Annotated in this window: 61 protein-coding genes (1 of these 61 cut by a window edge); 43 read left to right on the top strand and 18 right to left on the bottom strand. The window is 65.8% G+C overall.

The features are described from left to right. Together ACFYOW_RS26950 and ACFYOW_RS26945 are read right to left on the bottom strand one after the other, a co-directional pair. On the bottom strand, positions 1–566 hold the beginning of the coding sequence (locus ACFYOW_RS26950) for a maltotransferase domain-containing protein (protein WP_387292375.1). 1,438 nt of this gene lie to the left of the window's left edge; 566 of the gene's 2,004 nt are visible here — the first part of the coding sequence; the start codon lies at positions 564–566; its stop codon lies beyond the left edge, outside the window. A gap of 38 nt (positions 567–604) precedes the next feature. Beyond that, a complete protein-coding gene (locus tag ACFYOW_RS26945) occupies positions 605–1,246 on the bottom strand; it encodes a LysE family translocator (RefSeq protein WP_387292373.1) in 642 nt (213 codons plus the stop codon). A gap of 195 nt (positions 1,247–1,441) precedes the next feature. Between ACFYOW_RS26945 and glgP the strand changes: the two genes are divergently transcribed. From glgP to ACFYOW_RS26930, 3 genes are all read left to right on the top strand, one after another. Further along, positions 1,442–4,012 carry an alpha-glucan family phosphorylase gene (glgP, locus tag ACFYOW_RS26940; RefSeq protein ID WP_387292371.1) on the top strand — a complete coding sequence of 857 codons (2,571 nt, stop codon included), beginning with the start codon at positions 1,442–1,444 and terminating at the stop codon, positions 4,010–4,012. A gap of 201 nt (positions 4,013–4,213) precedes the next feature. Next, entirely contained in the window at positions 4,214–5,575 is a 1,362-nt protein-coding gene (locus ACFYOW_RS26935) for an NCS2 family permease (RefSeq protein ID WP_387292369.1), read from the top strand. A gap of 111 nt (positions 5,576–5,686) precedes the next feature. Continuing rightward, positions 5,687–6,232 carry a DoxX family protein gene (locus ACFYOW_RS26930; RefSeq protein ID WP_387292367.1) on the top strand — a complete coding sequence of 182 codons (546 nt, stop codon included), beginning with the start codon at positions 5,687–5,689 and terminating at the stop codon, positions 6,230–6,232. Between the two features lie 10 nt (positions 6,233–6,242). Here the strand turns inward: ACFYOW_RS26930 and ACFYOW_RS26925 are convergent, their stop codons facing one another. From ACFYOW_RS26925 to ACFYOW_RS26915, 3 genes are all read right to left on the bottom strand, one after another. Continuing rightward, positions 6,243–6,953: a methyltransferase domain-containing protein gene (locus ACFYOW_RS26925; protein WP_387292365.1), complete on the bottom strand. Its 711-nt coding sequence runs from the start codon at positions 6,951–6,953 to the stop codon at positions 6,243–6,245. A 194-nt stretch (positions 6,954–7,147) separates the two neighbouring features. Then, entirely contained in the window at positions 7,148–9,193 is a 2,046-nt protein-coding gene (locus ACFYOW_RS26920) for an ATP-dependent DNA helicase (RefSeq protein ID WP_387292363.1), read from the bottom strand. Positions 9,194–9,317: 124 nt separating this feature from the next. Next, complete coding sequence (locus ACFYOW_RS26915; RefSeq protein ID WP_063044710.1) at positions 9,318–9,884, bottom strand: nicotinamidase; 567 nt, start codon at positions 9,882–9,884, stop codon at positions 9,318–9,320. Positions 9,885–10,002: 118 nt separating this feature from the next. Here ACFYOW_RS26915 and ACFYOW_RS26910 point away from each other — a divergent pair, with 118 nt between their 5' ends. Next, entirely contained in the window at positions 10,003–10,266 is a 264-nt protein-coding gene (locus tag ACFYOW_RS26910) for a hypothetical protein (RefSeq protein ID WP_387292360.1), read from the top strand. Here ACFYOW_RS26910 and ACFYOW_RS26905 read toward each other — a convergent pair. Beyond that, positions 10,196–11,491, bottom strand: a complete 1,296-nt coding sequence (locus tag ACFYOW_RS26905; RefSeq protein ID WP_387292429.1) for a nicotinate phosphoribosyltransferase — start codon at positions 11,489–11,491, stop codon at positions 10,196–10,198. The genes ACFYOW_RS26910 and ACFYOW_RS26905 overlap by 71 nt on opposite strands. A 126-nt stretch (positions 11,492–11,617) precedes the next feature. Here ACFYOW_RS26905 and clpS point away from each other — a divergent pair, with 126 nt between their 5' ends. The 10 genes from clpS to rdgB all read left to right on the top strand — a co-directional run bounded on the left by clpS (position 11,618) and on the right by rdgB (position 18,623). Further along, on the top strand, positions 11,618–11,938 hold the full coding sequence (gene clpS, locus ACFYOW_RS26900) for an ATP-dependent Clp protease adapter ClpS (RefSeq protein ID WP_040687186.1): 321 nt from the start codon (positions 11,618–11,620) through the stop codon (positions 11,936–11,938). Positions 11,939–11,961: 23 nt separating this feature from the next. Beyond that, on the top strand, positions 11,962–12,531 hold the full coding sequence (locus ACFYOW_RS26895; protein WP_357479227.1) for a DUF2017 domain-containing protein: 570 nt from the start codon (positions 11,962–11,964) through the stop codon (positions 12,529–12,531). Positions 12,532–12,546: 15 nt separating this feature from the next. Beyond that, the gene (locus ACFYOW_RS26890) at positions 12,547–13,623 is read left to right on the top strand and encodes a P1 family peptidase (protein WP_387292358.1); all 1,077 of its coding nucleotides are present in this window, start codon (positions 12,547–12,549) and stop codon (positions 13,621–13,623) included. Between the two features lie 174 nt (positions 13,624–13,797). Then, a complete protein-coding gene (locus ACFYOW_RS26885) occupies positions 13,798–14,220 on the top strand; it encodes a Mov34/MPN/PAD-1 family protein (RefSeq protein ID WP_040687189.1) in 423 nt (140 codons plus the stop codon). Positions 14,221–14,253: 33 nt separating this feature from the next. Continuing rightward, on the top strand, positions 14,254–14,526 hold the full coding sequence (locus tag ACFYOW_RS26880; protein ID WP_387292356.1) for a MoaD/ThiS family protein: 273 nt from the start codon (positions 14,254–14,256) through the stop codon (positions 14,524–14,526). 8 nt (positions 14,527–14,534) lie between these two features. Continuing rightward, on the top strand, positions 14,535–15,497 hold the full coding sequence (locus tag ACFYOW_RS26875; protein ID WP_364486048.1) for a cysteine synthase: 963 nt from the start codon (positions 14,535–14,537) through the stop codon (positions 15,495–15,497). A 154-nt stretch (positions 15,498–15,651) separates the two neighbouring features. Further along, positions 15,652–16,356 carry a rhomboid family intramembrane serine protease gene (locus ACFYOW_RS26870; protein ID WP_387292354.1) on the top strand — a complete coding sequence of 235 codons (705 nt, stop codon included), beginning with the start codon at positions 15,652–15,654 and terminating at the stop codon, positions 16,354–16,356. Between the two features lie 78 nt (positions 16,357–16,434). Then, the gene (locus ACFYOW_RS26865) at positions 16,435–17,199 is read left to right on the top strand and encodes a cyclic nucleotide-degrading phosphodiesterase (RefSeq protein WP_387292352.1); all 765 of its coding nucleotides are present in this window, start codon (positions 16,435–16,437) and stop codon (positions 17,197–17,199) included. Positions 17,200–17,241: 42 nt separating this feature from the next. Then, positions 17,242–18,012: a ribonuclease PH gene (gene rph, locus ACFYOW_RS26860; RefSeq protein WP_040687192.1), complete on the top strand. Its 771-nt coding sequence runs from the start codon at positions 17,242–17,244 to the stop codon at positions 18,010–18,012. Beyond that, positions 18,012–18,623 carry an RdgB/HAM1 family non-canonical purine NTP pyrophosphatase gene (rdgB, locus tag ACFYOW_RS26855; protein ID WP_387292350.1) on the top strand — a complete coding sequence of 204 codons (612 nt, stop codon included), beginning with the start codon at positions 18,012–18,014 and terminating at the stop codon, positions 18,621–18,623. The genes rph and rdgB overlap by 1 nt, the downstream gene beginning before the upstream one ends. 247 nt (positions 18,624–18,870) lie before the next feature. On the opposite strand, the gene ACFYOW_RS26850 is transcribed toward rdgB, so the two are convergent. From ACFYOW_RS26850 to ACFYOW_RS26840, 3 genes are all read right to left on the bottom strand, one after another. Then, the gene (locus ACFYOW_RS26850) at positions 18,871–19,170 is read right to left on the bottom strand and encodes a DUF3817 domain-containing protein (RefSeq protein ID WP_387292427.1); all 300 of its coding nucleotides are present in this window, start codon (positions 19,168–19,170) and stop codon (positions 18,871–18,873) included. A 71-nt stretch (positions 19,171–19,241) separates the two neighbouring features. Continuing rightward, complete coding sequence (locus tag ACFYOW_RS26845; RefSeq protein WP_387292348.1) at positions 19,242–19,697, bottom strand: transcriptional regulator; 456 nt, start codon at positions 19,695–19,697, stop codon at positions 19,242–19,244. A 50-nt stretch (positions 19,698–19,747) separates the two neighbouring features. Continuing rightward, positions 19,748–20,623 (bottom strand): oxidoreductase, encoded by an 876-nt coding sequence (locus ACFYOW_RS26840; protein WP_387292346.1) that lies wholly within the window; start codon positions 20,621–20,623, stop codon positions 19,748–19,750. Between the two features lie 141 nt (positions 20,624–20,764). On the opposite strand from ACFYOW_RS26840, the gene ACFYOW_RS26835 reads away from it, so the two are divergent. From ACFYOW_RS26835 to ACFYOW_RS26815, 5 genes are all read left to right on the top strand, one after another. Further along, entirely contained in the window at positions 20,765–21,412 is a 648-nt protein-coding gene (locus ACFYOW_RS26835; RefSeq protein WP_387292344.1) for a PadR family transcriptional regulator, read from the top strand. A gap of 179 nt (positions 21,413–21,591) precedes the next feature. After that, entirely contained in the window at positions 21,592–22,800 is a 1,209-nt protein-coding gene (locus tag ACFYOW_RS26830; RefSeq protein WP_387292342.1) for an FAD-dependent oxidoreductase, read from the top strand. Positions 22,801–22,907: 107 nt separating this feature from the next. Then, positions 22,908–23,669: an ABC transporter ATP-binding protein gene (locus ACFYOW_RS26825; protein ID WP_387292340.1), complete on the top strand. Its 762-nt coding sequence runs from the start codon at positions 22,908–22,910 to the stop codon at positions 23,667–23,669. After that, positions 23,654–25,222, top strand: a complete 1,569-nt coding sequence (locus tag ACFYOW_RS26820; protein WP_387292338.1) for a hypothetical protein — start codon at positions 23,654–23,656, stop codon at positions 25,220–25,222. The genes ACFYOW_RS26825 and ACFYOW_RS26820 overlap by 16 nt, the downstream gene beginning before the upstream one ends. A gap of 439 nt (positions 25,223–25,661) precedes the next feature. Continuing rightward, the gene (locus tag ACFYOW_RS26815; RefSeq protein WP_387292336.1) at positions 25,662–26,585 is read left to right on the top strand and encodes a LysR family transcriptional regulator; all 924 of its coding nucleotides are present in this window, start codon (positions 25,662–25,664) and stop codon (positions 26,583–26,585) included. 393 nt (positions 26,586–26,978) lie between these two features. Here ACFYOW_RS26815 and ACFYOW_RS26810 read toward each other — a convergent pair whose 3' ends face one another. Beyond that, the gene (locus ACFYOW_RS26810; protein ID WP_387292334.1) at positions 26,979–27,785 is read right to left on the bottom strand and encodes a helix-turn-helix domain-containing protein; all 807 of its coding nucleotides are present in this window, start codon (positions 27,783–27,785) and stop codon (positions 26,979–26,981) included. A 123-nt stretch (positions 27,786–27,908) separates the two neighbouring features. On the opposite strand from ACFYOW_RS26810, the gene ACFYOW_RS26805 reads away from it, so the two are divergent. From ACFYOW_RS26805 to ACFYOW_RS26795, 3 genes are read left to right on the top strand one after another with little or no spacing between them, the layout of a single operon-like run. Next, entirely contained in the window at positions 27,909–28,349 is a 441-nt protein-coding gene (locus ACFYOW_RS26805) for a hypothetical protein (RefSeq protein WP_387292332.1), read from the top strand. Further along, on the top strand, positions 28,346–28,738 hold the full coding sequence (locus tag ACFYOW_RS26800; protein WP_387292330.1) for a cupin domain-containing protein: 393 nt from the start codon (positions 28,346–28,348) through the stop codon (positions 28,736–28,738). Before ACFYOW_RS26805 ends, ACFYOW_RS26800 begins: the two co-directional genes overlap by 4 nt. Beyond that, positions 28,735–29,754, top strand: coding sequence for an NAD(P)-dependent alcohol dehydrogenase (locus ACFYOW_RS26795; protein WP_387292328.1), 1,020 nt, complete (start codon positions 28,735–28,737; stop codon positions 29,752–29,754). The genes ACFYOW_RS26800 and ACFYOW_RS26795 overlap by 4 nt, the downstream gene beginning before the upstream one ends. Positions 29,755–29,760: 6 nt before the next feature. On the opposite strand, the gene ACFYOW_RS26790 is transcribed toward ACFYOW_RS26795, so the two are convergent. Together ACFYOW_RS26790 and ACFYOW_RS26785 are read right to left on the bottom strand one after the other, a co-directional pair. Then, entirely contained in the window at positions 29,761–29,985 is a 225-nt protein-coding gene (locus tag ACFYOW_RS26790; RefSeq protein ID WP_083897694.1) for a hypothetical protein, read from the bottom strand. Between the two features lie 35 nt (positions 29,986–30,020). Continuing rightward, positions 30,021–30,800, bottom strand: a complete 780-nt coding sequence (locus tag ACFYOW_RS26785; protein ID WP_387292326.1) for an HNH endonuclease family protein — start codon at positions 30,798–30,800, stop codon at positions 30,021–30,023. A gap of 623 nt (positions 30,801–31,423) precedes the next feature. Between ACFYOW_RS26785 and ACFYOW_RS26780 the strand changes: the two genes are divergently transcribed. After that, on the top strand, positions 31,424–32,296 hold the full coding sequence (locus ACFYOW_RS26780; RefSeq protein WP_387292324.1) for a haloalkane dehalogenase: 873 nt from the start codon (positions 31,424–31,426) through the stop codon (positions 32,294–32,296). An 84-nt stretch (positions 32,297–32,380) separates the two neighbouring features. Beyond that, positions 32,381–33,265 (top strand): RNA polymerase sigma factor, encoded by an 885-nt coding sequence (locus ACFYOW_RS26775; RefSeq protein ID WP_387292322.1) that lies wholly within the window; start codon positions 32,381–32,383, stop codon positions 33,263–33,265. Here ACFYOW_RS26775 and ACFYOW_RS26770 read toward each other — a convergent pair whose 3' ends face one another. Next, positions 33,266–34,153, bottom strand: a complete 888-nt coding sequence (locus tag ACFYOW_RS26770) for an oxidoreductase (protein WP_387292320.1) — start codon at positions 34,151–34,153, stop codon at positions 33,266–33,268. It abuts the gene before it with no gap. Positions 34,154–34,228: 75 nt separating this feature from the next. On the opposite strand from ACFYOW_RS26770, the gene ACFYOW_RS26765 reads away from it, so the two are divergent. Beyond that, positions 34,229–34,828: a TetR/AcrR family transcriptional regulator gene (locus ACFYOW_RS26765; protein WP_387292318.1), complete on the top strand. Its 600-nt coding sequence runs from the start codon at positions 34,229–34,231 to the stop codon at positions 34,826–34,828. A 29-nt stretch (positions 34,829–34,857) separates the two neighbouring features. Further along, positions 34,858–35,682, top strand: coding sequence for an acyl-CoA thioesterase (locus ACFYOW_RS26760; protein WP_387292316.1), 825 nt, complete (start codon positions 34,858–34,860; stop codon positions 35,680–35,682). Between the two features lie 4 nt (positions 35,683–35,686). On the opposite strand, the gene ACFYOW_RS26755 is transcribed toward ACFYOW_RS26760, so the two are convergent. Continuing rightward, entirely contained in the window at positions 35,687–36,826 is a 1,140-nt protein-coding gene (locus tag ACFYOW_RS26755) for a TDT family transporter (protein ID WP_387292314.1), read from the bottom strand. Between the two features lie 70 nt (positions 36,827–36,896). Here ACFYOW_RS26755 and ACFYOW_RS26750 point away from each other — a divergent pair, with 70 nt between their 5' ends. Further along, a complete protein-coding gene (locus ACFYOW_RS26750) occupies positions 36,897–37,805 on the top strand; it encodes a LysR family transcriptional regulator (protein ID WP_387292312.1) in 909 nt (302 codons plus the stop codon). On the opposite strand, the gene ACFYOW_RS26745 is transcribed toward ACFYOW_RS26750, so the two are convergent. After that, entirely contained in the window at positions 37,802–38,452 is a 651-nt protein-coding gene (locus ACFYOW_RS26745; protein ID WP_387292310.1) for a phosphate uptake regulator PhoU, read from the bottom strand. The genes ACFYOW_RS26750 and ACFYOW_RS26745 overlap by 4 nt on opposite strands. A 177-nt stretch (positions 38,453–38,629) precedes the next feature. Between ACFYOW_RS26745 and ACFYOW_RS26740 the strand changes: the two genes are divergently transcribed. The 12 genes from ACFYOW_RS26740 to ACFYOW_RS26685 all read left to right on the top strand — a co-directional run bounded on the left by ACFYOW_RS26740 (position 38,630) and on the right by ACFYOW_RS26685 (position 49,907). Continuing rightward, entirely contained in the window at positions 38,630–39,025 is a 396-nt protein-coding gene (locus ACFYOW_RS26740) for a nitroreductase/quinone reductase family protein (RefSeq protein ID WP_387292308.1), read from the top strand. Between the two features lie 63 nt (positions 39,026–39,088). Then, positions 39,089–40,171 (top strand): calcium:proton antiporter, encoded by a 1,083-nt coding sequence (locus ACFYOW_RS26735; RefSeq protein WP_387292306.1) that lies wholly within the window; start codon positions 39,089–39,091, stop codon positions 40,169–40,171. A 199-nt stretch (positions 40,172–40,370) separates the two neighbouring features. Then, positions 40,371–41,210, top strand: a complete 840-nt coding sequence (locus tag ACFYOW_RS26730; protein WP_387292304.1) for an ABC transporter permease — start codon at positions 40,371–40,373, stop codon at positions 41,208–41,210. Next, the gene (locus ACFYOW_RS26725; RefSeq protein ID WP_387292302.1) at positions 41,210–42,076 is read left to right on the top strand and encodes an MlaE family ABC transporter permease; all 867 of its coding nucleotides are present in this window, start codon (positions 41,210–41,212) and stop codon (positions 42,074–42,076) included. Before ACFYOW_RS26730 ends, ACFYOW_RS26725 begins: the two co-directional genes overlap by 1 nt. 3 nt (positions 42,077–42,079) lie before the next feature. Continuing rightward, positions 42,080–43,114, top strand: a complete 1,035-nt coding sequence (locus ACFYOW_RS26720; protein WP_387292300.1) for an MlaD family protein — start codon at positions 42,080–42,082, stop codon at positions 43,112–43,114. Further along, positions 43,111–44,115 (top strand): MlaD family protein, encoded by a 1,005-nt coding sequence (locus tag ACFYOW_RS26715; RefSeq protein ID WP_387292298.1) that lies wholly within the window; start codon positions 43,111–43,113, stop codon positions 44,113–44,115. The genes ACFYOW_RS26720 and ACFYOW_RS26715 overlap by 4 nt, the downstream gene beginning before the upstream one ends. Further along, positions 44,103–45,110, top strand: a complete 1,008-nt coding sequence (locus ACFYOW_RS26710; protein WP_387292296.1) for an MlaD family protein — start codon at positions 44,103–44,105, stop codon at positions 45,108–45,110. The genes ACFYOW_RS26715 and ACFYOW_RS26710 overlap by 13 nt, the downstream gene beginning before the upstream one ends. Further along, positions 45,110–46,198 (top strand): MlaD family protein, encoded by a 1,089-nt coding sequence (locus tag ACFYOW_RS26705; protein ID WP_387292294.1) that lies wholly within the window; start codon positions 45,110–45,112, stop codon positions 46,196–46,198. The genes ACFYOW_RS26710 and ACFYOW_RS26705 overlap by 1 nt, the downstream gene beginning before the upstream one ends. Further along, on the top strand, positions 46,195–47,232 hold the full coding sequence (locus tag ACFYOW_RS26700) for an MlaD family protein (protein ID WP_387292292.1): 1,038 nt from the start codon (positions 46,195–46,197) through the stop codon (positions 47,230–47,232). Before ACFYOW_RS26705 ends, ACFYOW_RS26700 begins: the two co-directional genes overlap by 4 nt. Further along, entirely contained in the window at positions 47,229–48,185 is a 957-nt protein-coding gene (locus ACFYOW_RS26695; protein WP_387292290.1) for an MlaD family protein, read from the top strand. Before ACFYOW_RS26700 ends, ACFYOW_RS26695 begins: the two co-directional genes overlap by 4 nt. A gap of 116 nt (positions 48,186–48,301) precedes the next feature. Next, complete coding sequence (locus ACFYOW_RS26690) at positions 48,302–48,979, top strand: hypothetical protein (protein WP_387292288.1); 678 nt, start codon at positions 48,302–48,304, stop codon at positions 48,977–48,979. Positions 48,980–49,025: 46 nt separating this feature from the next. Continuing rightward, a complete protein-coding gene (locus ACFYOW_RS26685; protein ID WP_387292286.1) occupies positions 49,026–49,907 on the top strand; it encodes an aminoglycoside phosphotransferase family protein in 882 nt (293 codons plus the stop codon). A gap of 183 nt (positions 49,908–50,090) precedes the next feature. Here ACFYOW_RS26685 and ACFYOW_RS26680 read toward each other — a convergent pair whose 3' ends face one another. Both ACFYOW_RS26680 and ACFYOW_RS26675 read right to left on the bottom strand, forming a co-directional pair. Next, on the bottom strand, positions 50,091–50,459 hold the full coding sequence (locus tag ACFYOW_RS26680) for a DUF5313 family protein (RefSeq protein ID WP_063044749.1): 369 nt from the start codon (positions 50,457–50,459) through the stop codon (positions 50,091–50,093). After that, a complete protein-coding gene (locus ACFYOW_RS26675; protein WP_387292284.1) occupies positions 50,456–50,926 on the bottom strand; it encodes a MarR family winged helix-turn-helix transcriptional regulator in 471 nt (156 codons plus the stop codon). The genes ACFYOW_RS26680 and ACFYOW_RS26675 overlap by 4 nt, the downstream gene beginning before the upstream one ends. Positions 50,927–51,115: 189 nt before the next feature. Here ACFYOW_RS26675 and ACFYOW_RS26670 point away from each other — a divergent pair, with 189 nt between their 5' ends. Then, positions 51,116–52,141: a DUF418 domain-containing protein gene (locus ACFYOW_RS26670; RefSeq protein WP_387292282.1), complete on the top strand. Its 1,026-nt coding sequence runs from the start codon at positions 51,116–51,118 to the stop codon at positions 52,139–52,141. Between the two features lie 35 nt (positions 52,142–52,176). Next, positions 52,177–53,754, top strand: a complete 1,578-nt coding sequence (locus tag ACFYOW_RS26665; protein WP_387292280.1) for a Na+/H+ antiporter — start codon at positions 52,177–52,179, stop codon at positions 53,752–53,754. Positions 53,755–53,766: 12 nt separating this feature from the next. Here the strand turns inward: ACFYOW_RS26665 and ACFYOW_RS26660 are convergent, their stop codons facing one another. Next, positions 53,767–53,958, bottom strand: a complete 192-nt coding sequence (locus ACFYOW_RS26660; protein ID WP_062990687.1) for a heavy metal-associated domain-containing protein — start codon at positions 53,956–53,958, stop codon at positions 53,767–53,769. A gap of 143 nt (positions 53,959–54,101) precedes the next feature. On the opposite strand from ACFYOW_RS26660, the gene ACFYOW_RS26655 reads away from it, so the two are divergent. Both ACFYOW_RS26655 and ACFYOW_RS26650 read left to right on the top strand, forming a co-directional pair. Beyond that, complete coding sequence (locus ACFYOW_RS26655; RefSeq protein WP_387292278.1) at positions 54,102–54,587, top strand: hypothetical protein; 486 nt, start codon at positions 54,102–54,104, stop codon at positions 54,585–54,587. Between the two features lie 11 nt (positions 54,588–54,598). Beyond that, positions 54,599–54,757, top strand: coding sequence for a hypothetical protein (locus ACFYOW_RS26650; protein WP_387292277.1), 159 nt, complete (start codon positions 54,599–54,601; stop codon positions 54,755–54,757). Positions 54,758–54,805 lie beyond the last annotated feature (48 nt).

Raw genomic sequence — 54,805 nt, 5'->3', positions numbered from 1 at the left:
CGTTCCACCAGTACCGAGTGCTGCGGGCCACGAGTGACCATGTCCCGCAATGGCGTATCGCGCAGGATCTCCGCGATCTCCGCGCTGAAGGCGGGGGCGACCCGGGCGGGCAGCTGTTCCTCGGCGCGCAATGCCGTCGCGGCGGCGCGCAAGCGCTCGAACTGCTTCTTGGGTACCGCCTGTGCGGCCCGTTCGAACAGCCGCGCGCCGAGCTCCAGGTCATTGGCGAGATCGGCGGCGCTCTGTCCGACGGCGAGCTTGGCCTCTACCGCCGCCCGCCAGGTGGCGATCGGATCGCTCCAGCCCTCGATGCGGTAGGTCCACGTGCCGGGCAGGTTCGGTACGAAGGTGGCATTGAAGACATCCGGCTCGTAGTCCGGCGTCATGCGAATGCGGGTGATCCGCGTCGAGCCGGGGCCGCGTACCGCCAGCGTGGCGGAGACGGCGTCGTGCCCCTCGCGCCAGACCACGGTGCGCACTGGAAACACCTCCCCGACCACGGCCTTGGCCGAACGACCGCCGGGTATCGAAGGGGCGGTGTCATCGATGGCGATGCGGCCGGTCACGTCGACCAACCTACCGGGTGCGGGTCGGTTGGACGGGATCAGCGTGCGTCGGCCGCCAGACCGAGACCGAGTGCGACCAAGATCGCGCCGAGCGCGCGCTCCACCCGCTGGCGGATTCCGGTTCGCCGCAGCCAGGTCCCCGCGCGGTCCGCCGCCAGCACGATGCCGATGCACCAGGCGGTATCGATGACCAGCTGGATACCGGCCAGGATCAGCACGGTCGGCAGCACCGGACCGCTCGACGGCAGGAACTGCGGCAGGATCGTCAGGCCGAAGACGGCCGCCTTCGGATTCGCCGCGATCGAGATCAGCGAGGCGCGGAACGCCGAACCGGGGGTGCGGCCGGTGGGCAGCAGTTTGGTCATCCTGCTGCCGAATTCGTCGTCGCCGCGAGCGCCGCGCCAGGCCTGCACACCGAGCCAGATCAACACCATCGCCCCGATGACGTGCACCGCCGTATTCATGAACCGGTTCGCGACCAGCAGCACCGACAGACCTGCGCCACCGGCGAGCGTCCAGCCGAACACCCCGATCTCGTTCCCGGCCACCGCCGCCAGTCCGGCCGCGCGACCGTCGCGCACTGCGCGCTGGAGAAACAGCGCCGTCGCCGGTCCGGGCAGTGCGGCCAGAATGAGGCAGGCCAGCAGGAACTGGGGGAGCACATCGATCCAGTGCGGCATCAGCCGATGCTCTCATTCACGCAGGTTCGCCGCGAGTGATATTCCGGTGCGGTGCGCGGCGGCGGGTAGTTCGTCGTGTCCGGCCCAGACCCGCTGGCCGGATCAGTGCGGTGATCGTGTCTGTTGGTGTATACGGTCCAGTGCGTGGCCCCGCTGGAGCCACCAGGTGCTGCGGCATTGGGTAGGGTTCGGTTGGTGAAGGCACTCCGTCGTTTCACCGTCCGTGCCCATTTGCCCGAGCGTTTGGCGGCCCTGGGCGAACTTTCCACGAATCTGCGCTGGTCGTGGCATTGGGCTACCCAGGATCTGTTCGCGGAGCTCGATCCCGAGCTGTGGCGCGAGCTCGGCCACGATCCGGTGCGCATGCTGGGCGAGGTGCCCGCGGCGCGGCTGGACGAGCTCGCCGCCGATGCGGACTATGTCGGGCGAGTGGATGCCGCCGCAGCGGATCTGCGCGACTATCTGACGCGGCCGGGCTGGTTCCAGCGGCAGACCGATGAGCCGGTGCGCGGCATCGCCTATTTCTCGATGGAGTTCGGCGTCACCGAGGTCCTGCCGAACTATTCGGGCGGCCTCGGGATTCTCGCCGGTGATCATCTGAAGTCCGCATCGGATCTGGGGCTGCCGCTGATCGGCGTCGGATTGCTCTACCGCTCCGGTTATTTCCGGCAGTCGCTGACCGCGGACGGCTGGCAGTCCGAGCACTATCCGGCGCTGGATCCGCAGGGGCTGCCGTTGCGGCTGCTTACCACCGAAGGTTCGCCGGTGTTGATCCACGTGGCCATGCCCGATCAGCGGGTGCTGCGGGCGCGGGTGTGGATCGCGCAGGTCGGGCGGGTGCCATTGCTGCTGCTGGATTCCGATATCGCCGAGAACGATCCGGAATTGCGCGCGGTCACCGACCGGCTCTACGGCGGTGATCAGGACCATCGGATCAAGCAGGAGATCCTGGCCGGTATCGGTGGCGTGCGGGCGGTGCGCGCCTATACGCGCGCCGCGGGTGTGCCTGATCCCGATGTGTTCCATATGAACGAGGGGCACGCTGGATTCCTCGGCGTCGAGCGGATCCGTGAATTCGTCTCGGCCGGACTGGATTTCGATACCGCGCTGACTGCGGTGCGGGCCGCTACCGTGTTCACCACGCACACGCCGGTGCCCGCCGGTATCGACCGGTTCCCGATGCCGTTGGTGCGCAGGTACTTCGGCGGTGGCCACGGGGAATCCGAGTCCGCCATGCTGCCAGGGCTTTCCGTCGACCGGATCGTCGCGCTCGGTCGCGAAGCCGATCCATCGGTATTCAATATGGCGCATATGGGCTTGCGACTCGCCCAGCGCGCCAATGGTGTTTCCAAACTGCACGGCGAGGTGAGCCGCGCCATGTTCGCGCCGCTGTGGTCCGGATTCGACGCGACCGAGGTGCCGATCGGTTCGGTCACCAATGGTGTGCACGCCCCGACCTGGGCGGCGCGCGAATGGTTCGACAAGGCACGCGAGCACATCGGTCCCGAGCTGGTCGAGGAGGCGCGTGGCTGGGAGAAGCTGCGCGATTTCGACCTGGGTGAATTGTGGTCGACTCGGAATGCTTTGCGCGCCATCCTCGTTGCCGAGGTGCGCCGACGGGTTCGTGCGTCCTGGTTGGAACGCGGTGCCGCTTCGGCTGAATTGGGATGGGTCGATGGCGTTTTCGATCCGAATGTGTTGACCGTCGGTTTCGCGCGCCGGGTGCCGACCTACAAGCGGCTGACCCTGATGCTGCGCGATCCGCAGCGCTTGCGTGCGCTGCTGCTGGATCCTGATCGGCCGATGCAACTGGTCGTCGCGGGTAAGAGTCATCCCGCCGACGATGGCGGCAAGGCGCTGATCCAGCAGGTCGTTCGGTTCGCCGACGATCCGGAAGTGCGTCATCGGATCGTCTTCCTGCCCGATTACGACATGTCGATGGCCCGCTACCTCTACTGGGGTTGTGATGTCTGGCTGAACAATCCGCTGCGTCCGCTGGAGGCTTGCGGCACCTCCGGTATGAAGTCCGCGCTCAACGGCGGGCTTAACCTCTCCATCCGCGACGGCTGGTGGGATGAGATGTACGACGGCGAAAACGGTTGGGCCATACCGACCGCCGACGGCGTCTCCGATGAACACCGCCGCGACGACCTCGAGGCCGCCGCCCTCTACGACCTGTTCGAACGCACCGTCGCACCGCGCTTCTACGACCGCGACGGCTCCGATATGCCGGTGCGCTGGGTCGAGATGGTGCGTCACACCCTGCAAACACTCGGTCCGAGGGTGCTGGCCTCCCGCATGGTACGCGACTACGCCGTCGAGTACTACGCCCCCGCCGCAGCCGCCGGAAAACGCGCCAGCGCCGACGAATTCGCCGGTGCCCGAGCGGTTTCGGAGTACCGCCGCCGAGTCGACGCCGCCTGGCCCTCGGTCAAGATCATGCAGGTCGACAGCGCGGGCCTGCCCGACACTCCGATCATCGGCGCCGAACTCTCGCTCTCCGCCCGCATCGACCTCGGCGGCCTCACCCCCGCCGACGTCACGGTGCAGGCGGTACTCGGCCGAGTCTCACCGACCGACGACCTCTCCGACACCACCACCTTCCCGATGACCCACACCGGATCCGAATCCGGTGTGGACCTTTTCACCGTCGAAACCCCGGTCCCCCTGTCCGGCGCCGTCGGTTACACGGTCCGGGTCCTGCCCCACAACGAACTACTCGCCAGCGACGCCGAACTGGGCTTGGTCATCGCGCCGAACGGCTGATATCGAATCCGGGACCTACTCGGGGCTCAGTTGGACAAGGCCCTTCGGGTCCCGGGGCAACGGTCCAGTCGGGACCAGGCAAGACACCGTGACGCTGCTCACGAAAACCTATACCTGCAGCTGGGCCGGGTTCTCGAGTGCAGTGAATTGTCGGCTACCGTGCCCTGGCACCCCTGTACTCGTTTTTCGACTGGAGAGCTCATGGTCACCGACGTTCTGACGCGAACCCGAGGACGCCTCGACGCGTACTTCGGCATCAGTTCGAACGGTTCGACCATGAAGCGTGAGCTGATGGCCGGAACCATCACCTTCCTCGCCATGTCCTACGTGCTCGCCGTTAATCCATCGGTGCTCGGCGACGAGGGTCCGCTCGGAGCCAAGGGCATTCCCATGCAGGCGGTCTTCACCGCGACGGCCGTCGCCGCGGTCTTCGGCACGCTGGTCATGGGGGTGTGGGCCAGATATCCGATCGCGCTCGCGCCAGGCATGGGCCTGAATGCCTTCTTCGCCTATTCGGTGGTGCTCGGGATGGGGATCCCGTGGCAGGTCGCGCTGTCGGGGACTCTGCTGTCCGGGGTGATCTTCTTCGTACTCGCGATCACCAGGGTGCGCGAACGCATTCTCAATGCGATTCCGATGCAGATGAAGCTGGCCGTCGGCGCGGGCATCGGCATGTTCGTGGCATTTCTCGGTCTCAAGAACGCGGGCATCGTGGTCAATAGCGAGGCCACCCTCGTTACTCTCGGCGACTTCACCAAGGGCACCACGCTGCTCGCGCTCTTCGGTCTTGTGATGACCGTGGTGTTCCTGGTCATCGGCTGGCACGGCGCGGTGCTCTACGGCATCGTGCTCACCGCCGTTGTGGGCGTCATCAGCGGTCTGGTCGATCTGCCCAACGGTGTCGTCGCGATGCCGAAGGGCCTCGAGCACACCTTCGGTCAGGCCATCATCCATTTGCCCGATGCGTTCACCGGGCAGATGGCCGTCGTCGTTCTCACCATGCTCTTCGTCGATTTCTTCGACTGCTCCGGCACGCTGATCGGTGTCGCCAACCAGGCCGGACTGCTCGACAAGGACGGCAAACTGCCGCGCGCGGCCAGTGCGCTGGCCGCGGACTCGGTGGGCACCATGGCCGGCGCGGTCATCGGCACCTCGACCACCACGGCCTATGTCGAATCGACGGCGGGTGTCTCAGCGGGCGGGCGGACCGGTATGACCGCCGTGACCACGGCGGGCTGGTTCCTGATCGCCATGTTCTGCTATCCGATCTTCGCGGTGATCGCCGGTTCGGCGGCCATCACCGCACCTGCGCTGATCGTGGTCGGTGTGCTGATGGCCCGCGCGCTCGGCGAGATCGATTGGAATCGGCTGGAGTACTCGATTCCGGCCTTCATCACCGTCGTCATGATGCCGCTGACCTACTCGATCGCCAATGGACTGGCGATGGGCATGCTGTTCTATCCGATCGTCATGATCGCGAAGGGGCGCGTCAAAGAGGTGCATCCGGCGATGTGGGCGCTGATGGTGATGTTCCTCGGATATTTCTTCTTCCTCGCGGAGTAGGTCTCGCCTATCGCGCGGTTGGGCTGAACTGTGGGATAATCGGACCGCAGTCCGATTCATTGCCGAGGCTAAAGAGCCATTGTTCATACCGATGCGCGGATGAGGACCAGCATGACTTCCAACGGCACACTCGAACGCCCCACCCATCCGAGTGGCGCGACTCTCGACAACTCCGCCGCCGATATCGGCCTCTTGGTGCTGCGCGTCGTCTTCGGCGGCCTGCTCGCGGCGCACGGCTCACAGAAACTGTTCGGCTGGTTCAGTGGCCCGGGTTGGCGCGACAACGCCGCCACCTTCGATTCCATGGGCTACAACCCAGGAAAACTGTTCGGCACCCTTGCCGGACTCAGCGAATTCACCGGCGGCATCCTCCTGCTGCTCGGCCTGCTGACGCCGCTGGCCTCGGCCATCGTGCTCGGCACCATGATCAATGCGATCAATGCAACCTGGGGTGGCGGCCTGCTGACCGGTAAGGGCTACGAAATGCCCTTGCTGTTCGCCACCGTCGGCGCGGTCGTCGCATTCACCGGTCCCGGCAAGTTCTCGCTCGACCACGGGCGCCCGTGGCAGCGTAAGGGGTTTGTCTGGGGCGTGGCGGCGATCGTGCTGGCCGTGATCGCGGCCGTCGTCACGTTGATCCTCAAGTGGACGCTGTGATCTGTCGTTTTCACGCTTCGTCGCGATTCGAGTGCAGGACCAGAACCGTGGTCGCCCCGCGGTGGAACTCATAGGCGGTTTCCCGGAGCGACGAGCGGATTCCCTTGTCGTGCAGTTCTTTTCGTAGATGTGCGACCAGGTCGTCTTGGCGTGCGCCGGTGTGATCGACCAGTGGATAGAGGCGTGTCTCGCCTGCGGATGCTCGGGAGAGTTCGAGCAGGGAAGCCAGATGGAAATCCGGATCGAGGCGGTCGGCGTAGGTGAAGAGCAGATGTGAGCTCAGGACCAGATCGAAACTGTTGTCAGGGAAGGGAAGCGACGGCAGCAGCGCCGCGACGTACCGATCGCGATGCGCGGTGATGTCGGCGCCGAAGCGGGCCGCCGCGGCCAGGCGTATCGCTCGGTGCTGTTGTGGATCGCCGTAGAAGTCCCACCGATATCGATCCAGATGTGCTGTCGCCCAAATGTTTCCGCGATCGGTTTCGGAGACGGCGAGGGTTCGCAGTTGCTCCGCGGGTTGGGCATAGATCGGATCCGCCGCGATGACGGTGGCCCCGAGTTCACTCGCCTCCGCGGTGAAACTTGCTGCGCCGCCTGGACAGTCGAGTATGCGTCCGCTGAGGTCGGCTTCGGTGAGTGCGAAGATCGCACGGTATTCGGCCAAAGATCTTGCGCTGATCAAGAATTCGCCGAGAGTGTCGATATCTGGCTGGTGCGTCATTGGGAAACGGTCTCACGGGTGGACCGGCAGTGACAGGGATTTGTGGTGTCCCCGCGCCGCGTGCAGGGCTTGGCGCGGGGACTGGCCGATACATCCGGTGGGGGAATTGGGGTTCCACCGAAGTACCGGTTCTCAATTTACTTCTGTCTGGAAATGTTGGATTACTTTGTGAGTGGTCTCACAAGTTCACCAGCTCAGGCGCTTGCGGCGGTGAGTCGACGCAGCGCTTTGGCGACGACTTCGGGATCGGAGGTCTCCCAGTACGGCGGCAGTGAGGCCCGCAGATAGCCGCCATAGCGTGCGGTCGCCAAACGGGAATCCAGGATCGCCACGACACCCCGGTCATCGACGCTGCGCAAGAGCCTGCCGGTGCCCTGGGCCAGCAGCAACGCGGCGTGATTGGCCGCGACGGTCATGAAACCGTTGCCGCCGCGCGACTCGACGGCCCGCTGTCGCGCGGTCAGCAGCGGATCGTCGGGGCGCGGGAACGGGATCCGATCCAGGATCACCAGACTCAGCGACGGACCAGGCACATCGACGCCCTGCCACAGCGACAGCGTGCCGAACAGGGACGTCTCGGGGTCGTCGGCGAACTTGCGCACCAGCGCGCCGGTTGCGTCGTCCCCTTGACACAAAACGGGCGTATTCAGCCGCTCGCGCAGTGCGTCGGTGGCCGCGCGTGCGGCGCGCATCGAGGAGAACAGCCCGAGCGTGCGCCCGCCCGCAGCGCCGATGAGCCGCTCGATTTCGTCGAGGTAGGCCGGTGCCAGACCGTCTCGGCCGGGCGCGGGCAGATGCTTCGCGACGTACAGGATGCCGGACTTGGCATGGTCGAACGGCGAGCCGACGTCGAGCGAACTCCAGCGCACAGTCTCCGCGTCCGAGGGCGCCTGCGCGCCGTTGGCGGTTGTGGTATCGCTGCGGCTGGCCGATTGTGCGGGCAGGCCCCAGGTGATGGCGAGTCCGTCGAAGGAGCCGCCGATCTGCAAGGTGGCCGAGGTCAGCACGACGGTGGCGGTGCCGAAAAGTCTGCTGCGCAGTAGTCCGCCCACCGACAGCGGCGCCATCCGCAGCGTGCGCCGGGTGACGCCGCGGATCTCGTCGGCGGCGAGCCAGATGACATCGTGACGCTTGGCCGGATCGGATTCGTCGAAGGCGGTCAAGGCGCGTACCGCACCGTCGTGCACCTCATCGATTGCGGCCAGCGCCTGGGTGCGGGCGGCGGCGCTTTCCGGATCGCCCTGTGCGGTGGTGCCGCCCTGTGGCGCGAGCGCGGTGCGGGCGTTCCAGGCGGCATCACGGACCAGTGCGAGCACCGGCGCGATGCCGTCGGGCAGTACGTCCCATCGGGTGGCGGGCAGTTCGTCGAGCACTGTGTGCCAGGCCTCGGCGGCCTCCTCGAGCCGGTCGACTTCCTGCTGGTCGATGAGTTTGGCGCAGCGCCGAGCCGCGGCGCTGATCGCCGATGCGGCCAGTTCGGCGGTGGCGACGCCGGTGACCCGATCGACCAATTCGTGCGCCTCATCGATTACGACCACATCGTGTTCGGGCAGCACCTGGATGCCGCTGATCGCATCGATGGCGAGCAGGGCGTGATTGGTCACCACGACGTCGGCCTGCGCCGATTCCGCCCTGGCCAATTCGGCGAAGCAGTCCTGGCCGAACGGGCAGCGCGACTTGCCGAGGCATTCCCGCGACGACACGCTGACCTGCCGCCAGGCCCGATCGGTGACACCGGGGGCAAGCTCGTCCCGGTCGCCGGTTTCGGTATTCGAGGCCCATTCGTTGAGCCGCTGCATCTCGCGGCCCAACCGCGAGATGGCGAATGCGTCGAAGAGCTCCGCTTCCGCGGGCTCGTCGGGAATCACGCTATTGATCTTGTTCAGGCACAGATAGTTATTGCGCCCCTTGAGGATCGCGAATTTCGCCGCCCGGCCCAGCGGTTTGCTCAGCGCCTCGGCCAGTCGCGGCAGATCCCGGTCGACGAGCTGCCGCTGCAGCGCGATCGTCGCGGTCGACACCACCACGGTCCGGCCGGTGCGCACCGCGTGACGCAGGCTCGGCACCAGATACGCCAGCGACTTTCCGGTACCGGTGCCCGCCTGCACCGCGAGGTGTTCCTTGGTATCGATGGCGTGATCCACCGCCGCCGCCATCGTCACCTGCCCGACGCGCTCCTTCCCGCCGAGCGCGCGCACAGCGGTGGCCAAAAGCTCGGGGACGGGCGGCAGTTCGGGCACGCGACGAGCCTACTGCTTGGGACCGACAACCGATCACCGCCCGATCGGATCCTCGTCCTGCTTCGCACACCTTCCACATGTGAAGCCGGCGTGTCTTGCGGCAGGTCGGGGCAGGCAGTCTGCGTCAGCGAACGACCGAACCCTCGATGTCGACTCCGGCCGTGCGCATGCGGTCGAGTGCGGCGGCGGTCGTGTCGGGTGCGACGCCGGCGGTGAAGTCCAGCAGCACCCTGGTGTCGAAACCTTCGATGCGGGCGTCCAGCGCGGTCGCGCGGACGCAGTGGTCGGTGGCGATGCCGACGATGTCGAGTTCATCGATGGCGCGCTCGCGCAGCCAGTCCGCGAGGCCGGTGCCGTCCTCGGTGGCGCCTTCGAAACCCGAATAGGCGGCGGAGTATTGGCCCTTGGAGAAGATCTCCTGGATCTGCTCGGTATTCAGGGCGGGATGGAAATCCGCGCCGGAGGTGCCGACTCGGCAGTGCGGCGGCCAGGTGTCCACATAATCGGGATGTTCGGAGAAATGGCCGCCGGGATCGATGTGGTAGTCGCGGGTGGCGACGACCGCACTGTAATGCGCGGAGTTCAGGTAGCCGGTGATGCGCCGGGCGACCGTGGCCCCGCCGGTGACGGCCAGCGATCCGCCCTCGCAGAAATCGTTCTGCACGTCGACGATGATCAACGCTCGGTTCATGTCGACCTCACTTTCCCACGATCTGAGAACCGAGGATGTAAACACTCGGCACCTGTCTGTGGATTACATTGTGCCGCCTGATCGATCGGGCGGGCTACGAACGCACTCGGAGGTCCACGTGAGCAGCACGGTCAGAATTTCGATCGCACTCTTCATCGGCTATACGGCCTATCTCGCCGTCGACTTTCTGCTCGGCAATCGACCCGAGGAGGTCGTCGACTGGGTACGGCTGGTGCTCAGGGGCGTCCTGATCGTGCTGGTCGCCTTCACCATCGTGGAATGGGCGAACCGGCGCAACGCCGCAGCTCGGGTCAATTCACAAACGTCGTCGGAATCGCAGGTTCCCCAGCCGACAGTTTCAGGCCCTCCCACGGCAGGCTGACCAACCCGCGCGCCACCAACTTGCGACTGTCCGCGAGGGTGGGCAGCCCATCGACCGGTTCGCCACCGCGCACCAGCGGTGCCAGCAGCTCGCGAACCTCGAATCCGTTTGCGGCGGGCTGGTTTCCGGCGGCCGGGTAGACGATCTCCTCGACCAGGGTACCGGTCCGGCGGGACAGTCGAATCGCCTTCTTGGTGCCGCCGCGCGACTCCTTGTGGCTGCTGCGTTTCGCGACCGGCAGCCCGTCCACCTCGACCAGCTTGTAGACCATTCCGGCGGTAGCCGCCCCGGACCCGGTGACCAGCGACGTCCCGACCCCATAGGCGTCCACCGGTTCGGCGCGCAGTGCGGCGATCGCGTACTCGTCCAGATCGCCGGAGACCACGATGCGGGTCTTGGTCGCGCCGAGCCCGTCGAGTTGCTCGCGCACCTGCCTCGCCAGTACGCCGAGATCACCGGAATCGATACGCACGCCGCCCAATTCGGGTCCGGCGATCTCGATTGCGGTCGCCACCCCCTGGGTGATGTCGAAGGTGTCGACCAGCAGCGTGGTGCCGATGCCGAGCGCCTCGATCTGGCCGCGGAACGCGGCCGCCTCGTGCGCACCGTCCGCGGCGCTGTGCAGCAGGGTGAATGCATGCGCGCTGGTGCCTGCGCCGGGCACGCCGAAGCGGCGCACGGCCTCCAGATTGGAGGTGGCGTCGAAGCCGGCCAGATATGCGGCGCGGGAGCAGGACGGCGCGGCGAGTTCGTGAGCGCGGCGTGAGCCCATTTCGATCATCCGGCGACCGTCGGCCGCGCTCACCATGCGGGCGGCGGCCGAGGCGATCGCGCTGTCGTGATTGAGGATCGACAGGGCGAGGGTCTCCAACAGGACGCATTCGGCGAAGCTGCCGCGCACCGAAAGAATCGGGGAGCCTGGGAAATACAGCTCGCCCTCCGGATAGCCGTCGATATCGCCGGTGAAGCGGTAGTCGCGCAGCCAATCGATGGTCTTCGAGTCGAGGAAACCGGCCGCGATCGCGAGCTCCGATTCCTCGAAACGAAAATGCGCCAGCGCGTCGACCAGTCGGCCGGTGCCCGCGACAACGCCGTAGCGGCGACCGTTCGGCAAGCGCCTTGCAAACACCTCGAAGGTGCAGCGGCGGTGCGCCGAGCCGTCGCCGAGGGCGGCCGCGAGCATGGTCAGTTCGTACTGATCGGTCAGCAGTGCGGTGCTGCGCATGTCCACGCAAGCCACTGTAGACAGCAGTGGCGGGCATGATAGGCCGGTGTGGCCGGGGCGTCTGTCGATTCCTGGTGCGCGGGTGTTGTGTATCCGGAGTCGAGTCGTACCCTGAGTGTTATGGCTATGGCCTTGTGCGAAGTGAACGCGACACTGTCGGCGGCACAGGCGACTCCGGAGGCGGTCGAATACACCGAGATCCTGGAGGCCGAGGATCGTCCGTGGGTGACGGTCGTCTGGGATGATCCGGTCAACCTCATGCACTACGTCGCCTACATCTTCCAGAAGCTGTTCGGCTACAGCAAAGCGAAGGCGACCGAATTGATGCTCAAGGTGCACAACGAGGGCAAGGCAGTGGTGTCGTCGGGTTCGCGGGACAAAATGGAACAGGACGTGCGACGGCTGCATGCCGCAGGACTCTGGGCGACCATGCAGCGGGACGACTGACCGGTACGACTACCCTGACGTCAGTGCGTAAGTGGAGCCGGAAGAACTCGCTGAGCGGCCTCAAATTGCGATCCGAAATGGATGCGCGTGAGGCGAGCGTACTGCGGTCCCTGGTAGGCGCCGTTTCCGGCCTGCTGACCGAGCGGGCCGAATCCGCCCCCGATGATGAGCTCGCCGAGCTCACCGGGCTGCGTAGCGGCAATACGACCCCGCCCGATGATCCCCGGCTGCACCGGCTGCTGCCGGATTTCCACCGGAGTGAACCGGGCTCTCCCGATGCCGATCGCGCCGATCTCAACAGTGCGCTGCGCGGCTTGCACGAGCCGGAGATCATCGATGCCAAATTGGCGGCCGGATCGGTGGTGCTGAAAACGGTGCCGACCGACGGCGGGAAGATCGTGCTGACGCCGGAGCAGGCCGACGCCTGGTTGACCGCGCTGACCGATGTGCGGCTGGCATTGGGCACGGTGCTCGGAATCGATGCCGAGACACCGGATCACCTCGAACCCGATGATCCGCGTGGGCCGCATCTGGATGTTTATCACTGGCTGACTTGGATGCAGGATTCCCTGCTGCAGGCCCTCGCACCCTGACGGTCCGGGTTGATCGTGACGAGTAGCCAGGAGAATGTGCAAGCGGGACAGCGGAATTCGCTCACCGATGTGCCCAGCCTGCTGGTCGGGCACCATCATGTGCTCGATCCGGATGCGACGCTGGGGTCCGGCGCGGCGACCGGCTGCACCGTCGTGCGCGTACCCGGCGGTGCGACCGCCGCGGTAGATGTGCGCGGCGGCGGACCTGGGACCAGGGAAACGGATCTGCTCGACCCGGGCAACACTGTGCGCCAAGTGAATTCGATCCTGCTCACCGGTGGTAGCGCCTACGGGCTGGCGGCCGCGGACGGCGTAATGCGTTGGCTGGAGGAACATCACGAGGGCATACCGATGGATCCGGTTGATCCGAGTCGGGTGGTGCCCATCGTCCCCGCCGCGGTGATCTTCGATCTTCCGGTGGGGGACTGGCGAATTCGACCGACCGCCGACTTCGGTTTCCTGGCGGCCGAGGCGGCCGCGGAGGAGTTCGAACGGGGGTGCGTCGGCGCGGGCGTCGGTGCGCGGGCCGGTTCGATCAAGGGCGGCGTGGGGACCGCGAGCGTCGTGCTCGGTGCGGGTGCCGCCGCGGGCGTCACGGTGGCGGCGCTGGTCGTCGCCAATCCGGTCGGCTCGGTCTTCGACCCGCGTACCGGCCTGCCATGGGGCGTCGGGACCGAAGGCCCCGACATATTCGGCCTGTATCCCGCCACGCCCGAGCAACTGGCCGTGGCAAACGCACTACCGGTCAAGGGCACCGTTCTCAACACGACGATCGGCGTGGTCGCCACCGATGCACCCCTGGACCCCGCCGGTTGCCGGCGCATGGCCACCACCGCCCATGACGGGCTCGCCCGCGCCATCCGTCCTGCCCACTCACCCCTCGACGGTGACACCCTCTTCGCACTGTCCACCGGCACCGCCGAAATCACCGCCGCCCCGATGCCGCCCGCCTTCCCGTCCGACCTGCTGGTGCTGGATGAGGTCTGTACCGCGGCGGCGGTCTGCGTCGAGCGGGCCATCGTCGACGCGATCCTTTCCGCCCACTCCGTGGCGGGCATCCCCACCTACTCGGACCTCTTCTCGCGCTCCTAGCGGGTTCCGATACCGACATGCCGGGCGGAATCCGCGAAAGCGCGCGGGAGCGTCGGCAACAGCGCCGAGGAGGGTACCGGCCGACAGGTGGGCGGGAATAGCCGAATATTCTGGGTCGTTGTCGGGTGCGATATGTCGGCAGCGGATATGCCGAATGCGGAAGGGTTTGAACTCGTGCTGGTGATCAGGACCGACCTGGTGGAGGCGATGGTGGCGCACGCGCGCGCCGATCACCCGGACGAGGCCTGCGGCGTCATCGCCGGTCCGGAGGGTTCGGATCGGCCGGAGCGATTCATCGCCATGGTCAATGCCGAGCGCTCGCCGACCTTCTACCGGTTCGATTCCGGTGAACAGCTGAAGGTGTGGCGGGCGATGGACGATGCCGACGAGACCCCGGTGGTGATCTACCACTCGCATACCGCCACCGAGGCCTATCCGAGCCGCACCGATATCTCCTATGCGTCCGAGCCGTTCGCGCATTACGTGTTGATCTCCACCCGCGATCCCGAGCAGCACGAGCTGCGCAGCTACCGGATCGTGGACGGTGAGGTCACCGAGGAGCCGGTCCGGATCGTCGATGCATACGAGACCGTTTAGTACCCCTATGTTCGTCGAATTCGAGGAGTTCCAATGCCGGTAACCGTGTCCATCCCGACCATCATGCGTGGCCTTACCGGAGGCGAGAAGCGCGTCGACGCGCAGGGCTCGACCCTGTCCGCGCTGATCGACAACCTCGACGCCAACCATCCGGGCCTCGCGGAGCGGCTGCTCAAGGACGGCAAGCTGAACCGCTACGTCAACATCTACGTCGACGACGAGGATGTGCGCTTCGCCGGCGGCCTCGAGGCGGAGGTGCCTGAGGGTGCCAGCGTCACCATCCTGCCCGCCGTCGCCGGAGGCTGATCGACCCCGTGGCGCGCTACGAATCGCTGATCGCGACCCTCGGCAACACCCCGCTCGTCGGGCTGCGCAACCTGTCCCCGCAGTGGGACGGTGACCACCCGGTGCGGCTGTGGGCCAAGCTCGAGGACCGCAACCCGACCGGTTCCATCAAGGACCGGCCTGCCCTGCGGATGATCGAACAGGCCGAGGCCGACGGCCTGCTGACGCCCGGCTGCACGATCCTGGAGCCGACCAGCGGAAATACCGGCATTTCGCTGGCCATGGCGGCCAAGCTCAAGGGCTACCGGCTGGTCTGCGTGATGCCGGAGAACACCTCGGTCGAACGCCGTCAGCTGTTGACCATGTTCGGTGCGGAGATCATTGATTCCCCAGCCGCGGGCGGTTCGAATCAGGCGGTCGCGCTGGCCAAGCAGATCGCGGCGGAGAATCCGGACTGGGTGATGCTGTACCAGTACGGCAATCCGGCCAATGCCTTGGCGCACTACGAGACCACCGGCCCGGAGATCCTCGCCGACCTGCCCGAGATCACGCATTTCGTCGCGGGTCTCGGGACAACCGGCACGCTCATGGGGACCGGTCGCTTCCTCCGCGAAAAGGTGCCCGGCATCGAAATCGTCGCGGCCGAACCCCGCTACGGCGAACTCGTATACGGACTGCGCAATATCGATGAAGGCTTCATTCCGGAGCTCTATGACGAGTCGGTGCTGACCACTCGTTTTTCCGTCGGTCCCTTCGATGCGGTGAAGCGCACGCGCGAGTTGGTGTTGGAAGAGGGCATTTTCGCGGGCATTTCCACCGGCGCGATTCTGCATGCGGCGCTCGGTGTCGCGCGCAAATGCGTGCGTGCGGGCACGCGGGCGGATATCGCCTTCGTGGTTGCCGACGGCGGGTGGAAGTACCTGTCCACCGGCGCGTACGACGGGACTCTCGAAGAGGCCGAGGAACGCCTCGACGGGCAGCTCTGGGCCTGAATTCGAGCGATCCGGCCTGAGCGTGCGCTTTCCGCGCGGAAAGCGCGCGCTGTATCTCTGGCCGATTGGTCGCGATACGCCCCGGTACTCTCGAAAGAGCGAGTTCCTTGTCGCATATCCCGGCGTCCGGGCCTCGCTCAACGAGGAGGTTGCGATGACCGGCGGTTCGGGAATCGGTTCATCGTTCGATCCGGAACGGATCGCCGCACTACGCGCCCAACTCGGGCAGCCGCGCGTGCCTTCCGGTACGCCTGCCCAACCGAACAGTCTCAAACAGCTCTGGCTGCGCGCGGGCGTCATCATCACCGCATTCGTTGCCCTGCTCTACGGCGTCGAAGGAGTCGACGAGCTCGACCACAACCAACTCGACTACAACGGCATCGAACCGCGCGAGGCGGACGGCCTGTGGGGCATTCTCTGGGCCCCGGTCCTGCACCACGGCTGGGATCACCTGTTCGCCAATACGCTTCCGGTTATCGTCCTCGGCTTTATCACCCTGCTCGCGGGCATCGGGCGCGGACTCGCCGCCACCGCGATCATCTGGATCGTGGCCGGAGTCGGCGTCTGGCTCACCGGCGCCACCGGATCGGTGCATCTCGGCGCGTCGTCGCTGATCTTCGGCTGGCTGACCTTCCTTATCTCTCGCGGCTGGTTTGCCCGCAACCTGGTGCAGATCGGCATCGGCCTGGTTGTACTGGCGATTTACGGGTCGGTGCTGTGGGGTGTGCTGCCCGGACAACCCGGAATCTCTTGGCAGGGGCATCTTTTCGGGGCAATGGGTGGAGTGCTTGCCGGCTGGGTACTCTCTGGTGATGAACGTCGACACCGTCGCGGGGATCGAGCCGGAGTCAATACGTAGCCGAGGTACTCGCGCGGCACGCAGCGGAATGTGGGGGATCGGTTCTTGAGTGAGAATTCGTCGTGGGAGCATGGGGGAATGCGCCTTACCGTCCTCGGGTGCTCGGGCAGTGTGTCCGGCCCGGACTCCCCAGCGTCGGGGTACCTACTGACCGGGCCGGATATGTCGCCGGTGGTCATCGATTTCGGACCCGGCGTGCTCGGCGCATTGCAGCGCTATGCCGATCCCGGCGAGGTCGATATCTTCCTCACGCATCTGCATGCCGATCACTGCCTCGATCTGCCCGGACTGCTGGTCTGGCGGCGCTACCACCCGACACCTCCGGTGGGGCAGGCCATCGTGCGCGGTCCGTCCGATAGCGGGGTGCGCATCGGCAATGCCTCCGCCGAAATCGGCGGTGAATGCGACGACTGGTCCGACGTCATCGACCATCAGACTTGGGTCGAGGGCGAGGCGGTCGAATTCGGCCCTGGCCATACGGTGCTCGCACGTCGGATGTATCACCCGCCGGAGTCGTACGGACTGCGCATCGCGACCGCGTCCGGGCGGACCTTCGTCTACACCGGCGATACCGCGATGTGCGATGCGGTACTCGAACTCGCGCAGGGCGCCGACCTGCTCATGTCGGAGGCGTCGTGGACACACGATCCGGCCAACCGGCCCCCCGGCATTCATCTCTCCGGCACCGAGGCGGGCATTATCGCCGCCCGTGCGGGCGTGAAAGAGCTGCTGCTCACCCACATTCCGCCGTGGACCTCCCGCGAGGACGTGATCGCGGAGGCGAAGGCGCAGTTCTCCGGACCGGTACACGCCGTCGCACCGGGCGAAACCTTCGACATCTGACCGGTTGCCGCGCGCGGTAGGCCATGTGACTAGGCTTGGCGCGTGTCGAGACGAGCCGATGGCAGGGCGGACGATGAGCTCCGCGAGGTACGGATCACCCGTGGCTTCACTACGCATCCAGCCGGTTCGGTGCTGGTGGAGTTCGGGCAGACCCGGGTGATGTGCACCGCGAGCGTCACCGAGGGCGTGCCCCCGTGGCGTCGCGATTCCGGGCTCGGCTGGCTTACCGCCGAATACGCGATGCTGCCCGCGGCCACACATACCCGCAGCGGGCGGGAGTCGGTGAAGGGCAAGGTCGGCGGGCGCACCCAGGAGATCAGCCGGTTGGTCGGCCGGTCGCTGCGCGCATGCATCGACCTGGCGGCCATCGGCGAGAACACCATCGCCATCGATTGCGATGTGCTGCAGGCCGACGGTGGCACGCGGACCGCGGCCATCACCGGCGCGTATGTCGCGCTCTCGGATGCGGTGACCTACCTCGGCGCGGCGGGCGGATTGGCCGACCCGCAGCCGATCTCGTGTGCGATCGCCGCGGTGAGCGTCGGCGTCGTCGACGGCCGGGTGCGGTTGGACCTGCCGTACGAAGAGGATTCGCGCGCCGAGGTCGATATGAATGTGGTCGCCACCGATACCGGCACCCTGGTGGAGATCCAGGGCACCGGTGAGGGCGCGACCTTCCCGCGCTCCACCCTGGACAAGCTGCTCGACTCCGCGCTCGCGGGATGCGACCGGCTGTTCGCCATCCAGAAAGAGGCGCTCGCACTGCCGTATCCGGGTGTGCTGCCCCAGCCTGCCGAGTCGAAGAAGAAGTGATGTCGCGCCGCGTCCTGGTCGCCAGTCGCAATGCCAAGAAGTTGAACGAACTGCGTCGGATCCTCGCCGATGCGGGTATCGCGGGCATCGAGATCGTCGGGCTCGGTGACGTGCCCGCCTACGACGAGGCGCCCGAGACCGGCGCGACCTTCGAGGAGAATGCGCTGGCGAAGGCGCGCGATGGTGCCGCCGCCACCGGATTGCCTTGTGTCGCAGACGATTCCGGGATCGCGGTGGACGCGCTGAACGGGATGCCCGGTGTGCTGTCCGCGCGCTGGTCCGGGGGGCACGGCGATGATGCGGCCAATAACGCGCTGCTGCTCGCGCAACTCGGTGACGTACCGGAAGAGCGGCGCGGTGCACAGTTCGTGTCCACCTGCGCGCTGGTGGTGCCCGGCGGCACCGAGATCGTGGTGCGCGGTGAATGGCCCGGTGCGATCGGCCGGAAACCGGTGGGTGACGGTGGTTTCGGCTACGATCCGCTGTTCATTCCGGCGGGCGGCGATATCACCGCTGCTCAGCTGACCCCCGCCGAGAAGGACTCCGTATCTCACCGCGGACGTGCGCTCACCCAACTTCTCCCTGCGCTCGCGGCCCTCGCCGAGTCCTGAATCAGCCGCACGCTCGGGGTCCGCAACGGATGCGGATCCCGGCGACGGATGCGCGCCGCGCAACTGGTGCCGTTCTCCGGCAATGGGTGCGGATCCCGACGACGCGTGCGGGCCGCGGGTGCGGCCCCACAGCGGGTGCGGATCCCGGCGAAGGAGCTGCCCACAGCGGGTGCGGATCCGGACGACGGGTGTAGCCCTGACTACGGGTGCGCACCCCGCTGAGGGTGCGGCATTCGGAGTGATCCGGTCAGAGGTTGAAGTCTTGCTTGACCTTGTTCGCGTTGACGTGTTCTACGAAGAAGGACAGCAGCGGGATGGTGCCTGCGATCAGGGTGCCGGCGGTGCGTGGGATCGGCCAGCGTACCTTGACCGCGAGGTCGGCGGTGACCAGCAGGTAGACGAAGTAGACCCAGCCGTGCACGACCGCGATCCAGTTCGGGGTGTGCACGTCGAAGCCGTACTTGGCGATCATTTCGCCGGTGAGCAGCAGCAGCCACAGACCCGTCGTCCAGGCGAGCACGCGGTAGCGCAGCAGCGCGGGCTTGATCTTCGCGACGTTCGTGGCCGTGGGCTCAGGGGTGAGCGTCGCGGCGGATTCGGTCGAGTTCTCGCTGGTGGTCAACCGGCGCTCCTGTGTGTGTCGTGGGTCAGGCCCGCATCCCGGACGTGTTGGTCGATATCTTGCGCGTGCAGCTCGGCCAGATACTTGTTGTATTCGGCGAGCACCGGATCATCGTCGCGGGCAGCCTTGGGCCGCTCGGGTAGCAGTCCGGCCGGAATCTCGCGTGGCGCATCGACTTTCGCGGGTCGGCGCGCCTTCGCGGGAGCCGGTTCGGCTTCCGGCTCCTTATCCGCTTCGGATTCCAGCCGCACGAACCGGAAGTACGCGAAGACCGCGAACCCGGCGAACAGTGGCCACTGCAATGCGTAGCCGAGATTCTGACCAGTGCCGCTCGCGGATTCGAACCGCTCCCACTGCCACCATCCCAATGCCAGGCAGGCGAGGGCGGCCACGATCACCAGCACGATGAGGGCCGGGCGATTGTGTGCCGAGCGGCGAGGTGGAGCGGACACCCATACCACGGTACCCGTCTACTACACGGTACGTAGGAGCAGGTGGGGCCTCAGAACTTGTAGGTGATCCCGGTCATGCGCTCGGATTCCTCCCACAGGCGGCGCAGCAGTTCCGGATTGTTCGACAGCTTGCTCGACGGCGAGGGCTCGACCGGGCCCTGGCTCTGGAACAACCGGTTCGGACCCCAGTAGGTAGTTGGGTCGGCATCGGGCATGGTGGCCGCGAACAGCGTGGAGTGGGCGGCCTTGGCCGGGGGATGGCCGATGATGCGGATGAAGGGTTTGCTGATCCGGTCCAGCGGGGTTTCGGTCCTGGCGAACAGATCGGTCGCCGAGACGCCCGGGTGCACTGCGTAGGAGCGCTTGTCGGAGCCCGCTTCGGTCAGCCGTCGCTGCAGTTCGCGGGCGAACATCAGGTTGGCCAGCTTGGACTGCGCGTAGGCGAGATTGCGCTGGTAGCGGCGGTTCTCGTAGTTGAGATCGTCGATCCACAGCTTCGGGGTCTGCTTGTGCGCGATGCTCGCCAGGCTCACCACCCGGTCCCGGAGGCGATCGAGCAGCAGTCCGGTCAGCGCGAAATGTCCGAGGTGGTTGACGCCGAACTGGGTCTCGAACCCGTCCTTGGTGCGGGAGAACGGAATGTTCATCAGACCGGCATTATTGATGAGCACATCGAATTCGCCGGTCTTGTCGGCGAATTCGCGCACCGATGCCAGATCCGCCAGATCCAATTGCTCGACCCGGACGTCGCCGTCGATCCGGTCGGCGATCGGCTGCGCTTTCGCGACATTGCGGCAGGCCATGATCACGGTGCCGCCCTTGCCGGCCAGCACTGTGGTGGTCTCGACGCCCAGGCCGCCGTTGGCTCCGGTGACGATAAAGGTGCGCCCACTCTGGTCGGGCATATCTTTCGGGTTCCATGCCATGAGCCGACCTTACTCTGGAGTAAGTTAGGGCGGAAGAGCGACACGCGATCTGGACCGACAGAGAGCGCGAGTCTGTCCGCGCTTAGTACTTGTGCCCGAATACTCGTAGACGTATATTCGTATACGAGTAAGGAGGTGTCCATGGCCACGAAGCGCAAGGTGAACAATCTGCTGGCGCTGGCGGTGCTCGCGACCGTCATCGAACGGCCGATGCACCGCTACGAAATCGCCTCGCAGATGCGTGAGCGCGGCAAGGACCGCGATATGGACATCAAATGGGGCTCGCTCTACACCGTCGTGCAGAACATGGAGAAGGCGGGCTTTCTCGAGGTCGTCGGCAATGAGCGCGACGGTGCTCGGCCGGAACGCACGATCTATGCGATAACCGATGCCGGTCGCGCCGAAATAGCGGACTGGACAAGGGAATTGATTGCCGAGCCGGCGCCGGAACACCACCGGTTCACGGCCGGACTCTCCGTCGTGGCGGCACTGCCGCCGGATGAAGTCGTCGAGTTGCTCGGCCGCCGCATCGACGCGCTGGGTCGCATCATCGAGGCTGCGCGCCGAGAACTCGATCAACTCGCGGCTGCCAATCTGCCCAGGCTGTTCGTCGTCGAAGCCGAATACGGTGTGGCGATGCTCGAGGCCGAGGTGGCTTGGGCCGCGTCGCTGCGTGACGAGATCGCCGCCGGCGCTTTCCCGGGCGTCGATCTGTGGCGGCATATGCATGCCGTCGGCATGACGCCCGCCGAGGTCACGGAGATGGTGGAAAGGGGGATGACGGAATAGAGACCGGGCCCGGCGGGGTGCGGCAACACCGCCGCCGAGCCCGATGTAACCGTCTCGAACCGCGTCCGCATGCGCGCACCCGGCTACAAGGCTGGCAACCACAGGATAACTGGGTGTGCGGTGGGGCGGTCGGTTCGGGCTTTCGAAGAACCCGTATCGCACATAACTGGAGTACACCCATGTCCAAAACAGAAACGGCCATCGTTATCGGCGGTGGTATCGCCGGACCCGTCACGGCCACCGCATTGCACAAGGCGGGCATCGCCGCTCGCGTCTACGAGGCCTATCCGGGTCCTACCTACGGCATCGGCAGCGGGCTGGCATTGGCGCCGAATGGTGTTGCCGCCCTCGATATTGTCGGTGCCGGCGACCTCGTTCGTGAGATAGCTAGTCCGATATCGCATACCCAGCTGTCGGTCGGCGGCAAAGTGCTGCGGATGCCGGAAATGCCGAACGTTCCGTCGTTGAAGATGGTCGACCGCAATGAATTGCACCGGACGCTGCACGATCATGCGGTCGCCGCCGGCGTTCCTTTCGAGTACAACAAGCGACTCGTGCGCGTCGAGGAGGACGCCGACGGTGTCACCGCGCATTTCGCCGATGGCAGCCGCGCAACCGCCGATGTGCTGATCGGCGCGGACGGTATTCGATCCACGGTGCGCGGTCTCATCGACCCGGATAATCCGGGACCGGAGTACACCGGGATGATCGGATTCGGCGCGATGCTCGACGGTGATTTCGAAATTCCGCCGGAGACAATGGTTTTCGCATTCGGGAAGAAGGCGTACTACCTCTACGGAGCCGTCGACGGCAATAAGGTCATGTGGGGTGCGAATCTGCCGCACAAGGAGTACCTGTCGCTGACCGAGGCGCGCGCCATTCCGGCCGAGCACTGGTTGGCCATCCTGCGGGAGACCTACGCCGCGGACACCCCGGGCGGTGAATTCGCCCGCAGGACCACGGCGGATAACCTGGAAACGACTGGGGCACTGCACATTATGCCGCCGGTGCCGACCTGGTATCGGGGGCGCATGGTGTTGGTCGGGGATTCGGTGCATGCGCCGTCCAACAGCTCGGGGCAGGGGGCCTCGCTGGCCATCGAGAGTGCGGTGCAGCTGGCACGGTGTCTGCGGGACCTGCCGGATCACACCTCGGCCTTCGCCGCCTACGAGGGCGTGCGGCGGCCGCGGGTGGAGGGTGTCGCGGCGCGGGCGCGCAAGATCAACCACAGCAAGACGCCGGGGCCGGTGGCGCGCCGGATGATGTCCATGCTGATGCCGCTGCTGATCAAAGGGATGAACCCGGAGAAGACCATGGGGGTCGAGCAGCGGTATCGGATCGATTGGGATGGGCCGGTGCAGCAGGAGCTGGCGACTGTGCAGGCGTAGGGCTGGTGCTGCCTGCCTCTTCAGGGGCAGGCAGCATTATTTCGAACCCGATGGCTGGTTCGTCCGTAACGTAGGAGATGGGAACCGAACACCAGGGGGGATAGATCGTGCATACCGATCCTGCGCTGCAGCTGACTGGGCTTTATAAGCGATTCGGCGGTCCGTGGGTGGTCGACGATGTCGGCCTCACGGTGCCGCCGGGCTCGTTCTTCGGGCTGGTCGGCCCGAACGGTGCGGGCAAGACGACCACCTTGTCGATGGCCTGCGGACTGTTGCGGCCGGACGCCGGACAGGCGCGGATCTTCGGCGTCGATGTGTGGGCCGATCCGATCGCGGCGAAGACTTTGGCGGGCGTATTGCCGGATGGACTTGCGCTACCGGAGCGCCTGACGGGCCGAGAACTGCTGACCTACACCGGTTTACTGCGCGGACTGCCCGCGAATACGGTGGCCGAACGTGCCGAGGAATTGCTCGGAGTTTTCGAATTGACCGGTGCCGAACGGACTCTCGTCGTCGACTATTCCGCGGGCATGCGCAAGAAGATCGGCTTGGCGACGGCGCTGCTGCACGCGCCGAAACTGCTGGTGCTCGACGAACCGTTCGAGGCCGTGGATCCGGTATCGGCGAGCACGATTCGCACCATTCTGCAGCGATTCGTCGCGGCGGGCGGCGCGGTGGTGCTGTCGAGTCATGTGATGGCGCTGGTGGAGAATCTGTGCGATCGGGTCGCGGTGATCACCGCCGGGCGGGTGGTGGCCGCCGGCACGCTCGACGAGGTGCGCGGAGGCAGCACCTTGGAGACAGCGTTCGTACATCTGGTCGGCGGCCGGGTCGGCGGGGAGGACGGGCTGTCGTGGTTGGCGTCCTGATTCGGATGCGGTTGTTGCTGACCAAGCGTGCGCTGGGCAATGGCTGGCAGGGTGTCACGTTCGTCAGCGGTGTGATCATCGGTCTCGTATTCGCGCTCGGCACAGCGGGTCTCATCGCATTCGCGGTCCGGGACGGTGATGTGGCCGGTGGTATCACGGTGGCCGCCGCATGGTTCGGGATATGGACGCTCGGCTGGCTGTGCGGTCCGGTATTGATGGGCAGCAGCGATGAGACCGTGCAGCCCGAACATCTGCGGCTGTTGCCGCTGAGCCATCGGCAGTTGGCTACCGGGTTATTGGCGGCGGCCTTCGTCGGGCCCGCGCCGGTAATCAATCTGCTCGCTTTCTCCGGACTGATTGTGCTTGCGGCGCAACTGAGTTGGGGTGCGGCCGCGGTGGCGCTGGTCGGTGTGGTGCTGCAGTTGATATTCGTGGTGGTGCTCTCGCGGGTGGTGCTGGCGTGGATCGGTGCTGCGATGCGTTCGCGGAGGGGGCGCGATCTCGGGGTGCTGCTCGCCGGTCTTGCCGGGTTGGCCTACTACCCGATGAGTTTCCTGCTGAATCATGTGGATGCGGTGCGGGAATCGGCACCGTGGTTGGCGAATGTGTTGCGCGCCTTGCCATCCGGGTGGGCACCCGTTGCGGTGGGGGCAGCTGCGCGCGGCGATTGGCTGGTGGCGTTGGGCGCGCTGGTCGGATTACTGGCCTTGACGGCGGTGCTGTGGCAGGCATGGTCGGTGCTGTTGCGGCGGCGGCTGACCGCGCCGCTGGATTCGGTATCCGGCACTGGCGGGCGTGGGATGCTGCTCGGCCGGGTGCGGACGTCCGGGCCGGTGGGTGCGGTGGTGATCAAGGAGTTGCGGACGTGGTCTCGCGACAGTCGACGCCGGGCGGCGCTATTGCCCGTGCTGCTGGTGGGGGCTCTGCTGCCAGTCTTTCCGGCAATACAGGGCAACGGCTCGGGCGGTGCGGTGTTCGCGGGTGTGAGTGCCGCGTGGTTCGCGGGCCTGGCCGCCAACAATCTCTACGGCTACGACGGAACTGCGCTCTGGCAGACGTTGGTGACGCCCGGCGCGGTGCGCGCTGATGTGCGGGGGCGGCTGCTGGCCCTGCTGCTGGTGATCGGCCTGCCGTCCGTGCTGCTGGCCGTGGTTTTGCCGGGTGCGCTCGGCCGCTGGTCAATGTACCCGTGGACGCTGTCGATGCTGTTCGCTGTGCTCGGCGTCGGCGCGGGTTCGGCCGTATTCCTGTCGGTAACCGCGCCCTACCCGCTACCGCCGCGCACCGGAAACCCCTTCGCATCCTCCGGAAATCCAGGCTGCGCAAAGGCTTTGGTGCAAATCGCCACCAGCCTGGGCCAACTTGTCGCGGTGATCCCGGTCCTGATCGTGCTGATCATCGGCCTGGCCCTCGACCTGACCGCCGTGCTGTGGTTGGCCCTGCCGGTCGGGATCGCGATCGGGATCATCGGAGCAGTGGTCGGTGCACGTCTCGCCGAAGAGCGGTTGTCCGCCCGTGGACCGGAGGTCCTTGCCGCTGTGCAGCCGCGTTGATGCCAGTAAGGAACGCGATCGGTATTGCGGGTGTGGTCGTTGGTGCATGCGAGCAGCGGATCGTCTGGAGGCCGGAAGTTCGTGTAGTCGCGCCGACGATTGCGCTCACGCGGCAGCTAACGCCGCGTCCAGCTGGCTTCTGAGGTAGTCACGATCCGTCGAGCGCAGTCAAATGGCGGTGCCGCAGGACGCGTTGTGCCGCGTTTCGACTGCGCTCGGCGAGCGAACCGGATCGGATAGCGCGGCAACCCATCTGGACGGAGTACTAGCGGATCGGGCCAACGGGACATGGCTGGGGCAGTCAGCGCAACGCGCACTCGTCACGCCTGGCTGCGAATCGAATGGCCCAGAGGTCATGGCGGGGATTCGAGCGATAGGCGCAGGGGCATGGGATCGGCGATCGGCTGAGCGCGTATTGGGAGAGAAATAGACTTGTCGGGTGGGCGATAGGGATTCCGATGGCAGTCTCGATCTGAATCAGCTGCGGACGTTCCTGGCGGTGCATCGTGCCGGATCCATTACGGCGGGGGCGCGGTTGGTGGGGCTTTCGCAGCCGACGGTGACGACGCAGTTGCAGGCGCTGGAGAAGCGGCTGGGGTATCGGCTGTTCGAGCGCTTGCCGCGCGGGGTGGCCTCGACCACCGCTGCCGTGGAGCTGGCGGCGCGGGTCGCCGGGCCGTTGGATGCGCTCGACGGGGTTACGGCGCGCGCCGTGCCGGCCGAACCAGTGCCGCAGCCGCCGGTGCGGTTGGCCGGGCCCGCCGAATTGCTTGCGGTGCAGGCACTTCCGGCCCTCGCGCCGTTGATCGAGCGCGGTGTGCGACTGACCGTCACCGCGGGGCTTTCCGAGGAACTGCTGGCCGGACTCCGCGCCGGGCACTACGACCTCATCGTGTCGACGGTGCGCCCGCGCGGCCGCGCCTTGGTCGCCGAACCGCTCGCCGACGAGGAATTCGTCCTGGTCGCCGCCCCGCGACTGGCCGCCCGCATCGATACCGCGCGGCTGCGCACCGACGGACCCGCCGCCCTCACCGGTCTACCCCTGGTCAGCTACTCGGCCGACCTCCCCATCCTCCGCCGCTACTGGCGACATGTTTTCGGCGTCCGCCTCGCCGCCGAAGCCGCAGTAGTCGTCGCCGACCTGCGCGCCATCACCGCAACCGTCGCCGCAGGCGCGGGCATCAGCGTCCTCCCGCGCTACCTCTGCGCACACGAACTAGCCGCAGGCACCCTGGTCCCCCTACTCGAACCCGACGACCCGCCCATCAACACCGGCTTCCTGGTCCGCCGCCCCGGCACCGCCTCCCGCCCCCACATAGACCTGGTCCACACCCACCTACGAGCCGCCGCCCGTACCTGGTGAACCCGCGCCGACGCGGACGTCGGTACCCGTCGCTGCCAACACGGCGACATGTTGACGCGGCGGGCCGGTCCGCGACCGGTTTACGAGTCGCCGGACGCACTTGGTGAACTGCCGCCGCCGAGGTAGATATGTGGGTTTCGCACCACTGCGACCCGTCAGTCCGTTGGACAGGTTCGCAGACGGTTTGCGAGTCACCGCCTGCAGTTGGTGGATCGCCGCTGAGGTACGTGCGCAGACTTCGCGCCGCCGCCGACGCATCGCGACCAGCCCGCGCATCGGTCCCGTCTGCGGGCGGTGCGAGTCGCCGGGCATCGACGCTCGCGGGCACTGGTTGTGGGCCGAGGTCGCCGCTGCGTCGTCGCCTCCGTCGCTGAGTTCACATCGCGACGAACGCTAGTTGGCGTGTGCTCGGCGCTGTTCGGAGCGACGGCGGAGGAATTCGGCGGTTCGGTCGTCGGCGGGGAGGAAGGCTTCCAGGTGGAGTTCGGAGAGGGTTATGTCTACCGCGGTGGCGAAGCTGGTGATGGTGGTGATGAGGCGGAGTTCGCCGTCGGGGCTGGTCAGGCGTAGGGGGACGGCGAAGCCGAGATGGTCGGGGCCGGGGGTGGCGGCGGGGAGGTAGCTTTCGAGTTCGGCGATGAAGTCGTCGAGGTGGGGGTCGGGGCTGCGCAGCGCCTTGCCGCGCAGACTTTCGGTGACGTGTCGGCCCCATTCGGGCAGATTCAGCACGCGTCGTGCCAGGCCGTCGGGGTGCAGGGCGAGGCGCAGGACGTTGATCGGCGGGGTGATCAGTTCCGCCGCGCAACCCTCGGTGAGGATATCGAAGGCGGCATTGGCGGCGACCAGTTCGCCGTATGGGCGAGTGACGACCGCGGGATAGGGCATGTGCCCCTCGAGAATGCGTTCCAATGCGACCCGCACCGGACCCAATTCCGGTGTGTCCAGGTCGGATTCGGGAAAGATCGGGGCATAACCAGCGGCGAGCAGCAGTGCATTGCGCTCGCGCAGCGACAACTCCAGCGATTCGGCCAGCCGCACCACCATGGTGCGTCCCGGACGTGAGCGGCCCTGCTCCAGGAAGCTCAGATAGCGCTGGCTGGTGTCCGCGCGAATGGCCAGATCGAGCTGACTCACATGTCGCTGCGTGCGCCAGTGCCGCAACTGCTGAGCGAATGGATTCGGCTCCATCACTGTCGTCATGAGTTCAGTGATATCCGACCCGCGGTGTCCGCGCCATTCCCTGGAGGGAATCACCGAACCCGCATCGGCTTCATTCCCTGGAGGGAATCGCGCCGCAGCGCCGCGCTCGCAAAACTCGGTGCCATGAGCAACCGAGATGACAACAACCTGGCCCACTTCGCAGAGCGCTACATGGCCCAGTGGAACGAATCCGATCCGGCGATCCGCCGCAAGATGATCGAGGAGATCTGGGCGCCCACCGGTGCGCAGACCCTGGTCGACCCGCCGGTGGAGATCCGCGAGGCGGCGGTGAACCTGAATTTCGCCGTCCCCGCCCTGGAGGTGCGCGGCCACGACGCGATGCAAGCCAGGGTGTCCCGCGCTTACGAGATGTTCGTGGCACCCGGCGAGTACACCTTCGAGGTGGGCGTGGCCACTCGGCTGCCCGCCGGTCTGATCGGCCTGCCCTGGTCGATGATTTCGCGTGCCGACGGCTCCGTCGCGGGCGGCGGTTACGAGGTGATCGGTCTCGACTCCGACGGTCGTATCACCTTCGACCACCAATTCATCGAAGGCGTGCGGTGACCGACGGCGCGACTTTGCGGTTCAGCCGGATCGTGCGCACTGCGGACGGCGGCTCCCGATTCGTCGATGCGGAACTCGCATTGACGGGACGAACCGTCGCCGCAGGCGTACCTGCGATGGTCGTCGCCGGAATGTCGACTGCGGCAACCGTAACCTACTTGCGCAGTGCGCAATTCGACAGCGAACCGCATCCCGCTCCGGCACAGCAGTGGGTCGTGATGCTGCGCGGCGTGATCGAAGTGACGACGAGTGACGGTGCTCAGCGCAGATTCGGGCCCGGCGACCTGGTCCATGTCGAGGACACCGACGGCCACGGCCACATCACCACCGGTATCGGAGAAGCGCCCTTCGAGGCGCTGTTCGTGCCCACCACAGGAAGCAGATCATGAAAGCCATCGCCTATCACCTCGATCCACTACAGGGCCTCGCCGGTTTGACCGTCCGAGACCAGGAACTGCCGCAGCCGGGACCGAATCAGGTGGTCATCAGGGTGCGTGCGGCCTCGCTGAACCGGCGGGACCTCATGCTGATGGACGGCGTCTACCCGCTGCCCGCCACCCCGGGCATCATCCCGCTGTCCGATGGTGTCGGTGAGGTCATCGCGGTGGGCGACAACGTGACTCGCGCCGCCCTCGGCGACCGGGTGACCGCGTCGTACTTCGTGCGCTTCATCAACGGCCCGCAGCGGCTGGCGCAGGTCGCCGAACAGTACGGCGCCAACTTCGACGGGATGCTCGCCACCTATGCGGTGATCGAAGAGGATTCCGTGGTGCATGTCCCCGAACATCTCACCGATGTCGAGGCGGCCACGCTGACCTGCGCGGGAGTCGTCGCGTGGGCCGCGCTGACCACACCGGTACCGGTGTCTGCGGACCAGACGGTACTGACTGTCGGCAGCGGTACCGTCGCGTTGTTCGCCGTGCAGCACGCGAAAATGCTCGGCGCACGGGTCATTTCGATCACCTCCGGCCCGGATAAGGCCGAGCGGCTGCGCAAGCTCGGCGCGGACGAGACCATCGACCGCAACGCGACGCCCGACTGGGACGAGAAGGTGCTCGAACTCACCGACGGCCACGGCGTCGAACATGTGGTGGAGGCCGTCGGACTGCCCACCCTGTCGAAATCGGTGCGCTCCGCGGGCTACAACGCGATGATCACCATGATCGGCGCCACGCAGCTGCCGGAAGGCGAGGCATTCGAGAATCCGTTCGTCGGACCGTATCTCGCGATCCGCCGGATCGCGGTCGGCAGCCGGGACGATTTCGAGGCGATGAACCGCAGCATCACCGCACACCGCATGCGTCCGGTCATCGATCGAACATTTCCGCTCGACCAGGCGGTGCAGGCGTACCGCTACTTCCGCGAGGACAATCCGTTCGGCAAGGTCGTCATCACCATGCCGTAGCTCGGATCAGGCCTCGAAGGGCACGGTATTACCGGCCGCGTCGCGGGTTCCGGCGGTGGCTTCGATGGCGGCCGCCAGCTCGGCGACGGTGGTCCAGGTGCGCGGCGGCTCCGCCTCGAGATTGCCGATGGTGTACCAGGTCTCGGTCTTGCGATAGCGAACCAGACCTTTACCCGTCGCATCGACGGTCACATCGAGCTCGCCGGAGACCGTCCCTTCCTCTTCGGTCATGACGGCCGCCTTGGCGGAAATCTCGATGATGTCGCTTATTTGAACTCTCCTCGACTGACGCAGTCGGCGACTGCGTTGCGCAGTGCGGTGTGTTCGGCGGGATCAACGTTCAGCGCATATTTTACTTTGATCTTGACGTAGTGCTCGAGATAGCCACACCGGAATTTTCCCGGCGGCAGATAGTTCGCGGCGTCCTGATCACCCTTGGACCTGTTGGCCGAAGGATCGGAGGCGATCAGATTGACGGAGTCGTTGGCGATCCGGCGGCGGGTATCTTCATCGCGCTTATTCGCACCCGAACGCCAGGCCTCGGCCAGCGGCACGATGTGTTCGGCGTCGACACCGGCCGGGTCGGTAATGAACTTGTACGGCTTGAGTTTTCCGGTCTTCGAATCCATGACGCCGTACTGGTCCTGCCAGCCACCACCCTTACCAACCGTGAGCTCACAGGTCTTCGGGTCGAGTTTGACCGATCCCGTCGCGTCCCTGAGCATCATCACGTCACGGCTGGTGCACTTGCTGTACTGCGCGAAATCGGGGCCGAAGCCGTGCTCGGTCTTATTGGTGTCCCAATGCGGGAACTTCTCCCGGCTGTAGCCTTCCATCGCCTCTTCGGGCGCATCGACGAGCTGGCCGAGCAGTTCGTTGATGTCCTTGCCGGACGCCGTCGTGACATTCGCCGGCCCGGATCCATTGCCGGTCTTACCGGTCCACTGATCGATGAATGAATAGCCAACGGCGACAACGACAGCCAATACGACGGGTGCACAAACAGCGAGTACGCGACGCGCGGTGCGGGACGACAACCACTTCACAAAGATCGAACTTCCTAGCCTCGCACCGATGAATTTGTCGGGCGTCAAGCTACCTGCGGCCGCTCGTCCCGTATGTGATTGTCGCGTATGACGTTCGGCACAGCTAGTCGAGGAACGCACGGTGTGGCAAGGGGCCTCGACGGTAGACGTGGAACCACCCCTGACTCGGCGTGCCGGCGCCGTTCCAGGGGTGGTCGTGTCACGAATGAGCTCGTGCGCGGCCGAATGAACGGGCCGGGTGTCCAGGCCGGATGATCCGTTCTCGCGGCGCCACGAGGCTGATGAGGGAAGTCTCGTCGTGCCGTGTCGTACTGCGGATAACTCTTCGTGACGGTCTGTGTGAACTTCATTGTTCTTACGTAGAGAGACAGTAGATCAATCCAGATTCCTTTGCAATCGCTTTACTTAAGTCTGAGAATCTCCTGAATGGCGCATCGGCCGGTTGAAACATGTACGGCTCACATACGGAAGTTAGGTTTACCTGCGGTTGCGCTGAGATCGGCCGTGCGGGCGTCTTACGGGCTGGTGACGAGCGTCACATTCGGTGGCGGTCACAGCGTGGCCGAAACGTGTGTCGAAACCGGGTGCAGGCACAAAATCCGGATCCAGGAAGGACCCACATCATGGCCACCGTCGACGTTCTCGACTCCTTCATCAACTACACCGACCTCGGTACCGGTTCGGTACCGGTGGTGTTCCTGCACGGCAACCCGACCTCATCGCACCTGTGGCGCAATGTGATCCCGCACGTCGCCGATCAAACCCGGGTGCTCGCACCGGATCTGATCGGAATGGGTGCGTCCGGGAAGCCGGAGAGTGCCTACCGCCTCGCCGATCACGCCCGCTATCTGGATGCCTGGTTCGACGCACTGGGCCTGGACCAGGTCGTCATCGTCGGCCACGACTGGGGTGGCGCGCTCGGTATGCATTGGGCGGCACGGCATCCCGAGCGCATCCGGGGCATCGCACTGATCGAGACGTTCCTGCGGCCGATGCGCTGGGAGGAACTCCCGCCGCTCGGCGCCGAACTGTTCCGGAAATTCCGGACGGCCGAGGGGGAGCGAATGGTGCTGGTGGAGAATACGTTCATCGAGTTCAACCTGCCGAAGGGCATTGTCGATCTGAAGCAGGAAGATCACGATGTGTATCGCGCACCCTTCCCGACGCCGGAATCGCGCAAGCCGATACTGGCCTGGACGCGGGAATTTCCGCTGGAGGGCGAACCCGCCGATGTGGTCGCGCTGGTGGAGAACTACGACCGGTGGGCGGCGGACTCGCCGGAGGTGCCGAAGCTCATCATGGCGCTCGACAATGGCGTCGGACTCGGTTCGCCGGAGGTGACCGGCTGGGCTGCCGAGACGTTCGCCAGTGCCGAGGTCGTGTCGGTCGGGGAGGCGGGACATCACGCTCCGGAGGATCAGCCCGATGCCATCGGGACCGCGGTCGCGACGTGGTTGCGCGCCCACTCGTTGACGACGGCGACCGCGAGTGCATGAGCCGCGTGCGCCGCGCGGGTGCGAGTCACCCGCGCGGCGCACATAGGACTTGCGTAATGCCGGATACCGCCGAAGGATTGTGCGGTGGAACCCGAGCTATCGCACCCCGACCCGCCCACGGCAGAAAACACCGAAGACATCGCTCGGGAGCGGGAACTGGTCGATCGGGCGATTGCCGGTGACGCGGCAGCCATCTCGGATGTGGTGCGGCGGCTACAGGATCCGCTGTACCGGCTGGCGCTGCGGATGGTGTGGCGGCCCGCCGAGGCCGAGGATGCGACGCAGGAAATCCTGCTGCGCGTGGTCGGCAATCTCGCGACGTGGCGGGGTGAGGCCAAGCTGCTGACCTGGGCGTATCGGATCGGCGTCAACTATCTGCTGAACCTCAAGCGCCAGACGCCCCAGGAGGCGGCGCAGCTCAGCCTCGACGCCTACCGCGACGATTTGGCGGATGGGCTCGCCGCGGATGACTATCGCGGCCCCGAGGCCGAGTTGCTCTCCCATGAGGTGCGGTTGAACTGCAGTCAGGCCATGCTGCAGTGCCTGGCCCGCGACGAGCGGGTCGCCTTTGTACTCGGCGACGTTTTCGAACTCGGTTCCGCCGATGCGGCCTGGATTCTGGGTATCACCGCACCCGCCTTCCGAAAGCGGTTGGAACGAGCCAAGAAACGCATCGGCACATTCCTGAATGCGACCTGCGGGGTGGCAAATCCCGAGGCCTTCTGTCGCTGCTCCCGTCGGGCGGACAAGGCATTGGCGCTGGGGCGCGTCGATCCGAAGCGGCCGGTATTCGCCCGACATGCGGTCAGTGCGAGCGGCCGCAGCGTCACCGAGGCCGAACAGCAGATGATCCGACTGCACGACGCCGCGGCGGTAATCCGGCTGCATCCGGATTACGCTGCGCCGCAGGCGAAAATGGACGCGATCGCCGGGCTACTGAATTCGGGCAGGTTCCCGATGCTCGACTGATTACGCGTTGGCTGGAAAACGCACGTCGGTCAGTTCTTCGGATTTGGTCCACAATGCGGTGGCGAGGTCGGCATTCGCGGCGGCTGTGCTGCGGCCGACGATCTTCGGGTGACCGCGGAATTCGAACCAGCTGTCCGGGCCGACGTAGCTTCCCGGCGGCAACTCCTGGCTGGCGGCGAACAGCGTGGGCAGCGCACCGAAACTCGCATCCTGGGCGAGCAGTTTATTGCCCACCTGCATAACCTCGTGCAGGATCCGGTTGCCGGAGTGGCCCTGCAGATTCGTTGCGGCCCAACCGGGATGGGCGCTCAGCGCGAGCCGGGATCCGGATTCGGTGAAGCGCCGCTGTAGTTCGAGGGTGAACAGCAGGTTGGCGAGTTTGGACTGCCCGTAGGCGGCGGCGGAGTTGTAGGGCCGGGTTTCCCAGTTGAGGTCGTCGAGGTCGATACTGCCGCGGCGATGCGCCTGCGAGGAGACGGTCACCACGCGATCGGTGATTTGGGGCAGTAGCAGATTCGTCAGTGCGAAATGGCCGAGGTGGTTGGTACCGAATTGGCGCTCGAAACCATCTTTCGTGCGTCCGGCGGGGACCAGCATGATGCCCGCATTGTTCACCAGCACATCGATATCGCCGGACCAGTCCATGGCGAAGCGGCGAATGGAGGCCAGATCGGCGAGGTCGAGCTCGCGCACCTCGGTGCGACCCGACATGCTCTTCGCCGCTTCCTCGCCGCGCGCGATATCGCGCACCGCGAGCACGACGTGGGCGCCGACGCGGGCCAGTTCACGGGCCGTCACCAGGCCGATCCCACTATTGGCGCCGGTGACGACGACGGTGCGGCCGTCGAATCGGGGCAGATCTGCGGAAGTCCACTTGTGGTTCGTCATAGCGCCCAATGTAGGCAGTGACAACAAAGTAGTCAATGCCAACAATGCCGCGGTATCCGATATCCTGCAGCAACCATGAGTTTTGTCCGCTCCCGCTCCTATCACCACGGTGACCTGCGCGCCGAGCTGCTCCAGGGCGCCGAGGCCACATTGCGCGAGTCCGGTGTCGACGGGCTGTCACTGCGTCAGCTGGCCCGCGACCTCGGCGTCAGCCATGCCGCGCCGAGCAGGCACTTCCGGGATAAGCAGGCGCTGCTCGACGCGCTCGCGCTGGTCGGGTTCGACCGGCTCGCCGCGGTGTACGGCGAGGTCGACCCGACCGGATCGTTCTCCGACCGGCTGCATGCCGTCGCGCGCGCCTACCTGGAGTTCGCGATCGACAATCCGGCGCTGCTCGCGCTGATGTTCGCGCGCAAGCACAGTCCGACCTCGGGCGAGGAAATGCTTGCTGCGGTCGGGCGGGCATTCACCGTGCCGATCGCCTTGATTGCCGAGGGGCAGGCAGGTGGCGAGGTCGTTGCGGGCGATCCGATGCGGATCGGTATCGCCGCCATTGCCGCGATGCAGGGGTTGGCCACCTTTGTAGGGTCCGGGTTCGTCGACGCGGAGAACGTGGACGTGGCACTGACCGAAACGATTACCCAGCTGACCTACGGTCTGCGCCCCCGCGATTGACCCGTGCCTACCTCGAGGAGAAGAACACGATGAGTTCGACCGTCACCGCACGGCACGCCTTCGACAGCGCGGTCGCGCTGACTTCCGACGGCGCCGGAAACTTCAGCGGTCGGACGACTCCCGAGTACGGCAATATGGTCGGCCCGTTCGGCGGCATCACCGCGGCAACCATATTGCGTGCAGCACAACAACATCCGCAATGCCTCGGTGACCCGATCTCGCTCACCGTCAACTTCGCGGGCCCGATCGCCGAGGGCCCCTTCACCATTGCGGCGCAACCGGTGCGCACAAACCGCAATACCCAGCACTGGACGCTGTCGATGAGCCAGGACGGCATCGTGACCACCACGGCCACGGCGGTTTTCGGCACCCGCCGCGAGACCTGGACCGCTACCGAAGCCACGGCGCCCGCCGCCCCGCCGCCGGACACCGTCGAGCCGGACGCACTGCCCGAATTCATTGCCTGGGTGGACAATTACGAGATGCGCTTCATCGAGGGCGGTATCACCCAACTCGACGGCACCGCGGCACAACCTACTTCCACCACGACGCTCTGGGTCCGCGACCGGCCCGTGCGCCCACTGGACTATCCGGCCCTCACCGCGCTGAGCGATGTGTTCTTCCCGCGGGTGATGCTGCGACTCGGCCGCGTCGTCCCCGCCGGAACCGTCACGCTGACCGTGTATTTCCACGCCGATACCGACCGCCTCGCCGCCCAAGCCGATCACCCGCTGCTGGCCACCGCGCGCTCCCAGCATTTCGGCAAGGGTTTCTTCGATCAGTCGGCCGAACTCTGGGCGCACGACGGTGGGTTGCTCGCGACGAGTCATCAGCTGGTGTACTTCAAGGCCTGACGGTTCAGGCCGGTCGGAGCAGCGGCCCGGTGAGTACACCGCGAATGGTCTTGGTGGCGACGACGGCCCAGGCGCTGACCAGTCCGACATACAGCACGACCGCGGCGACGGCGAAGAGATCGGCGCCGGTGTGGCCGTAGAGCACGGTGCTGCCGGTAATGCAGGTGCCCAGCGGGAAGGTGAAGCCCCACCAGGTCAGGTTGAACCGCAATTCGCCTGCGCGAGCGGTCTTTACGGTGACGGCGGTGGCCAGCGCCACCCACAGCATCGCGAATCCCCAGGTGACGACGCCGAAGATGACCGAGAAGACGGTCAGCCCCTTGGCGTAGAGGTCGGGCAGTGCCGAGGGACCGGCATCGGCGAGCAGGCCTGCGGCGGTGACGGATTGGCCGAGCGGGCCGAGCACGAGCCAGAGGGTGGGCACCATTCCCGACTGCGGGACGCCGTGGTGCACCAGGCGCGACCAGATCATGGTGGTGGTGACCAGCGCGGCGATCAGGCTCAGGCCGAACATGGCCAGGCACAGCAGGATCATGGTGAGCCGCAACTGGCCTTCGGGCAGATAGGGGACCAGCAGTGCCCCCATGGCCGCCGACACCATCGGCGGCACCACGGGCATCAGCCAGCCACCGAAGGCGGCATCGGGCTCGATGTGGAAGTGGGTGAACATCCGGTAGGGAACGGCGACGGCGGTGAGCAGGCCCAGCGCGGTGCCGAGCGACCACAGCACCCAATCGATGGCGAGCGCGGCGTCGAGGCCGATCACTTCGTGGCCGAGCACCAGGGTGCCTCCGCCGACGGTCACCAGTGCCATGGGCGGTGCGCCGTAGAAATGTGCCATGACCGGGTGATCCTTGTGGCTGCGGGCCTGCGCCGGGTAGCGCACCCGGTGCACGACCCAGGCGGCGCTCAATGCCACCAGCAACAGTGCCGCCAGTGCCCATACGACGGTCGCCGCGCCGCGCAGTCCGGGGAACTGCAGCGGCAGCGTGGCGGCGGCATTGGCGACAATGCCGGTGCCCATGACGGCGGCGAACCAGTTGGGTGCGAAATGCCGCAGCGAGGGGGATTCGATGCGGTGGGTCGCGCTCTCGCCGAGCAGTTGCCGCGGGGGTGCGGGACGCAAGGTTGCTATGGCGGTCATGAGTCCAGGTTCGTCGGCTGCGGCGGTGTCGGGTAGCCACCGCATTCCTATGGATGCATAGACTCGTTCTATGCCCCTGTCGCCGCGTGTCCCCGACCTGGCCGCGCTCGACCTGCTGCTTTCGGTCATCGAACTCGGCAGTCTCGGACGCGCGGCGCAGGCACACGGCATCAGCCAGCCCTCGGCGTCCTCCCGCATCCGCTATCTGGAGAAGTTGGTCGGCGTGCCGGTGCTGGAGCGCACCACACTCGGTTCCCGGCCCACGCCCGCCGGGGCATTGATCGCCGAATGGGCGCGCGGGGTCGTCGATGCGGCGGAGCAATTGGACGCGGGCATCGACAGTCTGCGCTCCGAGCGTGATTCGCACCTGCGGGTGGCGGCAAGTCAAACCATTGCCGAATACCTGTTCCCCGGCTGGCTCATGACCCTGCGCGCCACGGCACCCGATACCGCGATCGCGCTGCAGTCCGGCAATTCCGTCGAGGTCGCGCAGGCGGTGCTCGACGGCAAGGACGCCATCGGCTTCATCGAGAGCCCGCGGAATTTCCGTGGGCTGGAGAGTCATATCGTCGCCCGCGATCAGTTGGTCGTCGTGGTCGCCCCACAGCACCGCTGGGCCGGGCAGGGCTCGGTCGATCTGGCCGAACTCGCTCGAACCGCGCTGATCCAACGCGAACTCGGATCGGGCACCAGGACCTGGTTCGAAAATGCTGTCGCGCGGGCCATTCCGGGCTGGGAACCCACGGTCGCGCTGGAACTGTCCTCCACCACCGCGATCAAAACCGCGGTCGCCTCCGGCGTCGGTCCCGCCGTCCTCAGCTCGCTGGCCGTAGCCGCCGAAATCACCGCGGGCACTCTTGTTTCCCCGACCGTCACCGGCCTGGATCTGACCCGAACCCTGCGTGCGGTCTGGCCGACGGGCCACCGCCTCACCGGCCCCGCCCGCGACCTCTACACCATCGCCCGCCGCAACTCCTAACCTGCTTCCGAAGTTTGGGCCGTCGGCGGAATTCCGGTGTCCAGGAAGCGGATCAGGCGATCGATGCGCATGGTGTGGTCGATACAGCGTTCGAGGTTATTGCCCACCAAGGCGATATCGATGGCGGCTTCGGTGGCGGTTCGTTCGGTCAGGGCCGAGTGGAGTTGTTGCTGAAGCTGATCCATTGCGGGGGTCCCGGATTCGGGAGTGACGGGTTGGCGGCCCGTGGCGACCGATTCGCCCGCGAGGGCGGTGTGATGTGCGGCCAGCCGACCCATGGCGGTGAGGATATCCATCAGGGGTTGGGGCGCAACGGGTTCCGGATGGTACTTGTAGACCTGATCGGCGACGCGGTTGATCAGCGAGCCGATCCGGGACAGTTCACCGGCGATCTGGATGGCGGTGACCACGTGCCGCAGGTCGCGTGCGACCGGCGCCTGCAGTGCGAGCAGCACCACGGTTCTGGCCTCGCAGGCGGAGTACATCTTCTGTAGCTGCTCGTCGATCGCGAAGGCTTCATAGGTGGCGGCGAGATCGGCATCGCCGAGCGCGGCCGTGGCACGCTCGGCGGCATCGTGGGCGAGCCGACACATGAGCGTCAAATCATTGGTCAACGCGATGAGCTCGCGAGTGAACTGGGTCCGCACTCCGCACATTGTCGCTTATCGCCGCGCTATCCAGTACACAAATCTCGAGTCGATCGTCGCATTGGTCGGAATACGTGGATGTTCGACTGGCATGGTTGCCGCCTGGGCGACCACATCCGGCTTGCCGTCACCGTTGAGGTCGCCGCAGATGCGATCGGCCGGTGCTAGCGTCGGCGCATGGCGAACTTGCGTGATATTCAGCACCGAGTCGTGACAACATTTCAGCGGCGGCTGGGGAATCCGATTCTGCGCAGACTGCCGACGCAACAGTTGCTGGAGACCGTCGGGCGCAAGAGCGGGCAGCCGCGTATTACGCCGATCGGGGGGCGACGAGTCGGCAAGGAGTTCTGGCTCGTCTCCGAATTCGGTGACAAGTCGCAATACATTCGAAATATCAAGGCCGACAACCGGGTTCGATTGCGGCTGCACGGACATTGGCACACCGGGACCGCACACCTACTGCCGGATGACGATCCGCGCGCGCGGTTGCAATCGTTGCCCAAGGCCAACAGTACGGGCGTTCGATTGCTCGGCACCGACTTGCTGACCGTCCGGATCGATCTCGACGACTGACCCACCGCATGCGCGCGATCACGCGCGATCGAGTGCGAATAATTTGCTGACACGATGGAAGTCATGCTCCGTGCGTCGACTTCCCGCTGGACCGTATTCATCCCGCTACTAGCCGCGATCACCCTGGCCGCCACCTGGGGGCGATCGCTACCTGGAATCGGCGTGGTCGTGGTGGTCGCCGCGCTGGCCGGTGCGGTGCTTGCGGCGGTGCAGCACGCCGAGGTCATCGCGCATCGGGTCGGTGAACCGTTCGGGTCCCTGGTGCTCGCGGTTGCGGTGACGGTGATCGAGGTCGGGCTGATCGTCACGATGATGGTGAGCAGTGGGGAGAAGTCCGCGGCGCTGGCCCGCGACACCGTTTTCGCGGCGGTCATGATCACCTGCAACGGCATTTTCGGTCTGTCGTTGCTGGTCGGCGCGGTTCGGAGGCGGGTGGCGGTATTCAATGCCGAGGGCACCGGCGCGGCGCTCGGCACGGTTGCGACCGTGTCCACCCTCAGTCTGGTCCTGCCGACCTTCACCACCAGTAAGCCCGGGCCGGAATTTTCCCCAGCGCAGTTGGCCTTCGCCGCGGCGGCCTCCCTACTGCTGTATGCCCTGTTCGTAATGGTGCAGACCGTCCGGCATCGCGATGACTTCCTGCCCGTCGAAGAATTCGATGGCGCCGATGAGCGCCGCGATCGGCCCGCGGTGCGCGCGACGCTGCTCAGCCTGGCCATGTTGATGGTCGCCTTGGTCGCGGTCGTCGGTCTGGCCAAGGTGGTATCGCCGTCGATCGAATCGGCCGTCGCCTCGGCTGGTCTGCCGCAGTCCGCGGTCGGCGTGGTCATCGCTCTGCTCGTCCTACTGCCGGAAACTCTCGCGGCCGTGCGTGCCGCTCGCCGCGATCAGGTGCAGATCAGTCTCAATCTCGCGCTCGGCTCCGCCATGGCGAGCATCGGCCTGACCATTCCGGCGATCGCCGTAGCAACTATCTGGCTAGAGGGTCCGCTGATCCTCGGGCTCGGTGCGACGCAGATGGTTCTGCTCGCTTTGACGGTCGTCGCCGGCGTGCTCACGGTGGTGCCGGGTCGTGCGACGCTGCTGCAGGGCGGTGTCCATGTGGCTCTGTTCTCGGCTTTTGTGTTTCTTGCCGCCAGTCCGTAGCCCGTGTGACCGGATCCATGAATGACCGCTCTGAGCGGGGTAAACGGCAACTAAGTGGCGAGCATCACAGCTCGCTGATTTTGTTGTGACTCGCCGTAACGATTAGCTTGCTGGATGTTGGCATCGACGCCGAATCCGGAGAGTGCGGCATGAAATTCGACACAGCCCGTGCCGCAGGCGCGACACCGGGATACCGACTATGACGCCGGATCTGCACACCCGCGAATCTGCGAGTTCGGTTGTCCGGAAGAACTTTTCGGATACGGTCGTCTCATCGCTGCGCACCTTCGGTCGCGCGTTCGGCGTCGCGCAGGAGTCGGTTTTCGGCGCGGTCGGCGATATCGCCCGCGGCCAATTCCAGTGGCGCGAGGCCCTGCTCCAGGCTTGGCGGTTGATCACCGTCACGACCATCCCCGCGATCTTGATGGCGATCCCGTTCGGCGTGATCGTCTCGATCCAGGTCGGCAACCTCATCCACACCCTCGGCGCCGATTCGCTGCTCGGCGCGACCGGCGGACTCGGCGTCATCAAGCAGGGCGCACCGATGGCGACCGGCTTCCTGCTCGGCGGCGCAGGCGCGGCGGCCATTGCGGCGGACCTCGGCGCACGCACCATTCGCGAAGAGATCGACGCGCTGAACACCATGGGCATCAGCCCGATCCACCGCCTGGTGATCCCCCGGATGGCGGCGATGCTGGTGGTCGCACCGCTGCTGAATATTCTGATCATCTTCGTCGGCATCATGGCCGGGTACGCGGTCGCCATCGGCGGCCAGGGCGTCACGCCGGGTAGCTACTGGGCCACCTTCGGCTCGTTCACCACCACCGCGGATGTGTGGGTCTCGCTGGTGAAGGCGCTGATATTCGGCTTTCTCGTGGTGGTCATCGCGTGCCAGCGCGGGCTAGAGGCCAAGGGCGGCCCGCGCGGTGTCGCCGACGCGGTGAACGCCGCCGTGGTGCTTTCGGTCGTCTCGATCACCGTGGTGAATCTGGTGCTCACGCAGGTCACCGCGATGTTCCTGCCGACGAGGTTGGCGTGATGGCGATTTCGTCCTACGCCCCCAAGGGATTCGGCTGGGTCACGCGGTATTTCCGTCGCGGCAGTCGGGTGCTCGGTGCGGTCGACGGGTTCGGCTTCGTTGCCGTATTCGTGTGGCAGGTGCTCGCGGCGATTCCGTTGACGCTGAAGCGGTATCGCGGTGAGACCATGCGTGCCATCACCGATATGACCTGGGGTCGCGGCTCGGTCGTGGTCGGCGGCGGGACGGTGCCGATGATGATCGTGCTCGGTCTGGTGATGGGCGCCTCCGTCGCGGTCGAATCGTTCGCGACGCTGAGCATGCTCGGGATGGGGCCGGTCACCGGCATCGTCTCGGCCTACGCCACCACTCGTGAGTTGGCGCCGATCGCGGCCGCGGTCGGTTTCGCCGCGCAGGCGGGTTGCCGGATCACCGCGGAGATCGGTTCGATGCGCATCTCCGAGGAGATCGACGCCATCGAAGCGCTCGGTCTGCGCTCGGTGCCGTTCGTGGTCACCACCCGGGTGCTCGCGGGTGCGTTGGCCATCGTGCCGACCTTCCTGATCGCGCTGATCCTCAGCTACGCGGCCTGCCGCGGCATCATCACGCTCGTGCACGGCCAGTCCGCGGGCGTCTACGACCACTACTTCTTCCAGTTCGTCTCCGGCTTCGACGTGATCGCCGCGGTGATCAAGGTCGCCATCTTCGGGACGGTGGTGATCCTGGTGCACAGCTATTACGGATTCTTCGCCACCGGCGGGCCCGAGGGTGTCGGTATCGCGTCGGGTCGTGCGGTGCGCACGAGTTTCGTGGCCATCATCGCGATCGACATGGTGCTCAGCATTGTGCTGTGGGGCTTCAACGCGGCGATCAGTTTTACGGGGTAGCGGATGCCGAAGTATGGAATGCCCGGCGTTGCCGCGGATAAGAAGCGTTCGCGGACGGTCAGTTCGGCGATCATCGCGCTGATAGCCGTTGTCGCCCTTGCGACCACGCTCCATAGGCACCTGCGTGTCGACGAGGGGCTGCGGATCGCCTTGCACACCCAGGAAATCGGTGACGGTGTCAGCGCTGGCACGCAGGTGCGTCTCGACGGTGTGCTGGTCGGCACGGTCACGCGGATCGCGCCGGATGAGCGCGGCACCCAGCGAATCACCTTGCAGCTGGATCAGTCCCGGCTCTTCGGCATCGATGACAGCCTGCGCGTCGACTACGCGCCCGCAAACCTGTTCGGTATCAGCGAACTCGAATTGCGCCGTGGCCCGGGCGGTTCGCCGTTGCGACCGGATGCGGTCATCGATCTGACCGGGGGACGCGCGGCGGATGTCTACGACGCGACGATGGGCAGCATCCTGCGCAGCCTGTCCCAGGTCGGCGCGACCATATTCACACCGCAGCTGGCCAGTGTCATCGCCCAGGTCTCCGCGGATTTCCAGGCATTCACCCCGCTGGTGCAGGCACTGATCACGGTGGCGCGCACCATTGCCGACAACCAGACCATGCCGACCTCCGAACTCGTCGGCAGACTCGGCCCGGCCTTCGACGGCGGCGGCAAATTCGCGGGCGCCACCATCCAGGTTCTCGACCAGATCCGCGATATCAATATCCTGCAGACCGATCGCGAGCACTACGACCGCGGTGTCGCCGCGCTGACCGGCAGCATCTTGCCCGCGCTCGGAACCACGCTGACCACCGCGGGCGGCCATTTCGCCGAGGGCGCCGACATGCTCGCACCGATACTGAATGTGTTGGCGCAGATGGTCCCCCGGCCCCAGCAGTCCGCGGCCGAACTCCGGGCACTGCTCGAGCGGCTGCGGGCCGCCATGCCGGATACGCCCGACGGTCCGGTGCTGAATCTCGACGTCGATCTGCGGGGCGTGCCCGGTATCGCGGTGCCGGTGCTCGGTCAAGCGGGTGTGCGATGACGGTTCGTGGCGCGGCTTGGCGGCTCGGTGTTTTCGCCGCGGTGATGATCGTGGTGCTCTCGCTCGTGCTGACGGCGATCAAGCGGCCGGTGCCTGGGGATACCGAAGCGCACGATGCGCTGTTCACCGATGCCAACGGCCTGAAGGTCGGTGATGACGTGCGCATGTACGGCGTGCAGGTCGGCAAGGTCGAGGGCCTATCGCTCGACGGCGTCAAGGCCAAGGTCCGGCTCACCGTCAAGACCTCCACGCCCATCTATGACAACAGCACCCTGGCGATCCGCTACCAAAACCTCACCGGCCAGCGGTATATCGATCTGCAGCAGCAGCCGAATCCCGGTGTCCGACTGCCCGCGAACGCGGTCGTCGATACCGAGATGACGCTTCCGTCCTTCGATGTGACCAGCCTGTTCAACGGCCTGAAACCGGTGCTGGCCACCATGTCTCCGGAAGCCGTCAACCAGTTCACCGAGAGCATGCTCGCGGTGATCGATGGCGACGGTTCGGGTTTGGGTCCGGCCATGGATGCCATCGGCAAGCTGAGCAAATACGTCGGCGATCGGCAGGCGGTGATCGCGACGCTGGTGCGCAATATGTCCGAACTCGCCGACCGGGTCGGTGGCCGGGTGCACTATCTGGTTCCGCTGCTGGCCCGGCTGACCGATATTTTCCAAGCACTGCAGGCCAATATCGGCGGCCTCGCAGAATTCGCGATGAACGCGCCCTCGGTGCTCGGACCGCTCGACCGGCTGCTCGCCACCGTCGGCCCGACCGCAGACAGCGGCGCGGATATCGACGGGCTCATCCGCAAACTCTTCCCCGACCCGCAGGAGGCCGTCGACGTTTTCGGCAAGTTACCGGGGCTGCTCGCCTCGATCGACAATGCCGTGCCGCGCACTATCGCGGACTGGAAACCGGAGTGCAGCAAGGGAAATGCGGATCTGCCGAATCCGGTGCAGGTGCTGATCGGCGGACAGAAGGTGGCCGTATGCAACGGGTGAGATTGTGGTTCGGCGGAAATACCCCGATCCTCGACGAACCGGCCCGGCTGCGCAGAGAAGTGCGGCTCGGCATTATCGGCGTGGTGCTCGTGGTCATCGCAATGGGCGCTGCCGCAGCGCTTTACGTGATTCCGTTCGGCAAGACGACCTATACCGCGGAGCTGTCCGAGGCGCAGTCGGTGAAGTCCGGCGACGATATCCGATTGGCGGGCATCTCGGTCGGCACCGTGAAATCGCTGGAGCTGAAACCGGATAAGGTCGTCATGCGGTTCACCGTGGACTCCGATGTTTTCGTCGGCGACCAGACCTCGCTGGACGTGCGCATGCTCACCGTGGTCGGCGGCCATTACATCGCACTGTTCCCCGCGGGCACCGAGCCGCTCGGCGACAAGCCCATTCCGGCCGATCGAGTTCGCGTGCCCTACAGCCTGATTCAGACCTTCCAGGATGCGACGGCACCGATCGGCAAGATCGACGGTGATACTTTGCGGCGCAATCTGGCGGCACTGGACAAGTCGGTCGAGGGTGCGCCGGATAGCTTGCGCAGCACGCTGGATACCGTCGGCAGCTATATCGATGCCATCGACCGCCAGCGCACCCAGGTTTCCAATGCCATTGCGGTGGCGGACGAATACGTGACCATGTACGACGGCGCGAAGAGTGATCTGCGCAGGTTGATGGAGAATGCCAATCTGCTCGAGACCGTACTCCTCGATAAGCGTGCCGAGCTGCGCGAATCGATTGCCTTGCTCAACAGTGTGGTTCAGCGGGTCGCCGCACTCGCGCCGTCCTGGGATTCCACGTTGAAACCCAAGGCGCAGCAGTTGGCCGATGCTCTTCCGCGGCTGGAGCAGATGGGCGGTCAGTTGGAGCCGATCATCTCCTCCGCACATGATCTGAGTCAGAAGTTGCAGGGCCTGGTGATTCCTGAGGGCGGGATCGTGGTGGACCAGTCCGGTGCGGTGTGCGTGCCGCTCCCCGGGAAGGCGTGCTGATGCTGAATCGCATGCTCGGCTCGCAGGCGTTCATGTCGATCGCCGGTGCCGTTGTTGTCGCCACGCTTGCGGTCGGCGGGTATTTCATCGCCTTCGATCCGCCGCGGAAGACCGAATCCTATTGCGCCATAATGCCCGACAGCATCGGACTGTATCCGGGCAATCAGGTGACGATGCGCGGCATCACGGTCGGCACGGTGACCTCGGTGCGGAACCAGGGCAAGAGCGTGCGGGTCGAATTCGATGTCGATGCCGACCATCCGGTGTACGCCGATGCCTCGGCAACCACCGTGTCCGACACCGTGGTCGCCGATCGCAATCTGGCCGTGTTGTCCAGCGGTAATAACATGCAGCGCTGGGACAGTGGTCAGTGCATCACCAAAACGCTCACCCCGAAGAGCCTCACCGAAACGTTGACCGCGCTGTCCTCACTTTCCGATCAGCTCAATGGATCCGATCAGAATTCGCTGGCCAAGGGGCTCGCCTCGATCGACGCGGCGACCGCGGGCACCGGTCCACAGGTCAACGAACTGATTCGCAAACTCGGCTCCGCGCTGAAATCCCCCGACGCCGATATCGGCCATCTGGCAGGCATTTTCGACGCGTTTGCCTCGGTGTCGCAGAAGGTGAACCAATATTGGGGCGACCTGCAAACCATGCTGGTTCGCATCGGCCCCGCACTGAATCAGGCGAGTACCGAATTGCTCGGTCCGGCAGTACAACTCTTCGACGGCCTGCGCCAGATCCTGCCCATGGTCAATGACATCACCACCATGTTCGGTGATCCGATCATGCGCGCGCTCGACGCCAGTGTGCCGCTGATCAAGCTCTTGCGCGCCAATGTCGGTTCGCTGCGCGATGTGGTGCTCATGACGCCCGCGCTCACCTCGGCATTCCGCACGGTGGTATCCGATGGTGCGCCGGGCATCAGCTACGCGCCGCCGAAGGTGGCCATTGCGCAGCAGAAAGCCGAAGAGGTCTGTGCCGCGGTCAATGCCGTCACGCCGGGCAAATGCATGGGCGCCGCGGACGGCATGGTCGATATGCAACTCGTCCCGCTGGTACTGGGATTGGCAGGTGGACGATGAGAAGGCGTCTCGTGGCGGTCGTGCTGGCGGCCGGAATCGCTCTGGGCGGCTGTGCTTTCGATCCGTCATCGGTGCCGGTCCCCGGCACATCGGTATCCGGAGCCACCTATCGCGTCAAGATCGAATTCGCGAATGTCTTGAACCTGCCCGCCAAGGCCAAGGTGATGGCCAATGGCGCGCAGATCGGCACGGTCGACAAGGTGACCGTGGTACCCGCGGCCGGTGCACCCGCGGGCCGCGCCGGATTCGTTGTGGTCGAAGCCGATATCGCGAAGTCGGTGCAACTGCCGACCACGACCATTGCGGAGCTGCGGCAGAACACTGTGCTCGGCGATATCCACATCGCATTGAGTACGCCGTCCAATGGTTTCGGTTCGCTGCTCGGACCCGACGGCACCATTCCGATCGAGCGGACCAAGCCGCCGGTACAGCTCGAAGACACGATGGCCGCCATGGCCTTCTTCGTCCAGGGCGGTGCGATCGGCCAGCTGCAGGACATCATCACTCGGTTCAATTCCGTACTGCCGCAGGATCCTCGGGAGACCGCGCGCATTTCGAAGGTGATGGGCGGTGATGCCGCGGATCTGGCGGCGAATCTCGACCAGGTGGATTCGCTGCTTTACGGTCTGCTCACCAATTCCGAAGTGCTGCATGATATTCGGCCCGAACTGGACAATATCCTCAGCGCCGAGTCGGTAGCGCAGGTGAACGCAGCGACGAATTCGTTTGCCGGAGTGGCGAATATCTTCGGCGTACTCGGCCCGGTCGGTCGCTCGATGACCTGGCTGGCGCCGCTGCTGCAGTCCGATGACGCGATGCTGCAAGAATTCGTGCCGATACTGACCGGTGGTCCGCTGGACCTGCGGTCGCCCTCGAATCTGGCCATGCTCGTCGCCTTATTGCGCGACAAAATCATTCCGTTCGTGGAGCGCGGGCCGAAGCTGAATATCAGGACCGACGGCGCCGGGATATCCGAACCCGAGCAGGTGGATCGGATCATCCAAACGTTGCGCATGATCGGAGCGGTCCGATGAAGCCGGGTTCGCTCGTTTCGCTCGGTGGCATCGCGGCAATCCTGATCCTCGGCGCCGGCTATCTGACGTTCGGTGTGGTGCGGTTCGATCCGCTCGCCGATTACACCAATGCGTCGATGGTGCTGCGGAATTCGGGCAGCTTGGGAGTTGGTTCGCCGATTCTGCTCACCGGCATCCCGATCGGCAAGGTGACATCGGTGGAGAATACGGCCGCGGGCGTCGAGGTCGGCTTCCGCGTCGACAAGGGCCAGCAGGTGCCGACCGACAGCACCGTCACCATCGAACAGCTCTCCGCGCTTGGCGAGCCCTATGTGCAGTTCGTGCCGAATACCGGCGGCGGCCCGTATCTGAAAGACGGACAGCGGCTCGATACCAAGGACATTCGCACACCACTATCGATTCCGGAGGTCGCGCGGCTGGTCACCAAGACCATGAACCAGCTGGATCCCACTGTGGTCGGCTCGATCGTGGATACGCTCGGCAAGTCGATCTCCGGCACGTCCGCGGCGATGCCGGAACTGGCGCGCTCAGGCGATCTGCTCGCCGCCACCATCATGACCAGGGCCCCGAAAATCGCCGAACTGCTCAATAGTTTTCAGCTGGCCGCGAGCGATATCGAATGGGCCGGACCGGCCACCTCGATCGGTGCGCCCGATCTGGTGCGGTTCGGTCAGTCGCTGGACGATCTCGTCGAGGCGGTCGGCCGGCTGGTCACGGCCGGGAACAGTCCGCAGATGTATCTGGAGGGCGATGGCCTAGTGCCGTTCCTGCAGCGGGTGACCGAATGGATGGACAAGGTCGGGCCGGAGCTGAAATCGCTCATTCCGGGGTTGCGGCCGCTGGCCGACGCGGTCACCGCGAGTGCGCCGCGCATCGATCTCAGCAGTCTGATCAGTCAGGCGCTGCACGAAACCGGCGATGACGCCGTCAAGGTGCGCGTCGGCATCAAATAAGGCACTACCTGCGCAAACGCAGGCCGCAAAAGTTGATATTTCGCACTGCGATCTTCGGTAGCCTGCCAGCAGAGCTTTTCGTGAAGGTAGTCCCTACTCGGCACGAAGGCGGTGTGATGGTGGAATCCGGCGGCGGTACGACATCGGGAAACGATAGCGGGCGCGTCCTGACCATCGCGGCCGTCATCGCCGCCGCGCTCGCGCTGGTGGTCGCGATCGCGCTACTGCGGTCGAATCAGGATTCGAACAACGACGCACCGACATCGGGCACGTCGAGCGTCAAAGCCAGCACCGCCCGTCCCGCGCCCCCGCTCGTGCCGCCGTCGAACCGCGCGACGACCTCCGCGGGGCAACCGGCGCGCAAGCGTGGCGACGATTGCTCGCACGACGGGGTCGTCGCCCGATGGGATCAGCGCAACGGCCTGTGGGTCTGTGCGCCACAGGAACAGGCGCGCGAAGCGCACGGGATCGGCGACGATTGCTCGCACGACGGGGTCGTCGCGCAATGGGGACAGTCGCCGGATGGCCACTGGACCTGCATACCGCAAGGTCAGGGCGTCGCGGAACCGCCGCCGGTTCCGCAGAACCAGGTCCCGCAGAACCAGGTTCCGCAGAATCCGGTCCCGCAGAACCAGGTTCCCCAGAACCAGGTCCCGCAGAACCCGGTGCCGGAGAATCCAGTCCCACAGAATCCAGTCCCACAGAATCCGAATCCCAACCCGGTCCCCAACCCGATGCCTGAGAATCCGTTCCCATTCCTGCCGCCGCTGCCCCCGCTGCCCGGATTCCCGTAGCCGATCGACGACGAAATTCGTTCGACACGGCTGAGAAGCTCGATTGGTGATCGTTGTCCCCGAATTCTTCGCCGATCGGCTCGTCAAGATGGAGCCCGCGGCTCGGGCTTGGCTGGATGGTCTGCCCGAACTCGCGGCCCGGTTCGCCGAGCGCTGGGAGCTTCGGTTCGAGGGCGCACCCATGTATGGCTACGGCGGCTTGGTGCTGCCCGCCGTGCGCGCGGATGGCGGTCGGGTTGTGCTCAAACTCGGCCATCTCACTCCCGAGACCCGCGACGAGCCGGTCGCATTGACCGCCTGGGCGGGCAATGGTGCGGTGCGGTTGCTCGACAGCGACGCCGAGCACGGCGCACTCCTGCTGGAACGACTCGATCCCACCCGGTCATTGGACTTCGAGCCCATCGACGACGCGGTTCGGATCATCTCCGTCCTGCTGCGTCGACTCGCCATCCCCGCTCCGCCGGGAATCTCTCGCGACCTGCGTACCGAGGCCGAGCGCCTGGTCGAGGAACTGCCCAAGAACTGGCAGCGCCTCGGCGGACCCTTCCCGCGCAAGATGCTCGACGCGGCCGTCGACGTCTGCGTGCAGCTCGGTCCGAGTTCGGACCGACTGCTGGTGAATGAGGATCTGCACTACGAGAACGTCCTCGGCGGCACTCGCGAACCATGGCTGGTCATCGATCCGCAGCCCCTGGCGGGCGATCTCGAATTCACCACGCTGTCGCTGCTGTGGAATCGGCGCAGTGAATCCGCTCTCGACGATCGATTTGCCGCCGTCGTCGATATCGCCGGACTCGATCCGGATCGCGCCCGCGCCTGGACGCTGGTCCGTGCGGTGCAGAACTGGCTGTGGTTCGTCGAAGACGAGGACACCGAAGATTTCGGCTGGCCCGCCGTCCAGGCCATTGCCCCGTGGGCCCTGCGCTGACGCTGCCGGCCATGCGAAAGAAACGACTCCACGCCACCCGCCCCGCAGATGCCCCTTGGCGAAACCGTCGGCGTGCCAGGCCGACCGAGACCAGGCCGCCCAACTTCACCGCTCGCCGCTCCGCGCGTCGTCGCTACTGGTGAATCGCGAAGGCCGGCAGGACGTTGACAGGATTGTGTTTGCTCAATGCGGATGCTGCGCCGCGTAGGTCGCCCGCTCCAGCGCCCGTCGCCGCGCCCGCTCCGGATTCTGCAAATCGGCAGGCAGTCCGTGTTTCGCCAGGCGATGCGCCCGATTCATCGGCATGAAGGCCGTTGTGTAGAACAACGCGAGCAGTAGTGCCAACAACACCATCGACCCGCGCAACCACAATTCGCCTGGGAACAAAAGGAATACGGCGAACAGTGGGGTGAACGGCACCAGCCCGCGCACGATATGACGTGGCGTCGCGTACTTGCCGGTGAGGTCGTTGCGCACCCACTCGCGCAACGAATCCGGCAGGCGCCGCCCGAAGGCGTAGCCGATCCACTGGATGGGATTGGGTCGGGTCATGCGTGCACTCCTCGTGAGGTGGCAGGGTCACCCGCGCGACGCGCGGCCTCGTTGACCCGGGTCAGCACTTCGCGCAGTTCCTCCAGATCCGCCAATGTCACGCCGAGCCGCTCCACCACGGCGGGCGGAATCTGCTCGGCCTGCTTGCGCAGCGCTCGCCCGGCCGGGGTCAGATCCACCACGAGGTTGCGCTCGTCACGACTATCGCGACCTCGCGTAATCAACCCGGCCGACTCCAGCCGCTTGAGCAGCGGCGACAGCGTCGGCGAATCCAACTGAATCGCCTCGGCAATTGCCTTCACCGACATCGGCGCCTCACCCCACAGCGCCAACATCACCAGATACTGCGGATGCGTGAGCCCGAGCGGTTCCAACAGCGGCCGGTACACGCCGAGTACCGACCGATTGGCCACGGCCAGCGCAAAACACACCTGCCGATCCAGCCGCAACGGATCGTCGATCTCCATGGCACCTCCTAGGGTCGACATCAAATTTAGCGCATGAATAGTTAATGCACGAAGTATTAGTGCTCGAGCTCACCGGCATGGATGCGGCAGGCGAAGGAAGCTTTCGCTGTGCGCGCTGGTCGAGGCCAACCTGGGCTGAGCGGCGTTGTCTTCACCGGATCTGGAGCGGGCCCTCGATAGCGTGGATGCATGGATCCCGCCGGTGCGCGCCCGCGCATCCACGAGCTCGACGCCGTGCGTGGTTTCGCGCTGTGCGGGATTCTGGTGGTCAATATCTGGCAGATCACCGATATGCGCGCGATGGTCGGGCCCGGAACTGTGGATCCGATACGGCACGTGCTGTCTGTGCTGTTCGAGGGACGGTTCTTTCCGATCTTCTCGTTCCTGTTCGGGCTGAGCTTTTCGCTGTTCCTGGATCGAGCGGCCGAGTGCAGCGACCGTCCGCGGCTGGTACTCGCGCGGCGGCTCGTCGCGCTCGGTGTGTTCGGTCTGATCCACCATGTGTTCCAGCCCGGTGAGGCGTTGCTGCCATATGCGATCGTCGGGTTGGTGGTGCTGCTGCCCGCGGCCGGGCTAGGGCGCTGGGTGATATTGCTCGTCGGGCTGGTTGCCACAATCGGGGTTCCGGTCACGATCGGCGGTGGGCTCGGCCTGGTGCCCGGTCTGTTCCTGCTCGGTCTGGCCGCCGACCGCTTCGGCCTCGCGGATGACCTGCGCGATCGCAGTTGGCGGATCGCGGTGGTGTTCGTGCCGGCCGTGCCCGCGGCGGTGGCCGCCGGGGTGTGCGAGTACCGCACGCCGTATAGCGCGCTGTGGACCGGCAGTGTGGCTCCGGTCGCCGGACTGCTCGGCGCGCTCGCCTATCTCACCGGATTCCTGCTATTCCTGCGCACCGAGACCGGTGAGGTTTTTGCGGAGATGCTCGAGCCGATGGGGCGGATGGCGCTGACCAATTACGTCTCGGCAACCGGACTTGTCCTGGCCGCTGACCCGTGGCTCGGCCTATCCGATTCCGATCGCTACGGCGCACTGCTCGGCTCGGCCGCCGCAATTATCGCGGTGCAGGCGCTGTGGAGTTATTACTGGTTGCGCTGGTTCCGCTACGGCCCGCTGGAATGGGTGTGGCGGTGTATGACCTGGTGGCAGCTGGTGCCCAACCGTCTGACGCGACAGGAACGCCGGAGACTCACAGTGCCGTATGGGCGCGGTCGCTAGGGAAATCTCAGCAACTCACCGCAGACTGGGGCGTCATGGACCAGTTGGTGCTGATGTTCGTCTTGCTATTCGCCACGATCCTGGCCGAACCGCTCGCGCGGCGACTCGGTGTCGCATCGGCGGTCCTGATGACGGTATTCGGATGTGTGCTCGCGCTGATACCCGCGGTTCCTCGGGTCGATGTGCCGCCCGACCTGATCCTGCCGCTGGTGCTGCCGCCCCTGTTGTACGCGGCAGCACGGCGGACTTCATGGCGGCAGTTCGCGGAGAACTGGGGTCCGATCGCATTGCGCGCGGTCGGGTTGGTTTTCGCGACGGCCGCGGCGGTGACGGCGGTTTTCCACGCCTGGTATCCGGCGCTGCCATTGGCGGCTTGCCTGGCACTCGGTGCTGTTGTCGCTCCGCCCGATCCGGTGGCCGCGACGGCCATGGCGGGCAAGCTGGGCCTGCCGCGCCGCCTGGTGGTGACGCTCGGCGGTGAGGGGCTGTTCAACGATGTGACCGCGATCGTCATCTACAGCGTCGCGGTGCAGGCCGTGCTCACCGGCAAGTTTTCGGCATGGCATGCGGTCGGCGAGTTCGTGATCTCGGCGGTGGTCGCGATCATTGTCGGGATGGCGCTCGGCTATGCGGGCAGCAAGTTGACCAGCAAACTGGAGGAGGCGTCCTGGCAGGTGGCGCTGAGCCTGCTGCTGCCGTTCGCTGCTTACGGTGTGGCCGAGGCATTTTCGGGATCGGCCGTGCTGGCGGTGCTGGTGTGCGCGCTGTATCTGACCGATGCGGGCACCAATTTCGGCGATCGCGATTACCGCCTGGTCGGCGATGCCTTCTGGGAGATCACCGAAATGCTGATCAGCGGTTTCGCTTTCGGATTGATCGGCCTGGAACTCGGTGTCGTACTCGACGATACGGGCGACGGCTGGCCGCGACTGCTCGGCGTCGCCGGCGTCGTTGTCGCCGTGGTGGTCGGACTGCGGCTGGTGTGGCTGTTGACCACCCTTTCCCTGCGCAGGTGGTGGTGGCGTGACGAGGACGCCGACGAGCCCTACACCTGGAAGGAGACGGTCGTCACCTGGTGGGCGGGCATGCGGGGTGTCGCGACCATCGCACTGGCACTGGCCATTCCGCTGCTCACCGATGCCCGCGAACCGTTTCCGGGTCGCACTCAGATCCTCTTCACGGCCTTCGCCGTCGTCCTGTTCACCCTGCTGCTACAGGGCCCGACATTGCCACTTGTCGTGCGGCTCAGCGGTGTTCAGGCCGACTCCCAGAAGGAACGGCTGCTCGAACGGAGCCTTTGGGAACGTGTCGTCCGTGCGGAACTCGACCGCCTCAAACAGATCGCCGAAACCGAAGGCCTCCCCGACGACGTCTACGAACGCCTGCGCAACCAACTCCGCCAGCGCCTGGCTCGCGCCGATCCGGAGGCGGCCGACGAGGACGCCAAGGCCAACGCGGCCCGAGATCTGAAGCTGATGATGAAGATTCGCGATATCCAGGGCGATGTCCTGGAAGCGGGCCGCCGCGAAGCTCTGGCCGCCCGCCGTGAACCCGGCATGCCCCCGGACCTGGTCGACCGGGTGACTCGACGCCTCGACCTCGGTCGGCGCTAGACCAGGTCCCGCCTACTTCGCGCCGACGCCCGCGGAGCGGATCGCGTCGAGCACTTCACCGTAGGAAAGGGTGGAATTCACGGTGATGGTTTCCGAGGTGCGGTCGACGTCGACCGATTGCACGCCGCCGAGGTTGTAGAGCGCGCGTTCGGCGACTACGGCGCGTTCGTCGGAGTAATCGGTCATATCGAAGGTATAGGTCATCACGACCTCCTTGTAGGTGGCTGTCCTTCGATTCGGCAGATAACCGAATCGGCAGTTTCCAAACGCCGCGCCGGTCGGGTGTTTGATTACGGAATTACCGGGCATAGCCAGAAGGTAATGTCAACCAGCGCAACGGGATTGTCATGATCATTATCATCGGGCTCGTCGTTCTCATCGGCGCGGTAATTATCGGCGTTGCCGGAGTGGCGGCCAATACGGGCGAAGTTCGTACGTCATCCAGCGATTTCGGGGTATTCGACTATCACTTCACCGCTTCCGCGGGGGAACTTTTCCTCTACGGGATCGCGATCGGAGCGATCGGGATGCTCGGCCTGAGCCTGCTGCTCGCGGGCGTCTGGCGTAGTTCCCGCCGCAACAGCGCCACCCGGCGCGATCTGCGGCAGTCGCGCCGGGAGTTGGCCGCCCAGGAGAAGGCCAAGGCCGCCGAGCAGCGTCGAAGCACGCCACCGGCGGCGGCATCACCGCCTGCCGCGACCAAACCCGCCGCGCAGGTCACCCCGCCGCAGGGCGGTAAGCCGGCGTGGAGCTGGAATCGGTTCATGCGCCAGCCCAGCGGGTCGGCACCGGTCGAAACATCCGGCCGGACAACGGTCAAAACGACCAAGTAAAGGAAAGAACAATGATCGTCCTCGGCTTGATACTCCTCATTGTCGGGTATCTACTCGGAATCGGTCTGCTCACCACGGCCGGAATCATATTGCTGATCATCGGTGCGGTACTGGCCCTCGTCGGGTCGGTGGGGCGGCACCCGGTCGGCGGTCGGCGGCACTACTACTGACGCCGACGCGCTGAACACAGGACGGGCCGAGGGGTTCCCTCGGCCCGT

The sequence above is a fragment of the Nocardia sp. NPDC006982 genome (genome assembly GCF_042869435.1).
Lineage (GTDB): Bacteria > Actinomycetota > Actinomycetes > Mycobacteriales > Mycobacteriaceae > Nocardia.
Note: the sequence above shows the minus strand (reverse complement) of the source record. Positions and strands in the feature narration are given on the sequence as shown.

What these genes read in the sequence shown, in the direction of transcription:
- ACFYOW_RS26715 (WP_387292298.1), top strand. Translation starts at nt 43,111, where the DNA reads ATGACGGTTCGTGGCGCGGCTTGGCGGCTCGGTGTTTTCGCCGCGGTG.
- ACFYOW_RS26705 (WP_387292294.1), top strand. Translation starts at nt 45,110, where the DNA reads ATGCTGAATCGCATGCTCGGCTCGCAGGCGTTCATGTCGATCGCCGGT.
- ACFYOW_RS26755 (WP_387292314.1), bottom strand. Translation starts at nt 36,826, where the DNA reads ATGACCGCCATAGCAACCTTGCGTCCCGCACCCCCGCGGCAACTGCTC.
- ACFYOW_RS26690 (WP_387292288.1), top strand. Translation starts at nt 48,302, where the DNA reads ATGGTGGAATCCGGCGGCGGTACGACATCGGGAAACGATAGCGGGCGC.
- ACFYOW_RS26700 (WP_387292292.1), top strand. Translation starts at nt 46,195, where the DNA reads ATGAGAAGGCGTCTCGTGGCGGTCGTGCTGGCGGCCGGAATCGCTCTG.
- ACFYOW_RS26770 (WP_387292320.1), bottom strand. Translation starts at nt 34,153, where the DNA reads ATGACGAACCACAAGTGGACTTCCGCAGATCTGCCCCGATTCGACGGC.
- ACFYOW_RS26650 (WP_387292277.1), top strand. Translation starts at nt 54,599, where the DNA reads ATGATCGTCCTCGGCTTGATACTCCTCATTGTCGGGTATCTACTCGGA.
- ACFYOW_RS26725 (WP_387292302.1), top strand. Translation starts at nt 41,210, where the DNA reads ATGGCGATTTCGTCCTACGCCCCCAAGGGATTCGGCTGGGTCACGCGG.
- ACFYOW_RS26695 (WP_387292290.1), top strand. Translation starts at nt 47,229, where the DNA reads ATGAAGCCGGGTTCGCTCGTTTCGCTCGGTGGCATCGCGGCAATCCTG.
- ACFYOW_RS26735 (WP_387292306.1), top strand. Translation starts at nt 39,089, where the DNA reads ATGCTCCGTGCGTCGACTTCCCGCTGGACCGTATTCATCCCGCTACTA.
- ACFYOW_RS26925 (WP_387292365.1), bottom strand. Translation starts at nt 6,953, where the DNA reads ATGACGCACCAGCCAGATATCGACACTCTCGGCGAATTCTTGATCAGC.
- ACFYOW_RS26805 (WP_387292332.1), top strand. Translation starts at nt 27,909, where the DNA reads ATGAGCAACCGAGATGACAACAACCTGGCCCACTTCGCAGAGCGCTAC.
- ACFYOW_RS26720 (WP_387292300.1), top strand. Translation starts at nt 42,080, where the DNA reads ATGCCGAAGTATGGAATGCCCGGCGTTGCCGCGGATAAGAAGCGTTCG.
- ACFYOW_RS26665 (WP_387292280.1), top strand. Translation starts at nt 52,177, where the DNA reads ATGGACCAGTTGGTGCTGATGTTCGTCTTGCTATTCGCCACGATCCTG.
- ACFYOW_RS26835 (WP_387292344.1), top strand. Translation starts at nt 20,765, where the DNA reads ATGGCCACGAAGCGCAAGGTGAACAATCTGCTGGCGCTGGCGGTGCTC.
- ACFYOW_RS26930 (WP_387292367.1), top strand. Translation starts at nt 5,687, where the DNA reads ATGACTTCCAACGGCACACTCGAACGCCCCACCCATCCGAGTGGCGCG.
- ACFYOW_RS26830 (WP_387292342.1), top strand. Translation starts at nt 21,592, where the DNA reads ATGTCCAAAACAGAAACGGCCATCGTTATCGGCGGTGGTATCGCCGGA.
- ACFYOW_RS26865 (WP_387292352.1), top strand. Translation starts at nt 16,435, where the DNA reads ATGCGCCTTACCGTCCTCGGGTGCTCGGGCAGTGTGTCCGGCCCGGAC.
- ACFYOW_RS26675 (WP_387292284.1), bottom strand. Translation starts at nt 50,926, where the DNA reads ATGGAGATCGACGATCCGTTGCGGCTGGATCGGCAGGTGTGTTTTGCG.
- clpS (WP_040687186.1), top strand. Translation starts at nt 11,618, where the DNA reads ATGGCCTTGTGCGAAGTGAACGCGACACTGTCGGCGGCACAGGCGACT.
- ACFYOW_RS26740 (WP_387292308.1), top strand. Translation starts at nt 38,630, where the DNA reads ATGGCGAACTTGCGTGATATTCAGCACCGAGTCGTGACAACATTTCAG.
- ACFYOW_RS26880 (WP_387292356.1), top strand. Translation starts at nt 14,254, where the DNA reads ATGCCGGTAACCGTGTCCATCCCGACCATCATGCGTGGCCTTACCGGA.
- ACFYOW_RS26840 (WP_387292346.1), bottom strand. Translation starts at nt 20,623, where the DNA reads ATGGCATGGAACCCGAAAGATATGCCCGACCAGAGTGGGCGCACCTTT.
- ACFYOW_RS26945 (WP_387292373.1), bottom strand. Translation starts at nt 1,246, where the DNA reads ATGCCGCACTGGATCGATGTGCTCCCCCAGTTCCTGCTGGCCTGCCTC.
- ACFYOW_RS26795 (WP_387292328.1), top strand. Translation starts at nt 28,735, where the DNA reads ATGAAAGCCATCGCCTATCACCTCGATCCACTACAGGGCCTCGCCGGT.
- rdgB (WP_387292350.1), top strand. Translation starts at nt 18,012, where the DNA reads ATGTCGCGCCGCGTCCTGGTCGCCAGTCGCAATGCCAAGAAGTTGAAC.
- ACFYOW_RS26760 (WP_387292316.1), top strand. Translation starts at nt 34,858, where the DNA reads ATGAGTTCGACCGTCACCGCACGGCACGCCTTCGACAGCGCGGTCGCG.
- ACFYOW_RS26870 (WP_387292354.1), top strand. Translation starts at nt 15,652, where the DNA reads ATGACCGGCGGTTCGGGAATCGGTTCATCGTTCGATCCGGAACGGATC.
- ACFYOW_RS26655 (WP_387292278.1), top strand. Translation starts at nt 54,102, where the DNA reads ATGATCATTATCATCGGGCTCGTCGTTCTCATCGGCGCGGTAATTATC.
- ACFYOW_RS26750 (WP_387292312.1), top strand. Translation starts at nt 36,897, where the DNA reads ATGCCCCTGTCGCCGCGTGTCCCCGACCTGGCCGCGCTCGACCTGCTG.
- ACFYOW_RS26660 (WP_062990687.1), bottom strand. Translation starts at nt 53,958, where the DNA reads ATGACCTATACCTTCGATATGACCGATTACTCCGACGAACGCGCCGTA.
- ACFYOW_RS26730 (WP_387292304.1), top strand. Translation starts at nt 40,371, where the DNA reads ATGACGCCGGATCTGCACACCCGCGAATCTGCGAGTTCGGTTGTCCGG.
- ACFYOW_RS26790 (WP_083897694.1), bottom strand. Translation starts at nt 29,985, where the DNA reads ATGACCGAAGAGGAAGGGACGGTCTCCGGCGAGCTCGATGTGACCGTC.
- ACFYOW_RS26710 (WP_387292296.1), top strand. Translation starts at nt 44,103, where the DNA reads ATGCAACGGGTGAGATTGTGGTTCGGCGGAAATACCCCGATCCTCGAC.
- ACFYOW_RS26765 (WP_387292318.1), top strand. Translation starts at nt 34,229, where the DNA reads ATGAGTTTTGTCCGCTCCCGCTCCTATCACCACGGTGACCTGCGCGCC.
- ACFYOW_RS26935 (WP_387292369.1), top strand. Translation starts at nt 4,214, where the DNA reads ATGGTCACCGACGTTCTGACGCGAACCCGAGGACGCCTCGACGCGTAC.
- ACFYOW_RS26670 (WP_387292282.1), top strand. Translation starts at nt 51,116, where the DNA reads ATGGATCCCGCCGGTGCGCGCCCGCGCATCCACGAGCTCGACGCCGTG.
- ACFYOW_RS26810 (WP_387292334.1), bottom strand. Translation starts at nt 27,785, where the DNA reads ATGACGACAGTGATGGAGCCGAATCCATTCGCTCAGCAGTTGCGGCAC.
- ACFYOW_RS26905 (WP_387292429.1), bottom strand. Translation starts at nt 11,491, where the DNA reads ATGCGCAGCACCGCACTGCTGACCGATCAGTACGAACTGACCATGCTC.
- ACFYOW_RS26680 (WP_063044749.1), bottom strand. Translation starts at nt 50,459, where the DNA reads ATGACCCGACCCAATCCCATCCAGTGGATCGGCTACGCCTTCGGGCGG.
- ACFYOW_RS26915 (WP_063044710.1), bottom strand. Translation starts at nt 9,884, where the DNA reads ATGAACCGAGCGTTGATCATCGTCGACGTGCAGAACGATTTCTGCGAG.
- ACFYOW_RS26780 (WP_387292324.1), top strand. Translation starts at nt 31,424, where the DNA reads ATGGCCACCGTCGACGTTCTCGACTCCTTCATCAACTACACCGACCTC.